The following is a 56,211-nucleotide window of genomic DNA, read 5'->3' as shown; positions in this document are numbered from 1 at the left end:
GACTGGAGCTTCGTGTCCCCCGCCATCGAACTGCAGCCGGGCGCGCGCACGGGCCAGTTCCGCCTCGGCACTGAAGCGCCAGTTTTCGACAGCCAGGGCGTGAACCGCATCAGCGTGGCCGACCTGGCCGCGGCCATCGTCAACGAGCTGGAAGCGCCGCAGCACCGCCGCGCGCGCTTCACGTTGGGGTATTGAACAGGCCCGGCGCTCGGCCCGCGGACGTCAGTGGGTCACGGGCGAGATGCGGAACATCAGCACGCCATGCGGCGCCACCGTGCCGCCATGGCGCCCGGCGACGGCCGGGGTCTTCTTGCCCGACCACAGATCCAGCACGTCGGCCTTGAGCCGCGCCGGCAGGTCGATCTGCTCCCAGGTCACGGCCATGTCGGCCGGCTTGTCGCCGCGATTGAACAGCACGGCGGCACGGTCGCCGCCGGCCAGCGGGCGCACCCAGACCTCCAGATCGCCCTGGCGCCAAATGCGCCGCCCCTGGCGGCCCAGAGGGTCCTGGTCAACCTTGATGACCTCGGCATTGGTCAGGATGCGCCGGGTAGGCTCGTCCATGCGGGCCATGTCGTTGCCGGCGATCAGCGGCGCGGCCAGCATGGCCCACAGCGAGAAGTGGCTGACGTACTCGGTGTGCGTCATGCCGCCGTTGCCGACTTCCAGCATGTCGGGATCGTTCCAGCCGTTGGGACCAGCCTCGCTCCACAGGTCGGCGTTCATGTCGAGGATGTCCAGCATGCCGTGCGACCACTCCTTCTTGCCCTTCCAGGCATCCCAGATGTCACCCGTGGTGCGCCACAGGTGGCCCACCGGCGCGGCCCAGCGGCCGGGGCGGCTGTTGCCCCATTCGCAGATGGACAGCACGATGTCGCGACCGGACTCGCGCAGCGCCTTGGCCATGATCGTGTAAGCCGCTTCGGGGTTGCGCGGGCCGGTGTGGCACCAGTCGTACTTGAGGTAGTCCACGCCCCACTTGGCGTACTGGCGTGCGTCCTGGAACTCATGGCCGGCGCTGCCGGGCCGGCCGCCGCAGGTCAGCGCGCCGGCGTCGGAGTAAAGGCCGAACTTCAGCCCCTTGCTGTGCACGTAGTCGGCCAGCGCCTTCATGCCGCTGGGAAAGCGCTCGGGGTCGGGCTGGATGTTGCCGTCGGCGTCGCGGCTTTTCTGCCAGCAGTCGTCGATGACGATGTACTGGTAGCCGGCAGCCTTCATGCCAGAGCCCACCATGGCGTCGGCCTGTTCGCGGATCAGCTTCTCGCTGACGTCGCACTTGAACTTGTTCCACGAATTCCAGCCCATGGGCGGCGTGGGGGCGAGGTTGGGCTTGGGGGCGTCGAGCTTGAGGGTCTCGTGGCCGATCTGCGCCTGCACGGCCGAGGCGGCTGCGCAGGTCAGTAGGGCCAGCAGCGTTGGGCGCAGCCAGGACAACATCATGGAGAACTCCGTTCGGGTTAGACGGTGCCGCGGCGGGCTTCAAGCGCAGCACGGATTTCTTGCATGCGCTGCTCGGTCAGAAAGTAGCGCGACACGACGACCAGCGCGATCAGCAGGCCCACGATGGGGATACCGGACAGGCAGACGCGGATCAGGAAGATGGCCTCCTCGCCCTGCACGGGCAGCTTGGCGTCGAAGCCGGTGAAGGCCAGCACCCAGCCCGAGGTGCTGTTGCCCAGGGCCAGGCCGACCTTGCTGATCCAGGAGCCGCAGGCCGCGAACGAGCCCTCGCGGCGCTGGCCGGTGGCGAGCTCGTCGTGGTCGATGACGTCGGCCATGGCCGAGCCGTAGATGGTCCAAAAGCCCGCGCCGATGAAGGCGACGCCGCCGCTGGCGAACAGCTGCAGCCACGGCAGCTGCGGGTTGTAGAAGAACCAGTCGCCGATGAAGGCGGCGATGCCCAGCCAGAGCACCGTCATCAGTGCATTGCGCTTGCCGTAAGCCTTGGCAACCCAGCCCGCGAAGGCGATGCCGACGAGGCCGCTGACGAGGCCGGCCACACCCATCAGCGAGTTCCACTGGGTGGCCTCCACGACGTTGCCGCCGCAAACGTAGTAGACGGTCGCGTAGTAGCCCAGCAGCCCCACCATGGCCGTGGCCATGTTGTAGGTCAGCATGGTGCCCAGCATCAGGCGGAAGGGCTTGTTCTTCAGCGTGCGGTACAGCGTGTCCTTGAACGGGACGCGCTGGCGGCTCTGGGCGACAAAGCTCTCGTAGTAGCGCTCGCGCGTCAGCGAGAAGATGACGATGGCCAGCACCACCAGGATGCCGCCCAGGATGGCGGTGTAGACCTGAGCGCCCAGCAGGATGTCGGGCTTACCGTTGTCATCGTGGAAGAACCACAGCGTCGTGAACTGCGCGGCGACGAACATGCCCAGCTCGGGAATCTTCTGGATCGCGTTCTTGATGGACATCACGCGCGTGCGCTCGTGGTAGCCCGGCGTGAGTTCGGCGCCCAGGCTGTTCCAGGGCATCGCGAAGCAGCTCATCACCGGCGCATAGAGGCAGGTCGAGACGAGCAGGAAGATGAAGTACTCGGTGTCGCTCCAGCCCCGCCCGACGGCGAACAGCAGCGGCAGGCCGATGCCCGTCAGGATGCCGCCGACGAGGATGAAGGGGCGCCGCCGCCCCCAGCGGCTGCGGGTGTTGTCGGAGATCCAGCCGAACAACGCATCGGACACCGCATCCGCGAAGATCTTGATGCCCATGGCCATCGAGATCAGCTGTGGCGCCACGCCCAAGCCGATGTTGAACACATGGAACACCAGCGACTGGTAGAGCCAGTGGCCCCACATGTCGTGGAAGGAGCCCAGCCCGAAACCGACCTTCTGCGCCATCGGCACGCGGTCGTCCACGGCGTCGGCAGGCGCAGGCGGCTGCGCGGCCGGCCGGGCGGCGCGCAGGGCGTGCGGCGTCAGGGGCGCGGCGGCGCCATCGCTGTTGGCAAGCATGTCGAAGTCTCCTTGGCCGTCGGCGTCATGGCGCCAGGACAGCTCGTTTTAGTAAACAAGGAGATTTTCGTTCGATCGCCACACCAATAGAACGCGGGAAAGACCTGAGAGGGTGAGAGGCCTGCCGCGCCGGCGCCTCAAGAGATCAGCGGGTCAGGAGGAGGCCGCTGCCGCCTGGCGCCGCGACTTGCGCGCCGCCGCTGCTGCCGCCGGCGCCGCCATGAGCGAGCTTTCCCGCACCACCAGTTCCACTGGCAGCGACGCCTCGCTGGGCGCCACATCGCCCTCGATCAGCGCTCGCGCCGCCACATGGCCGAGCGCTTCCTTGTCCATCTTGACCGTGGTCAGCGGCGGCTTGCAGTGGGCGGCAGCCTCGATGTCGTCATAGCCGACGAAGCGGATGTCCTGTGGCACACGCAGGCCGCGCTCCAGGCAGTACTCGATGGCCGTCATGGCCGTGGAGTCGTTGTAGGCGAACACCGCGTCCGGCGGGTTGGGCAACTCCAGCAGGCGGCGCATCGCGTCGCGTCCGGCGTCGCGGTATTCCAGCGACGGGTCCAGCACCACCTCGTAGTCAGGGTCGAAAAGCCGCCCTGCCTCGAACAGCGCACGCCGGAAGCCCTTGGCGCGCAGCGACACCGAGTAATGCACCATGGGGCCGAAGATGGCCGCGATGCGCTGGGCCTGTCCGTCCAGCAGATGCTGCGTAGCCAGCCAGCCGCCGCGCAGGTTGTCGTCGTTGACGCAGCGCACGCCGGGGTAGAAGTGGTCCACCAGCACCAGCGGCAACTCGCAACGCCGCACCGCCTCCATCGCCTCCAGCTCGATGTAGCCGGCCACCAGCAGCGCGTCCGCCTCGTGCCGTCGCACCAAGCCGGCGATGTCCTCGCCGCCCAACACCGACATGATGCTCAGTGGCACGCCGGCCTCGCGACAGGCCGTCTCGGCGCCATGCAGCACGTAGGAATAGAAGGGGTTGGTGGCCAGCGAGCCGATGCTGCGGCTGTACAGGAACAGCATGCGCCGCGGCTTGCCGGTGCGCAGCTTGGCGGTGTCGTAGCCGAGTTGCCCAGCCACCTCCAGCACCTGGGAACGCGTCTGCTCCGACAGGCCCGGCTGACCCTTGAGCGCGCGCGACACGGTACCGATGGACACCCCGGCGGCCTGCGCAAGCTCGCGAATCGTCACCCCTCGTTTGTCGGCCATGCCGCGAACTCCAGCTGTTGTTTAGTGCCTCGATACCGGCGTGATTGTGGCACCGCGCCTCCAGGGAGCCGCCTGTAACCCGGGTGTTCCTCGCCAACGCGCCCCAGCAACTCGGCCGCGCGGGATCACCCCGTTGCCGATTGTTCACTAAACAATTATTGTTGCGGCAGCAATTTCATTCCCGCACCTTCAGCGCATGCCTTCCCGCTCCCTTGCCGTCCTGGGTGAAGCCCTGGTGGACGAATTCCATGACGGCCCGGTGGCCGGTGGTGCGCCCTTCAATGTGGCGCGCTCACTGGCGGCACTGGGCGCCGACACACTGTTCATCAGCCGCATCGGCGCCACCGATGACAACGGCCGGCGGGTGCTGGACAGTGCCGCTAACTACGGCCTGGGCCTCGGCGGCCTGCAGCGCGATGCCGTGCGCGACACCGGCCGCGTCAGTGTGCACGAGCACCCCAGTGGTGGTCACCGCTTCGAGATCCACGCCGACGCCGCCTGGGACCACTTGGATCTGCCCGCCGCCCGCGCCGCGCTGGTTGGCGCGCCGGCTGAAGTGCTGTACTTCGGCAGCCTCGCGCAGCGCCACCCGGCCTCGCGCGCCACGCTGCGCGCGTTGGTCAAGCCCTTCACCGGCCTGCGCTTGCTGGACCTCAACCTGCGCCCTGGCACCGACGACGCGCTGTTCGCCGCCGAGTCGCTGATGCTGGCCGACTGGCTCAAGGTCAACGACGACGAACTCGCCCGGCTGGCCGCGTGGTTCGACCTGCCCAACAGCCCGACAGCAGACCAGGAAGCCCGCCAGGTCGCAGCGCTGATGGACCGCTTCGCGCTGCAGCGCCTGGTGCTGACGCTGGGCGCCGACGGCTGGCGCTTCTACGGCCCCGGCGGCACGGTGCTGGCGCACGGCCCGGGTGAGCCCCAGCCTGCGCTGGTGGACACCGTCGGCGCGGGCGATGCCTTCACGGCCCTGCTGCTGGCCGGCCTGGCGCTGCGGCGCGATCTGGCCGCGACGCTGTCGCTGGCCAACCGCTATGCCGCCTTCATCTGTGGCGTGCGCGGGCCCCTGCCGGCCCAGCCGCAAGCCCTGACCCCGTGGCGCGACGCCCTGCAGGCGCTGCCGCCCTCCCCTTGACCCTGCCCACCCCCTCGACATGGCCCAGACCCACCCCGCCTCGCTCGCCGACCTCATCGCCCCGCCGGCCGACTCGCCCATGCGCAGCCGCGACTTCGTGTTCGGCTGCGGCACGTCCTCGTACCAGATCGAAGGCGCCACCCACACGGACGGCCGGCTCGAGTCCATCTGGGACCGCTTCTGCGCGACGCCTGGCAAGGTACTGCGCGGCGAGAACGGCGACATCGCCTGCGACCATTACCACCGCCTCGACGAAGACCTGGACATCCTGCAGCGCCTGGGCGTCGACGCCTATCGCTTCTCCATCGCCTGGCCGCGCGTGATGGACGCCGCCGGCCAGCCCAACGCGAAAGGCATAGCCTTCTACAAGCGCCTGCTGGACGGTCTGGGCGAGCGCGGCATCAAGGCCTTCGTCACGCTGTACCACTGGGACCTGCCGCAACACCTCGAAGACAAGGGTGGCTGGCTCAATCGCGAGACCGCCTACCGCTTCGCCGACTACGCCGACCTGATGAGCCGTAAGCTCGCCGGCCATGGCGACGTGGCGGCGTGGACCACGCACAACGAACCCTGGTGCTCGGCCTACCTCGGCTACGGCGACGGCCACCATGCGCCGGGCCTGAAGAGCAACCGCTGGGCCGCACAGGCCATGCACCACCTGCTGTTAGGCCACGGCCTGGCGCTGCCGGCACTGCGCGCCAACGCGCCGCAGGCGCTGCACGGCATTGTCGCCAACTGCGCGCCGGGCTATGCCGACAGCGACACGGCCGAGGACCGCGACGCTGCCTCGCTGTTCGAGACCTACCAGAACCGCTGGGTGCTGGATCCACTGCTCAAGGGCGAGTACCCCGCCGACCTTTGGCGGCTGTGGAAGGGCTGCGAGCCACTGGTACTGGACGGCGACATGGACGTCATTGGCCGCCCCATCGACTACCTCGGCATCAACTTCTACAGCCGCGCCGTACTGCGCTCCAAAGGCGCGGACACCATAGCCTGGGTGCGCCACGAGGGCGTGGAGCGCACGACGATGGACTGGGAGGTCTACCCGCAAGGCATGCAGGACCTGTTCGAGGCCTTCAAGCGTGACTACCCCAACCTGCCGCCGCTGTACGTGACTGAGAACGGCATGTCCAGCCACGACGGCGTGGACGCCTCTGGCCAGGTAGACGACCTGCAGCGCCAGTCCTACCTGAAGCGCCACTTCGCGGCCTGCTCGCGGGCGATGGCCAACGGCGTGGACGTGCGCGGCTATTTCGTCTGGTCGCTGATGGACAACTTCGAATGGGCCTTCGGCTACGAACGCCGCTTCGGCCTCGTGCATGTGGACTTCGAGACGCAGCAGCGCACGCTCAAGCGCAGCGCGCTGGCATATGCCGACTTCCTGCGCGAGCGCGCGGGGCGCTAAGCGCGCGCCTCAGAAGGCCACGGTCGCCGACGTGCGCACCTCGGTGCGCACGTCCGGCACGCTGAGCCATTCAAAGACGGTGTTCAGGTCCGTGATGATGGCCTCGGCCGGCACGTCCTTGCCGCCCGGCACGGGGATAGCCTCGGTCGAATGCGCGTCGCCCACCAGCGTCAGGTGATAGCCGCGGTCCACCGCTGCGTAGGCAGTGGCGCGGATGCACCAGTTGCTGGCCACGCCTGCCAGCACGAGGCGCGACACGCCGAGCGCCTTGAGCCGCGCGTCCAGATCGGTGCGGGCGAAGGCCGAGTTGTACTGCTTGTGCACCACCGTCTCGGCCGGCGCCGGCACGAAGCCCGGCGCCAGCTGCCAGCGGTCCGACCCGTAAGGCAGCTCCGCATCGGCATGCTGCACCCACAAGACCGGCGCACCAGCCGCGCGGGCCCTGGCGACCAGCTCTCGAAGATGGGCGGCCACCCGCTCGGCCTGCCAAACGCTGGACAGCAACCCCACCTGCGCGTCCACGACCAGCAATGCCGATCCCGATGCCGCACGCGGCTGCGCGGCGTGGGCACGGGCCTGGGGATGGCTCAGCACGGCCAGCAGACCCAGCAACGAGTGACGGCGAGACGACATGGGCACGGTGCTCCAGAAAGACATGGACCGGTGGCACAACGCGAATGCGCCTCACGCGCCGCCGGCCGCTGCATCGCGGGCCCGCCGAACTACACGGCCCTGTGCAAGCGTACCCGAGCGGTGGGCCGGGTCTGTTAGCGTGGCGGCATGGACCTGCCCACCTTCCGCTACCACCCCGACCCCCTGGCCACCGGCGCTATCGAGCCCCGCCCCATCACCTGCGCCTGCTGTGGCGAGCCGCGCGGCTTCGTCTACGTGCAGCCTGTCTACGCGACGACCGACCTGGACGAGAAGCTGTGCCCCTGGTGCATCGCCGACGGCTCGGCCGCAGCGAAGCTGGGCGCCAGCTTCTCCGACCCCGCACCCCTGCAACAGGCCGGCGTGGCGGCCGACGTCATCGACGAGGTGAGCCAGCGCACGCCGGGCTATTCCTGCTGGCAGCAGGAGGAGTGGCTCGCGCACTGCAACGACGCCTGCGAGTTCCATGGCGACGCGTCGGAAGACGACGTGGAGGACGCCAGCGACGCTGTGAAGGCCGACTGGATGCAGCGTTACGGCAAGACCGCCAAGCAATGGGACGCCGCCACGCGCGACTATGAGCCGGCCGGCGACAACGCGTTTTACAAGTTCGTGTGCCGGCACTGCGGGGTGGTGCGGCTGGGGTGGGATTGCGCGTGAGCTGAGTGGCAGTCATCCGCCAGAAGCGGCGGACCGCAAGCGACTGCTTTGGTCTGCATCAGCTGACTCGTTACGCGGACAGCGACGAACGGTGTTCGCCAGCAGTAGGAAGCCCATGTCTCCGGCGGATCAAGCACTTGCGGATGCCAGAAGGGCACGCATTACGCCGCACGCACCTACATTACGCAGACTGTCGACAACCGGTTAGAAATTCAAAGAACCACCGATGCCTATCCCGGATTACCAAACCCTCATGCTGCCATTGCTGAAGTCTGCGCAAGATGGCGGAGAGCACACGATGCGTCAGACAGTCGAGCGTTTGGCCGTAGATTTCAACCTCTCTCAAGAAGAGCAAACAGAGCTCCTTCCGAGTGGCCAGCAAGCGGTATTCACCAACAGAGTTGCATGGGCGCGCTTCTATTTAAAGAAGGCCGGCCTAATCGATTCTCCACGCAGAGGCTCACTCAAAATAACAGAGCGCGGCCTTTCTGTGCTTGCAAATTCTCCCACAACCATCGACAACAAATTCCTAGACCAATACCAAGAATTCAAAGAATTTCGCGAATCATCAAAGTCACCTCAAATGGTGCAGTCTCCGACATCTACGGAAGAGGAACTACAAACTCCCGAGGAAAACCTTGAGCAAGCGCACCAACGAATTCGCAGCGAACTGGCGGAAGAGCTTCTGCAGAAAATCCTTGTGTGTTCACCAGCCTTCTTTGAACACCTTGTCGTTGAGTTGCTCGTCAAAATGGGCTACGGTGGCTCGCGTAAAGATGCGGGCGAACGCGTTGGTCAAAGCGGAGATGGTGGAATCGACGGGATCATCAAAGAGGATCGTCTTGGCCTTGACACAATCTACATTCAAGCAAAGCGCTGGCAAGGTACGGTCGGTCGGCCTGAAATACAAAAATTCGTAGGCGCACTTTCTGGTCAGCGTGCCAAGAAAGGCGTGTTCATCGCAACATCTCGGTTCACCGCTGATGCAATCGAATACGTTTCGCTCATCGAAACCAAGGTGGTGCTGATCGATGGCGGGAAGCTTGCGGCGCTCATGATCGACTTCGACGTCGGCGTGTCAACGCAAGCAACCTACGTGATCAAGAAAATTGACTCGGACTACTTTGAGGAGGCATAAATTTCCAACTGTCGGTTCAACGCGGACGCCAACATGGGCAATCGCTTCGCGATTTTATGTCCCATGTTGGTGCACTGCGCACTTCGCGCTCCGGCGCCGGTTAACCTGGGCGCTAGGGTGCAAATGAAACCGTGGAACCTCAACGAGACGCGCGATCAGATCGCACGCGTATACGGGCGAGATCAATTGACTCTGGCGAGAGACAGCCTACGGTCAATCGACGATCGGCAAATTTACGCTTGGGTTCATTACCAGGACGCTGTGCAATTGATCGATCGGTACGTCAGGGAGCATCTTCTTAACTCTTCACTACTCGAAGCCATCCACGCCAAAGACGACGATTACTCGATCGAATTTGACATTTTTATTCGGAAAGTTGGAGCCCACTTCATCGCCTGCATTCAGAGCATTCACACGCTTCCGGATATTTTGGCGCACGCCGTTTACTACTCACTTGGAATTAACCTCACGACAGATGCCATGGAAGAGCGGAGCATCACAGCTGGGTCGGTCACTAGGCTCCTGGCCACCGTCGCCGATGCCGTTACCATCGGACTCCAGCTGACTCAGTTGACGAGCAGCGGATTGTTTCGGCATCTCTCGGCGCTCGCCAATCATTCGAAGCACAGGAGCATAGTGTTCCCTTTCATGAATGAAGACTGGACTGGCACGCGACCTGACCGCTACATGGTCATGTTCTCGGCATTTACGTATAACCGTGAAGAATTCGATCAAGTCGATGCCAAAGACTTCTTATCAAAAGAGAGCGATCGATGTTCACGGCTGATAGTTGAAATAGGCCACGAGCTGAACAAAGTCCTGCTGAGCCGAGCGCCCTAATCGGGTAGCCAGGGGTATCTAGCTGTCAAGCCCCCAGCCCCACACCACCCACCGTGCGGGTCCGCAGTGGGCGGTTCAACAAGTCGGCACGCTTGACGAATCCGTTATGTCGTGTAGCCCTGTGCCTTGCACCACAGCTCTGTGATGCTGACCAGGCCTTGCGCCTTCAACCACGCGTTGGACATCGCCTGCTGCGTCACCGGAGTGCGTGCCATGTGCCAGTAACCGTGGCTGCGGACCCCGGGCTGGATGGCCGACTTCAGGCTCACGCCCAAGGCCAGCAGGTGGCGTATCTTCGTGCGTGCCCAGCGCCACTGTTTCCAGTAGCACATGCGGGTGCGCCGTCGCAGCCATTCATCCAGCTCGGGCACCGGGCGGTAGTACTGGCTGATGCCGAGGAAGCACCCCAGCCAGCCCCGTACGTATCGAAAGACCTCGGCACGAAAGGCCAACATCAGCCGGTAAGCCTCGCAGCGACAAGGCAGACCTTCAAGCGCCCCGAGTCGCCACCATGCGCGCGAGGTACGCCGCATGGTCCGGCATGCCTTCAACGGTCTTCGCGATGGCCGCATGCAGCCGCTGGAAATGCGCCCGCAGCGGCGCCGCGTCCACCTGCCGCAGCAGCGGGTCCAGCCCCTCGGGCTGCAGGCCCAGTCCCAAAAACAGCGAGTACCAGGAGTCTTCGCCGAAGCTGTCGCGGTCCAGGATGACGACGCGGCCGTTGCGGCGGAAGGTGTCGATCTGGTGGGCCAGCGTGTCCGGGATGGACATGCCACGGCAGTAGCGCCAGAACGCGCTGTCATCCCGGTGGGTGAGCTTGTAGTGCAGGATGATGAAGTCGCGGATGGACTCGTACTGCCGCGTCATGCGGCGGTTGTACTCGTCCACCAGGTGGGGCTCGCAGCGGCGGTCGGGGAACAGCTCCACCAGCGCGCTGATGCCGTGGATGACCAGCGACAGGCTGGTGGACTCCAGCGGCTCCAGGAAGCCCGAGGACAGGCCCACGGCGACGACGTTGCGGTCCCAGACCTTGCGGCGCAGGCCGGTCTTGAAGCGCAGTTGGCGCGGCTCGCCCTGGGGCGCGCCGTCGAGGTGGCTCATCAGCACGCGGCTCGCGTCCTCGTCGCTGATGTGGGCGCTGCTGTAGACATGGCCGTTGCCGGTGCGGTGTTGCAGCGGGATGCGCCACTGCCAGCCGGCTGAATGGGCGGTGGAGGTGGTGTACGGCGTGAGCGGCTGCACTTTCTCGCACGGCACGGCCTGGGCGCTGTCGCAAGGCAGCCAATGCGTCCAGTCGTGATAGCCGGCGCGGCACACGCCTTCGATCAGCAGCGCGCGGAAGCCCGAGCAGTCGATGAACAGGTCGCCCGCGATGCGCCGGCCGTCGGCCAGCGTGACGGCGGTGACGAAGCCGTCGCCGGGGCGCACGGACACGTCGACGATGGTGCCCTCCTCGCGCTGCACGCCGCGCGCCACCGCGTAGTCGCGCAGGTAGGCGGCGTACAGGCCGGCGTCGAAGTGGAAGGCGTAGGAGAACGCGTTGGCGGCGGACGGCGGGCCGGCCTCGGGGGGCGCGAAGCGGTTGTGGCGAGCCATCATGGTGGCGACGGACCACTCCTCGTGGCTGGCCATGCCGCCCTCGCGCGCCAGCCGCAGCCAGTGCGCCACGGACGAGCGGTTGACGATGGCTGGGCCGAAGCCGCCGAAGCCGTGGAAGAAGCGGTTGCCGACGTAGCCCCAGTCCTTGAACTCGATGCCGAGCTTGAAGCTGGCCTGCGTGCGGCGCATGAAGTCGGCGTTGTCCAGGCCCAGCGCGTCGTTGTAGGCGCGGATGCTGGGCAGCGTGGCCTCGCCGACGCCGACGGTGCCGATGTCGGCGGACTCGATCAGCACGATCTCGCAGCCCACCGGGTTGGCCGGGCCGCCGGGCGTCGAGCCGAACACCTGGGCGAGCGGCGCGGCACACATCCAGCCGGCGGAGCCGCCACCGACGATGACGATGCGGCGGATGGCAGAGGTGTCGGGGTTCACAGCGGCGTCTCCAGCGGGGCGGCCTGCGCATGGCGCGCAATGAAGGCGCCGTGGTCGGGCATGGCATCCACCGTTTGGGCGATGGCCTGGCGCAGGCGCTGGAAGTGCTGGCGCAGCGCGCGCTCGTCGATCTGCGCCAGCAGTGGGTCGTGGCGCTCGGGCCAGAGCCCCAGGCCGAGAAACAGCGACACCCAGGAGGGCTCGGCAAAGCTGTCGGGGTCGAGGATGGCGACACGGCCGCTGCGGCGGAACAGCTCGATCTGGTGGTGCAGCGTGTCGGGGATGGGCATGGCCGCGCAGTAGCGCCAGAACGCGCTGTCGTCGCGGCGAGTGAGTTTGTAGTGCAGCACGATGAAGTCACGGATGGACGTGTACTGCTGGGCCATGCGGCGGTTGTATTCGTCGGCGAGGTGGTGGTCGCAGCGGCGGTCGGGCCATAGCTCGATGAGGCGGCCCACGCCGTCCATGATGAGCTGGATGCTGGTGGACTCCAACGGCTCCAAGAAACCCGAGGCCAGGCCGATGGCGACGACATTGCGGTCCCAGGCCTTGCGGCGCATGCCGGTCTTGAATCGCAGCTGGCGCGGCTCGCCCAGCGCAGCGCCGTCGAGGTGGCTCATCAGCACGCGGCCAGCGTCCTCGTCGCTGGTGTAGCCACTGCAGTAGACGTGACCGTTGCCGGTGCGGTGCTGCAGCGGGATGCGCCACTGCCAGCCGGCGCTGCGGGCGGTGGACGTCGTGTAGGGCGTCAGCGGCTCGACGCGGGCGCAGGGCACGGCCTGGGCGCTGTCGCAGGGCAGCCAGTGCGTCCAGTCGTCGTAGCCGGCCTGGCAGACGCCTTCGATGAGCAGCGCGCGGAAGCCCGAGCAGTCGATGAACAGGTCACCCTCGATGCGCCGGCCGTCGGCCAGCGTGACGGCAGTGACGAAACCGTCGCCCGGGCGCACGGACACGTCGACGATGGTGCCCTCCTCGCGCTGCACGCCGCGCGCCACCGCGTAGTCGCGCAGGTAGGCGGCGTACAGGCCGGCGTCGAAGTGAAAGGCGTAGGTGTAGGCGTTGGCGGCCGAGGCGACGTCGCCCTCGGGCGGCATGAAGCGGTTGCGCATGGCCATCACCGTGGCGGTGGACCAGTGCTCATGGCTATCCATGCTGCCCAGGCCGTGCAGGCGCAGCCAGTGCAGGATGGACGAGCGGTTCTGTATGGCCGGGCCGAACTCGCCGAAGCCATGGAAGAAGCGGTTGCCGACGTGGCCCCAGTCCTTGAATTCGATGCCAAGCTTGAAGGTCGCCTGGGTCTTGCGGATGAACTCGGCGTTGTCCAGGCCCAGCGTGCGGTTGTAGAAGCGGATGGTGGGCAGCGTGGCCTCGCCCACGCCCACGGTGCCGATGTCGGGCGACTCGATGAGCACGATCTCGCAGCCGGCCGCGTGATCGACCGAACCCATCAGCTGCGCCAGCGGCGCGGCCGTCATCCAGCCGGCCGTGCCGCCGCCCACGATGACGACGCGGCGCAGCGCGGTCGGCGTGTCCCCCGGTTTGTTTGTCTCCATGAACGTTCTCTTGTCTGCGGTTCTTCCGCGCGTGAACACTACACAAGAAAAAGGCCCGACACCGCAGTGCCGGGCCTGGCGCAGACCGGGGCAAACCCGAGCTACGCAGCGCCTTGGGGGCGCGTACCGATGCCTCAGTACGTCAGGCGCGCCGACAGCGTGTAGCGCGGGCCCGATGCAAACCAGGTGCGGCCCATCATGCCGATGTGCTGCTGCATCAGCTGCTTGTAGACCGAGTCGGTCAGGTTCTGGCCCTCGAACGCGAACGTCAGATTGTTCGTGAACCGGTACTGCACGCCCATGTCCAGCTGACCGTAGTCAGCCGTCCAGATCGGCAAGCCCAGCGGCATGTTGTTGCGGCCGTACTGCGGACTGCTCGGGTTGGCATTCAGACCATTGGTCTGGTTGGGACCGGTGTTGTCCGGGAAGGCCACGCCGTTCAGGTACTTGCCGCGCCAGGCATAGGCCACGCGCGCCGAGATCGGGCCATGGTCATACAGCAACGCCAGGTTGTAGGCCTTGCGAGACAGGTTGGGCAGCGGCAGCGCACCGTAGGACTGGCCGTTGGTGTCGCAGCCGTTGACGAACAGGTTCAGGTTGGTCCCGTCCGCCGTGCTGCTGCACCATGCGGCGCCCACCGAGTTGTAGCGGCTCTGGCGGCTGTCCACATAGGTGAAGTTGGCCTGCACGCCCAGCCCCTGCAACAGGCCGGGCAGCCCCTCGAAGTAGTGCTGCACGGCCATTTCCAGGCCGCGCGCCCAGCCCTTGGCGCCGTTGACCTTGGTGGAGTAGACGAAGTCCCACACCTTGCCCGTGGTGTCGGCCGCCTGCACCAGATCCACCTGGTTGACGATGACGTCCTTGAGCTGCTTGTTGAAGGCCGCCACCGTGATCGAGCTGGTCTTGTTGATGTACCACTCGGCCGACAGGTCGAACTGGTCGGACTTGACCGGCTTGAGCATCGGGTTGCCAAGCGCAGAGCCGCGGTTGCGGTAGTCGTCGATAAAGATGTCGCGCTTCTCCGGCGTGTTGCCCACGGCCGGCGTGACGACGGTGCGCAGGTTGGCAGAACCGGCCAGCAACTGCAGGTTGGGCTGCAGGTCGCTGAAGTCCGCCCGCGCCAGCGCCTTGGCGAAGGCGAAGCGCAGCTGCATGTTGTCCTTGAGCTTCCAGCGCAGGTTCAGGCTGGGCAGCACGTCGGTGTACTTGTTGTCGACCTCGATCGGGCGCAGGTAGTTGGTGAACGTCGGCACCGGCAGGCCTTGCAGCGTCCCGGTCCCGATGGTCGTGGCCGTGTAGCTCAGCGACTGGGAGCCCGTCGTGTTGTAGTCGGTGTTGACCACGCGCAGACCCACGTTGCCGTCCACCGGCACGTTCCACTCGTCGAAGCCGAAGCGCAGCTGCGCGTAGGCCGTCTTGGTGGTCTCGTGCTGCTTGTTGCTGTTGGGCGAACTCTCGTCGAACGGGATGGGCTGCCAGGATGCGGCGCAGTTGCGGTTGGTGCCCAGTTGCGCCTTGTACTCCTCGCACAGCGTCGTGTAGTAGCTGTGCAGGGTCTTGTACGAGTCAGGGTAGTTGGCCGCGACGGCCATCTTGGGCAGCACCAGCGACGCCACCTGGTTCTTGCCGTTCATGAAGTTGTTGAACGACTTGACCTGAGTTTCACCACCGAAGCGCGACAGGTAGGCCAACGAGCGGATGGGGTGCCAGTCCCAAGTCTTGTCGCGCGCGCCCGCATCGAACTCGGCGGACTGCCAGGTCTGCGTGACGGCCTTCCAGTTGTAGCTGGGGTTGCTGACCTGGTTGTTGACGTCGCGATCCGTCAGGCGCAGGCCCACGCGCAGGTCGTGCAGCACCGGGTGGTCGAAGTTGTACTTGATGTCGCCCTTCCAGGCCTTCTGCGTGGCGCGGCTCTTGTCCAGGTGCTCCATCGTGAAGCCCCAGTAGTACTTGGACGGATCGGCCAGATAGGCACGGTCGGTCGCATCCAGAACCAGCCGCGGCATGCCGCCGCTCAGGTCCACGGTCTCCTTGGGCATGTTGATGCCGGTGGCAACGGTGGAATCGATGGCCGCCGTGGTGGAGTGGATGAACTGGAAGTCGTTGGAGATGCGCAGCGCAGGTGTGGGCGTCCACACGACATTGAACGTCGTCTCCTTCGTCAGCGAATTGCGCTTGGAGAAGCGCGTATTCGCGTTGAAGGGGATGCCGTTGTGACCCGGGTCAGTGATGGTGCCGCTCAGCAGCGCGCCGTTACTGCCCCACTTGGCGTCGGCCCCCACGATGGACGTGTACGGGTCGGCCTGGCTGTCGATGGAGCTCTCGTCCCAGTAGAAGTTGTACTTGGAGCGGAAGTGCGTGATCGCGGCCTGCAGGTCGTCCTTCTTCCACTGGCCGGCCACATAGGTGCCCTGGCGCTTGCGGTCAAAGGCCAGCGAGCGCCAACCGATCGCCTTGGGGAACCAGTGGTTTCCCGCCAGCGGCTTGTAGTAGGCGTTGTTGTCAGCGTCAGACCGGCTGGTGTCGCGCTCGACGGCCAGGAAGTACGGGTCCACCGACATGCCGTCGGTGCGCGTGGCGCTCTTGGAGTTGGCCACATGCGCCAGCAGGCCGAACTTGCCGTAGTCGGTGTTCCAGGTGTTGGACAGCAGGCCGGAGATGGTCGGCTTGGTGTTGTCCGCCAACTGGTTCTTGGTGACCGACACGCCCAGGCCAGCCTTGAAGCCGTTGTAGTCGAAGGGCAGCGCGGTGCGCAGATTCACCAGGCCGCCGATGGCGCCTTCGATCTGCTCGGCCGAGGGGTTCTTGTAGACGTCCACGCCGGCCATCAGCTCGGGCGGCACATCCTCGAAGCTCAGGCCGCGGCCGCCGTTGGCAGCGAAGCTCTCGCGACCGTTGAGCTGCGACGAGACATAGGTCAGGCCGCGGATCAGCACGCCCGAACCCTCGACCGAGAAGCGGCCCGGGTCGCCACGCGCCATCACGCGGTCCATCGTGACGCCGACGATGCGCTGTAGCACCTCGGAGACGGAGCGGTCCGGCAGCTTGCCGATATCGTCCGCAACGATTGAATCGACGATCTCGTCGGAGTCCTGCTTGAGCTTCTGCGCCGACTGCAGCGCCGCACGCTGGCCGGAGACGACGACGGTCTCCAACTGCTGCGACTTGCCCGGCGCAGACGCCGCCGCTGCGGGCGCCTGCTGAGCCATTGCCGGCATCGCCAGGACCATCAAGGCCTGGGCTGCCGCCAATGACAAGGTTGTCTGTCTGAAATGTCTCATCCTGGTTGGCTCCTCTTTGGTGGGAAACATCGGCCCTCATGAGCCTGATGCCGTGGTTGGCGGCCCAAGGCCTCAACCTGTTTTGATAACGTTAACAATTCCATTGCCCGACCACATCGGGACAATCAACCACAGGGGATTTACCCATTCCTCCTGAAATTGACCTCCTCTAATTGCCATGAGGTCATTCGGCGCACGGCGTGGTCAACGGCGACGGCCTGCAGATCAAATGATTGCGCTATCTCGCATGCAATGGCGCGCGCCGCGCCCGGCACGAGATCGATGAAGTTGTCCGCCAGCACCAGCCCGTTGCCAGACAGCCACAAGCCTTTCACGGGCCTGTCTGCGGTGAGCAGCAACTGGCCGCCATCGAGGGCGATGTCCAGGCGCGCGCCACCCAGGCTGTAGAACTTGAACGGCTCGGTCCACGCGCAATCACGCGCCTGCTCGCTGCCATCGGCCGCCAGCGCGCGCAGCTCGGCAACAACCGGCTCGTCAAACAGGGGCAGCGCCTGCACGACCTCCCCGCTGCAGCCCGCAGCCACCCTTTGCGGCAGCGCCGCGCTGGCCAGCGGGCGACCATCCATCGCGAACACGCGCAGTTGCAGGTCGACCGACGCATCGGCCCGGCTGCCGTTCATCACGGCCAGCCGCGCCTGCCCCGCCTCCAGCCGCACGGCGACGGCCAGCGGCGCCAACGCCCGCCGCACCGCGTGCCAGGCTGGCTTGGGCGTGCCGGCAGAGTCAATCAGCGCCCAGCTCGTCACCGGCCAGCAGTCGTTGAGCTGCCACACCAGCGCCCCGCCCACGGCGCGCGCGCCCGGGCGCTGCCAACGGCGGCGAAAATCCTGGTACGCCACGCGCATGGCCTCGGCCTGCACGAACTGCGTCGCGTACACATGCTCGGCCAGCGTGGGGCCCACGCGCAGGTTGTCGGCCTGGTAGACGGCCAGCCGGCGATGGCCGTCCGGCCCCGCAGCCGAGCCTGCCTTGTTGTGCCACTGCACTGTGCGGCTCTCGGGGAAGCGCTCCTCCTCGGGCAGCACAGACTCGAACAACGCCAGCGACGGCATCGACTGCATGCCGAACTCGCTGACGAAGCGGGCCTGCACATCGCCGTAGCGCTGGTAGGGCAGCATCTGCTGGTGCCAGACCTCCCAGCTATGGCGGTCGCCCACCGTCGCGTCGGAGGACGAGACGCCGTCGCCCGGCGTGAACGGGCTGCCCGGCCAGTAGGGGCGGTCCGGGTCCAGCGCGGCGCAGACCTCGGGCAGCAAGCGCTCGTAGATCGCCCGCGCCTCGAAGCGCTCGGCCGGAATACCCGGGCCGGCCAGTCCCTGCGACTCGGCCAGCATGTAGTCCTCGTTGTTGCCGCACCAGAGCGCCAGGCAGGCATGGTGGCGCAGCCGCTTCACCTGGGCCTGGGCCTCCGCGCGCACGCTGGCCTGGAAGGCCTCGTTGGCCGGATACAGCCCGCAGGCGAACATGAAGTCCTGCCACACCAGGATGCCCAGCTCGTCGCAGGCCTCGTAGAAGGCCTCATGCTCGTAGACGCCGCCGCCCCAGATGCGCAGCATGGCCATGTTCGCGGCGGCGGCCTGCGCCACGCGCTCGCGGTAGCGGGCCGGCGTGATGCGCTCCAGCAGGCTGTCGTCGGGAATCCAGTTCGCGCCACCGGCAAAGAAGTCCCGGCCGTTGACCTCGAAGTGGAAGCTGCGCCCCGCCTCGCCGGCCACCTCGTCCTGCACCAGGCGCAAGCAGCGCAGCCCGATGCGGCGGCGTTCCTGGGCCAGCACCTGGCCGCCGTCGTCCTGCAGCGTCGCCACCAGCGTGTACAGCGGCTGACTGCCCAGGCCGCGCGGCCACCACAGCTGCGCGTCGGGCACCGCCAGCGTGGCCAGCGCAGGGCCGGCTGCCGGCACCGAGCACAGCGCCACGCTGCGGCCCTCGGGGTCCAGCAGCTCGAATACGCAGCGCGTGCCGGCCCCCGCCAGCACGGCACTGACGTTCAGCGTGGCTGCCCGCTGCACCACCGCCACGTTGGCCCGGCATTGCAGCTCGGCAATGCGGCCGGAAGCGCTGTCACGCCGCACCGCGCGCCACGGGCCGCAGGTGACAAGCTCAGGGCCCCAGTCCCAGCCGAAGTGGTACTGCGCCTTGCGCGCATGCAACCGTGCACTGTCGCCGTTCCACAGCGCGCGCTTGCCATGCACCGCCTCCACCTTGCGCGCCTCGGCAAGCGCAGGATCGAAGCACAACAGCAACTCGTTTCGCCCGGGCCGCAGGCGCTCGCGCACGTCGACACGCTGCGGCACGAACATGTTGTCGGTCTGCAGCAGCTGCTCGCCGTTCAGCCAGACGGTGCAGTAGGTGTCCAGACCCTCGAACACCAGCTCCTCGCGCGCAGCCAGCTCTCCACCGTCGAAGGCCAGCTTCCACACCCAGCGGCGCTCGGCCACCCAGCGCACGTCCAGCTCGTTGCGGCCGTAAAAAGGATCAGGGATTCGACCGGCGGCCAGCAGCGCGCCATGCGCCGTGCCGGGCACGGCGGCGGGCAGCCAGACGTCGGCAGGCAGCGCGGCCAGCGCCGCGCCGTCCACGCCGGCAGGCGCCTCGGCCAGCCACCAGCCGTCATGCAGGTCAATCAGTCGTTGGGAAGTCACGTCAGGAGCAGTCGTCAAGGCGCCGGGGCACACAACAGGAGACGCGCGCCCGGGGGCTTCGACTCGTCTCCTGCCTTGCCACAAGCAAAGCTAAACATTGTTTTGTTGCGCATTCTGTTTCTCTACATTTGTGATCGCACTCGGGGATACCACCGATGTTTTATGGACAACACACCGCTCGACAGCGCGCAACTTACGACCATAATGAAATAAGTTTAGTAAACAATGATGAAACAACGTGAGCTTGCCGCCCACGCACCCGCCGCTGCCATGAAGGCCCTGCTCGCCCAGACGGCGCTCGCATTCCTGCTCGCCATCACAGCCCCGCGGGCAGAAGCCGCACGCCTCGTCATCTGGATGGTGGGCGACGACAAGACGCCACAGGTCATGCGCCCCGCCGTCCAGGCCTACCGCGCTCGCCACCCCGGCGTGACGGTCGAGGTGCGCGACGTGCCCTGGGCCGACGCGATGACCAAGTACTCCGCCGCACTGGCCAGCCAGCGCGGGCCGGACCTCATCACCGGAAGCACCTCCTACGCCATCGCGCTAGGCGCCAAGGGCGCGCTGGTCGACCTGGCCGAGGCCGCACCCGACCTGGCCAGCCAACTCACCCGGCACGCCAACCCCGGCGCCCTGCGCGCGCTGCACCGCGCCGACGGCCGCCTGTTCGGCGCGCCCTTCGACATGCACGTGCAGCTGCAGTACTACCGCAGCGACCTGGTACACGCAGCGCCGGCCGACTGGGCCGGCTTCCTTGCCACGGCCCAGGCGCTGCACGCCCGGGGCCATGGGGTCGCGCAGCAATGGGGCAACACCAGTTGGCTGGGCTTCTATCCCTACCTGCGCCAGGCTGGCGGCACGGTCTACGACGCCGGCTGCACGCGCGCCGTCATCGACAGCCCCGCGGCCGTGAGCGCCCTGACCTATTACGCCCGCCTGTACCGCGAGCTGAACGCGCCCACCGACGGCTGGCCTGACGCCGACGGCGGGCTGGCCAGTGGCCGCTACGGGCTGATGCAGTCCGGCACCTGGCTGCTGTCGCGCATGGACATGGTCCATAAGGGCCTGGCCGGCAAATGGGCGGCCGCTGCACTGCCCGCCGGGCCAACGGGCCGGCGCACGGCGGTGCTGGGCGGCACGGTGCTGGCCATCACGCGCTTCTCGCCGCAGCGCGCGCTGGCGCTGGACTTCATGCGCACGGTCTACCAACCCGACGTCACGCGCCGCATGGCTGAGGCGGCGCTGGCACATGGCGGCATGTGGCTGCCCTCGGGCCGGCAGGACCAGATTGCCCATCTGCCGCTGCCGTACCGCGACGCGCTGCTGACCCAGCTCGCCGACGCCGAGGGCCCGCCGCCCTGCCCGACCTGGATGCGCCAGGACTACCTCCTCACACGCGCCGTGCAGCGTGTCGTGCTGGCCGGCGGCGACCCGCAGGCCGAGCTGCGCCAGGCCGCCGCCGTCATGAATCGAGCGCTGGAGGCGCAGCGATGAACAGGGTCTGGCAACGCCACGGCCGCGACATGCTGCTTGTAGCGCCCTTCTTCGCGCTGTTCGGCCTGTTTGGCCTCTGGCCCGTGCTGCGCTCCGCATGGCTGAGCCTGACGGACTACCACGCGACCGAACCGCCCGTCTTCGTCGGCCTGCGCAACTACGCCGAACTCTTCGCTGACGAGCGCTTCTGGATGGCACTGGGCAACACCGTCACCTACATGGCCTCGGTGTCAGCCATCGCCGTCAGCCTAGGCCTGGTGCTGGCGCTGAACTTCGGCAGCCACTCGCGGCTGCACCAAGGGGTGCGCGTGGCCTTCTTCCTGCCGGCCGTGGCGGGCGGCGTCGGCGCCATCTCGGCCTGGAAATGGCTGGCCAACTCCGAGGCCTATGGCCTGTTCAACAGCCTGCGCGCGGCGCTGGGGCTGGAGCCCGCCCGCTTCCTCGGCGACCCGGCGTGGACGATGCCGCTGCTGGTGATGGTGGGCGTTTGGTCGGTGCTGGGCTACAACCTCGTCATCTTCGTGGCCGGCCTGCGCGCCATCCCCGAGGAGCTCTACCAGGCCGCAAGGCTGGACGGTGCCTCGCGCATGCAGCAACTGCTGCACATCACCCTGCCCAACCTGCGGCCCACGCTGGTCTACGTGAGCCTGACCGGCATGATCGCCAGCTTCCAGGTCTTCTACGAGCCCTACCTGCTGTACGGCGCGGTGGACACGGTGGGCGGCCCGCTGGACTCGGCGCTGATGCTGGTCACCTACCTGTTCGACCGCGGCTTTCGTCACCTCGATCTCGGCCTGGCCTCGGCCGCGGCTTGGGTGCTGACGACGTTGCTGTTCAGCCTGACTTGGCTGAACCTGCGCCTCATCGGCCGCGAGGGCCGGCGATGAGGTGGGCCGCGCTGCTCAAGGCTCCACTGTGGCTGCTGGTGCCGGCCATGCTGCTGCCCTACTACTGGATGGCCATCGGCGCGTTCAAGTCGGTGATCGAGTTGCTGCGCCAGCCGCCCACGCTGTGGCCCGACGCCCCCACCACACGCAACTTCCACAACCCCGAGTGGGCAGGCACCACGGCCGATCCGGAGCGCCTGGCCGGCATCTTGCAGGTCAGCGTGGAGGGGCATGGCTTCCTGCGCTTTTTTGCCAACAGCCTGCTCGTCACCGTCTTCGTCACCGTGGTGAGCCTGCTGGCCGCGTCGCTGGTGGCCTTCGTGCTGACCAAGCGGCCCTTCCCCGGCAGCCGCTGGCTGTTCCGCGCGCTGCTGCTGGCCATGATGCTGCCGTGGGAAGTCACGATCGTGCCCAACTTCGTCACGGTGGCGCAGCTGGGCTGGATCAACAGCTACGCGGCGCTGCTGGTGCCGGGGCTGGCCAAGGCCTTCGTCGTCTTCTACTTCCGCCAGGCCCTGCTGGCCGTGCCCGATGAGTTGGTGAGCGCCGCCACACTGGACGGTGCCGGCACGCTGCGCATCTGGTGGAGCGTCGTGCTGCCCATGCTGCGGCCGGCGCTGGTCGCCATCGCCATTCCCGTCGCGGTGGGCGAGTGGAACAACTTCCTGTGGCCACTGCTCGTCGTGAACGACGCGGCCACACTGACGCTGCCGCTGCAACTGAGCAAGATGGCCGGCGACCTGAGCTTCAACCCGCAGTCGGCCGCCGTGCTGATGGCCGGGTCGCTGCTGGCGTCGCTGCCGGCCATCGTGCTGTTCCTGCTGTTCCAGCGGCAATTCGTGGCCGGGCTGCAGGCCGGCGCCACCAAGGGTTGAAAAGATGAACTGGTTGAAAGGATGGGGTTTGGCCTTGTCATTGATGCTGCCGGCCGTGGCACCGGCGAACACGGCGTTGCAGGCCGTCATGAAGCGCGTGGACGCGGGCGAGCCCGTCACGCTGGCCGTCATCGGCGGGTCCATCACCACCGGCTACGCGGCCCAACCGCCGCGTGAGAACGGCTGGGCGGCGCTGCTAGCGCGCTCGCTGGGGCCGCGGGTGCGGCTGGTGAATGCCGGCGTCAGCGGCACCGACTCGGCCGCCGCCGTGCACCGGCTGCAGGCGCAGGTGCTGGACGCGCAACCCGACCTCGTCATCGTCGAGTTCGGCGTCAATGACCAGTGGCTGGACCCAGCCGTGCGCGGCAGCAGCTACGAGGCCCTGTTGCGCCGACTGCTGACCGCGAAGCAGCCCCCCGCCGTCGTCGTGCTGGGCCTCACGCAACAAGGTAACCAGCCGCGCGAGGCCACGGACCTGCAGCTGAAGCTCGCCGCCCATTACGGCCTGCCGGCGCTGGACTTCGGCCGTTGGATGCAGGCCCGCGTCGACGCCGGCACCGACCGCTGGGCCGCGCTGTACGACGAGCCCGTGCACCCCAACGCCACCGGCCACCAGCGCATCGCCCAGGCCCTGACCGAGACACTGCGCAGCCCCGCCGCCGAGGCAACCCGGCCGCTGCCGGCCGCGCTGCACGGCCGCGCCCACGAGTTCACGCGCCTGCACATGGGCAACACGCTCAAGCCCTACGAGAGCCGCGGCTTCACGCGCGGCGGCGCGGTGCATCCCGAGTGGCCCGACCAGCAGCCCGGCTGGGTCACGACACAGGACGACGCCGAGGCCCGCTTTCTCGTCTGGGGCAGCGAGGTCGCCGTCTTCCACGCCGAGAGCGAACTCGATCGCAACCTGGAAGCCCGCGTGGATGACGGGCCCTGGGTCACGCTGCAAGGTCATGTGCCCGAACGCCAGGGCTACCTGGGCTGGCATTACCGCGTCGTCGGGCAAGGCCTGGAACCTACGGCCCACCTGCTGCATGTGCGCGTGAAGCGCGACACCTGGGCCGGGAGCGGCCGCCCAGCCAGCTTGGCGGCCGTCATGACCGCCGGCCTGCTGCCGCCCGCGCTGCGCACCAGCGCCTTCGAGCAAACCACGCCCACCGGCTGGCCCGGCCTCATCCCGGCCAGCGACGCGCGGCTGCGCTGGGCCGGCCGCATCGCCCCGGCGGCCACGCCGGATGCCAGGCTGCTGGTCTGGAGCGGCAGCGAGCTGCGCACGCGCTTCACCGGCCGCGAACTGAGCCTGGTGTTCTCATCCACGCACTGGGGCACGACGCATCTCACCGTCGAGATCGACGGTCGCACGCTGCCGCTGGCCGTGCCGGGCCAGACCCGCACGACCTGGCGGCTGCGCGAGCCGCTCGGCGACGGCGAGCACACGCTGCGCCTGGTGAAGCGCACCGAAGCGCCGATGTCCGAGCTCGTCTTCCACGGCCTGCACCTGGCGCCCGGCGGCACGCTGCTGGCCCCGCCGCCGGCACGGCCATTGAAGTTCGAGTTCTACGGCGACTCCATCACCGCCGGCGCCTGCAACGGCGACGTGGGCGACGACCAGTACGACGACCTCTACCCCCACGACGGCACGCGGGCCTACGGCGCGCTGACCGCCGCGCGGCTGGGGGCCGACTACGTCGGCATCGCCGTCAGCGGCATCGGCATCACGGCCACCTTCAACGAGCTGCTGATGCCCCAGGTGTGGGACCGCTTCGCACCGCGGCTGGACGCGCCCATCGCCCCGCCCGACCCGCGTGCGCCCGACGTCGTGCTCGTCAACCTCGGCCAGAACGACCATGGCTTCCCCGGCACCAAGGGGCAGCGAATCGCCTCCGACTTCGCGCCGCGCTACCTGGCCTTCGTGCGCAGCCTGCGTGCACGCTATCCGCACGCCCGCCTGGTGCTGCTGGCCGGCGGCATGACGGCCTGGAAGGACGAACCCGCCATCACCCGCGCGCTGGCCCAGGCCATGGCGACTCTGCGCGGCGAGGGCGATGCCCGCGTTTGGACCTACACCTTCCAGGCCTTCGCCTACGCCCACCCACGCATCGACGTCCACACGCAGATGGCAGACGAGCTGACCCGTTTCCTGCAGACCGAGGTATTGAAATGACGGCTGTTCCCGACCTGCGCCGCCCCGACGCGCTGTGGGCCCACATGCGCCACACGCTGGCCTTCTACGCACCGCGCGTGATGGACCCGAGCGGCGGCTGCTTTCAATTTTTCAAGGACGACGGCACGGTCTATGACCGCCGCACCCGCCACCTCGTCAGCAGCACGCGCTTTGTCTTCAACCATGCGCTGGCCTGGCGCTGGTTCGGCGGCCCCACGAGCGACGTGGCGCATGCGCTGGCCTTCGTCAACGCGGCGCACGCGCAACCACAAGGGGGATACGCCTGGGTGCTGGACTGGCACGAAGGCCGCGCCACCGTCACCGACGGCACCAACCACTGCTACGGCCTGGCCTTCGTGCTGCTGGCCAACGCCCATGCGGCCGAGGCCGGCGTGCCTGGCGCGCGCGAAGGCATCGCCGCGGCCTTCGAGCTGATGGAGCGCCGCTTCTGGGAGCCCGCCCACAGCCTCTACGCCGACGAGGCCACGCCCGATTGGCAGATCGGCCCCTACCGCGGCCAGAACGCCAACATGCATGCCTGCGAGGCCATGCTGGCCGCGCACGCCGCCACCGGCGAGGCACGCTACCTGGATCGTGCACTGACGCTGGCCACGTCCATCGCACAGCGCCAGGCGTCGCTCGCCGGCGGCCTGGTCTGGGAGCACTACCGCACCGACTGGACGCCCGACTGGGACTACAACCGCGACGACAAGACCAACATCTTCCGCCCCTGGGGCTTCCAGACCGGCCACCTCACCGAGTGGGCCAAGCTCTTGCTGATGCTAGAGCGCCGCCTGAGCGAAGCCGCGCCAGAGTGGCTGGTGCCCACGGCCCGCCACTTCTTCGACGCGGCCATGCAGCGCGGCTGGGACGCCAAGCACGGCGGCCTCGTCTACGGCTTCGCGCCGGACGAGTCATGGAGCCCCCCGCCTGCGGGTACGCAGTCGCCCCCCCCAGGGGGCCATGCCGGTCTTGGGAGCGGCCCGGCGACCGACATGAAGGTCTGCGACGGCGACAAGTACTTCTGGGTGCAGGCCGAGAGCCTGGCGGCCGCCGCCTGGCTGGCCGTGCGCACGGGCGACGCTAGCTACTGGCAGTGGTACGACCGCCTCTGGGCCTATGCCTGGCAGCACTTCGTCGACCATGAGCACGGCGCTTGGTACCGCATCCTCGGCCCCGACAACGCCAAGCTCACCGACGAGAAAAGCCCCGCCGGCAAGACCGACTACCACACGATGGGCGCCTGCCAGGACGTGCTGGCCGCCCTTGGCATTCAACCTCCGCCCAAGGCCACCGCATGAAACGCCTGCTCGCCACCACGCTGCTTGCCGCCGCAGCAGCCACCCACGCGGCCCCGCTCGAATGGCGCGGCATCAGCCTGTCCAGCGCCGAATGGGGCGAGAAGCTGCCCTTCCCCGGCACCTACGGTAAGGACTACGTCTACCCCAGCGTCGCCAGCACGGCCTACTACCAGGCCCAGGGCATGAACCTCATGCGCATCGCGTTCCGCTGGGAGCGGCTGCAGCCCGTGCTGACGGGCGAGCTGGACGCGACCGAGCTGGCCCGGCTGCGCGCCTTTGTGGACGGCACGACGGCACGCGGCCTGCACGTGCTGCTGGACCCGCACAACTACGCGGCCTACAAGGACATCCACGTCGGCAGCCCCGAGGTGCCCCACGCGGCCTTCGCCGACTTCTGGCGCCGGCTGGCGCTGCAGTTCAAGGACAACGCCCGCGTGCAGTTCGGCCTCGTCAACGAGCCGCGCAACATGCCAACCGAGACTTGGGGCCAGGCCGCACAAGCCGCCATCGACGCCATCCGCCAAACCGGCGCGAAGAACCTCATCACGCTACCGGGCAACGGCTACACGGGCGCCTGGAGCTGGTTTGAAAGCAAGTGGTACGGCACGCCCAACGCCGACGTCATGGGCCGCGTGAAGGACCCGCTCGACAACATGGTGTTCGAGGTGCATCAATACCTCGACAAGGACGGCTCGGGCACACACACCGAATGCGTCAGCCCCACCATCGGCGTCGAGCGTCTGCAGCGCTTCACGCAATGGCTGAAGGCCAATAAGCGCCGCGCGCTGCTGGGCGAACTGGGCGGTGGCGCCAACGCCGTCTGCGAGCAGGCCGTGACGGGTGCGCTGAATCATCTGCAGGCCAACGCGGACGTCTGGACCGGCTGGCTGTGGTGGGCCGGTGGCCCGACCTGGGGCGACTACTTTCTGTCGCTGGAGCCCGAAGGCGGCAAGGACAAGCCGCAGATGCGCTGGCTCAAGCCCTACCTCAAGGACTGAAGCAGAAAGCGCGCGTCGGCGCCAAAGCTGGCCAGCTTGGCCCGCAACGCCGGCGCCAGCGCGGCCGGCTCGGCAAAGCCCTGGCGCTGCCAGTACGGCACCGAGCCCTGTACGGCCACCAGGCTCATCTGCGGCAGGTGCAGCGCCAGCGCCCGCTCCTTCAACTGCGCCAGCAGGCCTGAGGCCAGCCCCAGCGAGCGCGCCTCAGGCGCCACGGCCATGTCATGCACGTACAGCAGCGTCGGGTGCGCCGGCCGCTCGCAGCGCGGCGCGTCCAGCGCCGGCAGCGTGGCCTCGCAGACCGGCAAGCTGACCGCATAGGCCAGCGGCTCGCCGTCCTCACGACGGGCCATCCAGCAGCAGTCCAGCCCCTCGGTCACGGCCAGCTTGGCGGCGAAAGCATCACGATGCTCCAAAAAGTCGACGCCGTAGCAGCGCTGTTGCAGCGCCAGTACGGCGTCGAGATCGACGGGAGTCATCGCGTGCAACTGCACGCGACTCATCGTGAATCAGCGGCCGAAGCCACCCTTGCGCGGGCCGGCCGGGCCGCGGCGCTCGCCGCCGAAGGACGGGCGGTCACCGCCGCCACCGAAGCTGGGCTTGCCGCCGAACGCGGGCTTGCCACCAGCGTTGAAGGGGCGATCGCCACGCGGCTGGAAGCCACGGTCGTCACGGGGCTGGAACTCGCCGCGCGGCTGGAAGCCATCACGGTTCTGGAAGCCCCGGTCTTCACGCGGCTGGAAGCCACGGTTGTCGCCACGCGGCTGAAAGCCCTGGCCTTCGCCGCGCGGGGCGAAACCACGGTCCTCACGCGGCTGGAAGCCCCGCTCGTCACGGCCCTGGAAACCACCACGGTCATCGCCGCGCGGCGCGAAGCTGCGGTCGCCACCATGACCGAAGGGCTTGCCGCCGCCGTGGTGCGGGCGGCCACCATCATCGCGGCGGAAGCTCTTGTTGCCGAAACCCGGGCGGCCGCCGAAGCGGTCACCGCCACGGTCGAAACCCTGGCCCGCCGGGCGCGGCGGGAAGATGCGCGGCTCTTGCGACTTGGGTTCCAGGCCCGCGATCTGCGCGACAGGGATGGACTGCGTCGTGAACTGCTGGATGCGGCGGATCATGGACACGTCCTCGCGCAGACCCAGCGTGATCGCCAGGCCCGAACGGCCGGCACGGCCCGTGCGGCCGATGCGGTGCACGTAGTCCTCGGCCTTCATCGGCAGGCCGTAGTTGATGACGTGGCTGATCGTCGGCACGTCGATGCCGCGGGCGGCCACGTCGGTGGCCACCAGCACCTTCAGGTCACCGCGGCGCAGGCCCATCAGCACGCGGTTGCGCTTGCCCTGGGGCATGGCGCCGTGCAACGGGGCGACCGCGTGGCCGATCTCGGCCAGGCGCTCGGCCAGCCAGTCAGCATCGCGCTGCGTGCTGGTGAAGACGACGGCCTGGTCCAGCTCAGGCGCAGCCAGGATGGACTCCAGCAGCTGGTCCTTGTGATGGGGGTTGTCGGCCCAGTGCAGGCGCTGCTCGATGTTCTCGTGCGTGTCGGTGTGGCTGGCCACCTCGATGCGCTGCGGGTCCTTCAGCAGCTGCTGCGCCAGGCGGCCGACGTGGCCGGCGAAGGTGGCGCTGAACATCACGGTCTGCTTGGTTTCCGGCGTGTGGCTGGTCACGACGTTGATGTCGTCGATGAAGCCCATGTCCAACATGCGGTCGGCCTCGTCCAGCACCAGCATCTCGACGTTGCTCAGCACGCACTTGCCGCTGGCCAGGTGGTCCAGCAGGCGGCCGGGGGTGGCGATCAGGATGTCCAGCGGGCCGGTCAGCTGGCGGATCTGCAGCGGGTAGGGCATGCCGCCCAGCACCGTCGCGACCTTCAGGCCGGGGATGTGACGGCCGTAGGTCTGGGCGGCCTTGCTGACCTGCATGGCCAGTTCGCGGGTCGGGGCCAGCACCAGCACCTTGGGGCCGTAGATGACGCCCTTTTCACGGCGCTTGGTGTTGTCGCCGCGGGCGGCGAGGATCTTTTCCAGCGCCGGCAGGATGAAGGCGGCGGTCTTGCCCGAGCCGGTGCGCGACGAGACCATCAGGTCCTTGTTCGCGATGGCGGCGGGGATGGCTTGCGCCTGCACGTCGGTGGCGTTCTCGTAGCCGGAATCCTTGACGGCTTGCAGCACGGCGGGGCTCAGGCCCAGGGTCTCGAAACTCATCTTCGTTCTTTCAATCAAATCTCGCCGCGCAGGCAAACGCGCAGCGCCGAGGGGCATCGACAAGCCCTTCGGAATCACAAAAGTCGCTGGGAGATCAGATAGCTCGCGTCGTGCGGCTCGGGCAACTACTTCAGCCCGGGTGCGGCGCGTGGGAACAGTCAGTCAAAGCGACGGCTTCATCGCCGCCGACCGATCCGTGTTCGGAGTCCGATGCCCGCGTGAGTGCGTTTGATCGAACGAGGTCAGAGGAGACGTGGAACACCTGGGTTGGCCCCAGGCGAAGCAAAGATTCTAGCCGCGACTAGGGTTTTCACGCAAGCCGCGCCGGCAACCAGCCGCGCAGGCTGTTGAAAAAGGCCAGGTCCGTGGCGCGCGCGAGGTCGTCGCGCGTCAGGCGCGCCTCCAGGATGCGGCCCTGCGCCAGCAGCTCGGCGCGCAGCACGCCGGGTAGCAGGCCTGCGACCAACGGCGGCGTCAGCCACTGGCCGTCCCGCTGCAGGGCGAGGTTGCCGAAGCTGCACTCGGTCAGCTCGCCGGCCTCATTCCACAAGATGAGGTCGAAGGCGTCGGCCGGCCTGTCCAGCGCGTACAGCTCGCGGCGTGTCGTCTTGTGGGCCAAATATTCGGCACGCGGTCCGCGAGTGGGCATGGCGCGGTCGGCCAGCGCCAGGCGCACCGGCACGGGCGTCGGCGCGAAGGGGAACAGCATGTGCTGCAGGCGCCCGTCGGCGCTGCAGGTCAGGCGCAGCCGCCAGCTGCCCTCGGGCTGCGCATCGGCCACCGCCTTCAGGTAGGCGCGCGCCTCGGCCAGCGAGAAGCGCAGGCCAAAGTGCCGCGCCGTGCGTTGCATGCGGGCCAGGTGGGCGTCGCCGCGCAGCGCCACGCCGCCTTCCACCCGCAGCGTCTCCAGCGCCTCCACCGGCGCCTCGGCACGCGCCAGGAAGCGCGACTTGGCGCGCCACTCGGCGATCTCGGCGGCCGGCTCGCTGTCCAGCGTGATGGCGCTGCCCAGACCACAGGTCAGCGCATCGCCGTGGAACTCGACCGTGCGGATGGGTACGTTGAAGGTCGCCACGCCACCGGGCTGGATCAGCCCCAGCGCGCCGCAATACCAGCCGCGCGTGGTGGGCTCCAGCTCGCGGATGACCTGCATCGCCCGCAACTTGGGCGCGCCGGTCACGGAGCCGCAAGGGAAGAGCGCCGCGAACGCGTCCGCCAGCGTCAGCCCGGCACGGCTGACAGCCGTCACCGTGGACGTCATCTGCCAGACCGTGGGCAGCGCATGCAGCTCGAACAGCCGCGGCACGCGCACCGTGCCCAGCTGCGCGACGCGGCTGAGGTCGTTGCGCAGCAAGTCCACGATCATCAGGTTCTCGGCTCGCTCCTTCTCGCTGGTGCGCAGGTGCGCCTGCGCGGCCTCGTCGTCGACGCGGTCGCGCCCGCGCGGTGCCGTGCCCTTCATCGGCTGGGCCGCCAGCAGCCAGCTGGGAGCCTGGGGGACGCCGTGAGCGGCCCGCGCCGGGGTGCCATGCGGTACCGGGCAAGGCGCGGGTGAAGCCGTGTGGCGGGTGCCACACAAGGAGCCCGCAACGCCGCCCGGTGTCGCATGGCGCCACGGCCCGTCGGGTTGGGCCGGCCAGGGGGCGTCGGCGTTGTTGCTCGTCGTTGCGGGCTCGAGCCTGCGGCCTCCTCGACGCCTAGCCGACGCCCCCTGGCCGGCCCAACGCGGGTCGCTCACGGCGTCCCCCAGGCTCCTGGCGCCGGGCACAGGGCGCCAGTCGAAGAACAGCTCGGGCGACACGCTGGCCGCGCCGGCCTCGCGCAAGAACAGGCTGAAGCCGCCGGGCTGGCTCGCATGCAACGCGAGGAAGAGTTGTTCGGGGTCCAGCTCGCCACGCACGGCCCGCAGCCGCGTCGTCAGGTTGACCTGGTAGCAGTCGCCGTCTCGGATGTAGTCGCGGATGCGCTCGATGGGCTCCGTCGCGTCGGGCTCGTTGTCGCTCCAGCCCAGCAGACCGGTCCAGGCACCGTTGCTTTCAGGCCAGGGCTCGGGCGCGGTGTCATAGACGGCGAACTCGGCCAGCGGCGCCGTGGCGGCATGGGTCGCCAGCTTGGCGTCGAATGCAGCGGCCGCCTCAAAGCGCAAGCCGCCCAGCACCCAGGCGCCGGCCCGCGCGGCGGCCTCGGCCTCGGCGATAACGGCATGGACGTCCTCCAACCGCGCTGCCCGCAGCCAGCGCGCCGGCGGGCCTGTCCAGCCGCCGCGCAGCCGCTCGCCATCCTCGCGGGCCAGCGGGTGACGGGGGAAGTCGAAGGCGGCGTGGAGCAAGCGTCCGGCGGGCCGGTCAGGCCAGGTTCAGGAAGGTCGTGCGGTAGTGCGCCAGTTCCTCGATGGACTCGTGGATGTCCGCCAGCGCTGTGTGCGCCTGCGCCTTCTTGAAACCCTCCAGCGCCGACGGCTTCCAGCGCTTGGCCAGTTCCTTCAGCGTGGACACGTCCAGGTTGCGGTAGTGGAAGAAGCTCTCCAGCTCCGGCATGTAGTTGGCCAGGAAGCGGCGATCCTGGCAGATGCTGTTGCCGCACATCGGGCTCTTGCCCTTGCCGACGTACTGCTTCAGGAAGGCGATGGTCTGCGCGGCGGCTTCGGCCTCGGTGACGGTGGAGGCCTTCACACGGTCGATGAGGCCGCTCCTGCCGTGCGTGCCCTTATTCCAGGCGTCCATCTTGTCCAGCGTCTCGTCGCTCTGGTGCACGGCGAAGACGGGGCCTTCCACGCGCTTGTCGAGGTTGGCATCGGTGACGACGACGGCAATCTCGATGATGCGGTCCGTGTCCGGATACAGGCCGGTCATCTCGAGGTCGATCCAGATCAGGTTGTTGTCGCTGGGGGTGAGGGTGTCGGACATGGCGTGGCTTTCAAAAGTCGCGGAATTCTCGCAGCCTAAAATTTGCCCATGTCTCCCCTGATGTTGTCCGTCGCGTTCGCGCTCGCGCTCGCAGCCTCCACGCTCGTCAAGCTCTGGCTGTCGTCGCGTCAGATCCGCCATGTGGCGGCGCACCGAGGCCAGGTGCCGGCGGCGTTTGCCGGCAGCGTCACGCTGTCGGCGCACCAGAAGGCTGCCGACTACACCATCGCCCGTGCCCGTTTCGGCCTGCTGTCACTGGCCTTCAACGCGGCACTGCTGCTGGGCTGGACGCTGCTGGGCGGCCTGCACGCGCTCAACGGCTGGGTGCTGGATGCAAGCCAGGCACTGCCCGCCGACTGGCAGGCCATGGGCTACCAGCTAGGGCTGGTGGCTGCCTTCCTGCTGATCGGCGGGCTGCTGGATCTGCCGTGGGAGCTGTGGTCCACCTTCCGCATCGAGCAGGCCTTCGGCTTCAACCGCATGACGCTGCGGCTGTACGCCGCCGACATGGCCAAGGGCCTGGTCGTGGGCCTGCTGCTGGGGCTGCCCATCCTGGCAGTCATCCTGTGGCTGATGGACGCGGCGGGTCCGCGCTGGTGGCTGTGGGCGGCGGGGCTGTGGATGGGCTTTCAGCTCCTCGTGATGGTGCTCTACCCCACCCTCATCGCGCCGCTGTTCAACAAGTTCGAGCCGCTGGCCGACCCGGCGCTGAAGGCGCGCGTGGAGCACCTGATGGCGCGCTGTGGCTTCGCGGCCAAGGGCCTGTTCGTCATGGACGGCAGCAAGCGCTCAGCCCATGGCAATGCCTACTTCAGCGGCTTCGGCCCGGCCAAGCGCGTGGTGTTCTTCGACACGCTGCTGGCCAAGCTCAACGGCGGCGAGGTCGAAGCCGTGCTGGCGCACGAGCTGGGCCACTTCAAGCACAAGCACATCACCAAGCGCATCGTGCTGGCCTTCGCGATGAGCCTGGCCGGCTTTGCGCTGCTGGGCTGGCTGGCCCAACAACCAGCCTTCTACCTCGGGCTGGGCGTGCAGCCATCCCTGGGCGCACCGAACGACGCGCTGGCGCTGCTGCTGTTCATGCTGGCCGGGCCGGTGTTCGGCTTCTTCGTGACGCCGCTGGCCAGCCACTTCTCGCGTCGCGACGAATTCCAGGCCGATGCCTACGCCCGTGCCCAGGCCAGCGGGGCCGACCTATCCTCCGCGCTGCTGAAACTGCACGAGGACAACGCCGGCACGCTGACGCCCGACCCGGTCTATGCCCGCTTCTACTACTCGCACCCACCTGCTGCAGAACGTCTCGCAGCCCTCGCCTCATGAACGATTTGCTGCTTGCCCAATGTGACCCCAAGGCCCCGCTGCTGGATGCCGACACGCGCACCCGCGTGCTGGCCGCCCTGCCCGGCTGGCTGCCGGATGCGGAGAACAAGCTCATCGGCCGGCGCTTCGGATTCGACAACTTCTACCAGGTGATGGCCTTTGTCGACGCCGTCGCCGAGATCGCCCATGCGCAGGACCACCACCCCGAGATGCTGGTGGGCTACAACGCCTGCACCGTCAGCTACACCACCCACTCGCGCGGCGGCCTGACGCTGAACGACGCGATCTGCGCGGCGCAGGTGAGTGCGCTGCCGGAAGCCACCGGCCAATGAGCCGGTTTAGCAACCTCGACCTGGGACTCGTCGTGCGCGGCCATGGCCGCCACTACATCGTCGAAGGCAGCGACGGCCAGCGCCTCGTCTGCCACCCGCGCGGCAAGAAGAGCGACGCTGTCGTCGGCGACCAGGTGCGCTTTGCCGAGTCGGGTGACGAAGGCGTCATCGAGGCCGTCGAGCCGCGACGCAACCTGCTGTTCCGCCAGGACGAGTGGAAGACCAAGAGCTTTGCCGCCAACCTGGACCAGCTGCTGGTGCTGGTCGCCGTCGAGCCGGTGTTCAGCGAATCGCAACTCACGCGCTCGCTGATCGCCGCCGAGTCGGCTGGCATCCGCATGGCCATCGCACTGAACAAGACCGACCTGCCCGGCACCGATGCCGCCCGCGAGCGCCTGGCGCCCTATCGCGCGATGGGCCTGACGATGTTTGAGGTCGCGCTCAAGGCCGACCGCGAAGGCTCGCGCGCCACGCTGGCCCCCTGGCTGGCCGAACAGCGCACCTTCGTCCTCGGCCCCAGCGGCACGGGCAAGAGCACGCTGATCAACCTCATCGTGCAGGACGCCCAGGCCCAAGTCGGCGAGATCTCGCAGGCCCTGAACTCCGGCCGCCACACGACGACGACGACGCAGTGGTACTGGACCGATGACACGCGCCAGACGGCGCTCATCGACTCGCCCGGTTTCCAGGAGTTCGGCCTGCGCCAGATCCCGGCGGCCGACCTGTGGCGCTACATGCCCGACCTGCGCGAACACGCCGACTGCCGCTTCGCCAACTGCACACATATTCACGAACCCGGCTGCGGCGTGCGCACGGCAGTCGATCAGGGCTTGATCAGCGCCAGCCGCTACCGTATCTACGGCGAGATCCTCGAAGAACTCCAACGCAAAGCCTGGTGAAGCCCGCTCTCCTGCCCCTGCTCGCTGCCGTCCTGCTGGCCGGCTGCGCCGCCACGACCACCGCACCGCCGCCCGCCGCCGAGGGCTGGCAGCCGCTGCACCTGCCCGGCAAGGCCGCCACTCGCTACAGCTGGACCGAGAAGGACGGCCGCCCAGCGCTGGAGGCCTCGTCCGAACGCTCGGCCAGCATCTGGCGAAAGCGGCTGGAGCCGGCGCAGGAACGCGTCGGCGAGGTTCGCTTCTCGTGGTGGGCGCAAGGCCTGATCACCGACGCCAGCGTGGCTGATGTGGATCGCGAGGACGCCGTGGCCCGCGTCATCTTTGGCTTTGGCGGCGACGTCGACAAGCTGCCGCTGCGCACGCGCATGAAATTCGAGCTCGCCCAGGCGCTGACCGGCGAAGCCCCGCCCTACGCGACGCTGATGTATGTGTGGGACAGCAAGCTGCCGGTGGGCACCGTCGTGGTGAACCCGCGCAGCGACCGCATCCGCAAGATCGTCGTGGACTCCGGTCCAGCCCAGTTGCGCCGCTGGCGTGAACACCGCCGCGACCTGGCGGCCGACTTCCGGCTGGCCTTCGGCGAAGAGCCCGGCCCGCTGACCAGCATGGCCGTCATGACAGACAGCGATAACAGCCGCGCGTCGGCCCGCACCTGGTACGGCGCGGTGGAACTCGCCGAGCCGACGCTCAGTGGCGGGGAGGCTGCAAGGGCAAAGGCGCCGGCTCCCTGACCTCGCGGGCCTCGATGTCGACGACATCGCCGGCCGCCTGCGGCGCCGGGCGGCGCTGGGTCCAGGGGTTCTTGTTCATGCGGAATTGCAGGTTGGGCTTGCGGCCCGTCAGCAGGCTCAGCAGCAGGATGACCACGAAGGCCGCGACTGCGAACAGGAACAGGCCGAGGCCGATGACGGCACCGACCAGCAGGACGGCCCAGCGGAAGATCAGACGGACGAGGGACATGGCGCGATTGTGACGGCAGGGGTCAAGCCCCCGCCGCCAGCATGCTCAAGCCAGGCGGGCCAGGAAAGAGGTCATAGCGGCGGCTGCCGCCTTGGGTTCAGCCTGCAACAGCCCGTGCGGCCCCGTCAGCCGAGAGACAACCACCTGGATGCAGGACGAGCGCACGTGCTCCACAGCGGCAGCAGGAACCACCCAGTCTTGCGCTGCCTGCAGGTAGAGCACCGGCACAGTCAACGTCGCCAGGTCTGCTGACACATCCACGGACATGACCATGCGCAAACGCGCATGCAGCACGGCTTTGGGCAGGCGCGCCAGTGCGGCGGACAAGAGGCGATGCGCTTGCGCTGCGGCATGAAGGCCGAGCAAGACACGGCCGCTGAGCGCGGAGGGCAGGACGGCTGGCCCTGGCAACCATCGAACCAGGCCGCGCAACCATGCCGCTCGCGGGCGAGGGTTGCGCACAAAAGTGCAGCACAACACGAGGGCTTGCACGCGCGCCCCCAGCATGGACGCCAAGCGCACGGCGATAGGCCCTGAGAAGGACTCACCCAACAAGACCAGTGGCTCGCCGTCAGGGAGCGCCAGCGCCGCATGCCGCGTCAGCGCGTCATAGCCCGCGTTGGCATCCATCGGGTAGGACACCACCACGGTGCGCCACCCGGCAGGCAGCTCACGCAAGAAGGGCTGGAACAGCATGCCCGTGCCGTCCAGCCCAGGCAACAGCACCAGCGCCGTCATCCCCTGCCGACAAACGGCATCTGCGTGGCCATCACCGTCATGGTCTGCACATTGGCGGACAGTGGCAGGCCGGCCATGTAGACAACCGCGCGGGCGACATCCTCGACGTCCATGCGGGGCTCAACCGCGATCTGGCCGTTGGCCTGCGGCATGCCCTTGGCCATCTTCTCGGTCATCTCGGTGGCGGCGTTGCCGATGTCGATCTGACCGCAGGCGATGTCGAAGGCCCGGCCGTCCAGGCTCAGCGACCGGGTGAGGCCCGAGATCGCATGCTTGGTGGCGGTGTACGGCGCCGAGTTGGGCCGAGGGGCATGCGCCGAGATGGAGCCGTTGTTGATGATGCGGCCGCCGCGCGGGCTCTGGGCCTTCATCAGCCGGAATGCCGCGCGGGCGCAGAGGAAGCTGCCGGTGAGGTTGACGTCCACCACCGCCCGCCATTGCGCCACCGGCAGTTCGTCGATGGGCACGCCGATGGCGCTGATGCCAGCGTTGTTGAACAGCAGGTCCAGCCGTCCCAGGCGCTGCTGCAGCGTGGCGAAGGCGGCGTCCACCTGCGCCTCGTCGGCGACATCGGCTGGCAGGTGCAGCGCGTCAGGCAAGGTCTCGCGCAGCGGCGCCTCGCGGCGGCCCAGCAGCGCCAGCGTCCAGCCCTCGGCGGCCAGCGCACGCGCCACGGCGCGGCCGATGCCGGAGCCGGCGCCGGTGACCAGCGCGACGCGCGGGGCCGGCACGCTCATTGGCGGCGGCCGGTGAAGCTGCCGCTGCCGCCGCTGGCGCTGGGCGCCCCGGTGCGCGGGTCCCCCACAGTCCAGTTACCGCTCATGGTGCCGGTGCGCGGGTCGAGCTGCCCCACGAACATGGCCATGCCACGGGATGCAATGGCGCCGAGGTTGATGGCGCCGCTGTCGTCAACCTGGCCGCGCACGGTGAAGCTGCCGAGGGTCGCGCTGTGGCCCTGGCCGGTGACGACACCACGGTCGGACACGTTGACGTAGAACTCGCCCTGCTCGCTGCCCGTGAAGTTCAGCCGGTACTGGCCCCAGCGCCCGCCACTGGGCGCAACCACCGGCGCCGGCGCCATAACCTGCGCCGGGGCCGGCTGGGCCACACCGCCGCTGACGGCCGGGCCCACCAGCGTGCGCTGCACCCAGCCGCTGAAGTTGGCCGCGTCGACCTTGACGAAGCCGTTCTTGACCTCGCCGGTCGCAACCAGTTCGTCGCTGCGGTTCAGCGTGGCCACCACCGCGCTGTCGCGGCTGGGCTCGGCATATGCCTTCACGTTGGAGATCTTGGCGGCCAACATCTGGCCGGCCTGCTGCGGCGCCTCGGCCTTGGTGGACGCGGCGGCATTGGCCTCGCCGGCCGCGCTGCTGGTGCGAACCAGGGTAGGCTGGTCGCGGATGGTCTGGACGATCTTGTTGTAGTTGTCCAGGAAACTGGCCGCCACCACCTTGCCCTCGGGCGTGCTGGTGTAGCCGCCCAGTCCGCCGACAACGCCGCCGCCATAGCCCCAGCCGCCGATGGAGAAGTCGGTCTTGCTGGCCTTGCCCTCGGCGGCCGCGACCTGGATGCTGGAGCGCACGTCGGAGATCAGGATGCTGGTGGAGGCTTCCTTGAACTTCAGGCCGCCCGCAATGGCACCCAGCAGGCCCAGGCGCCCGCCCAGGAAGCCGCCGATACCGCCGGTGTCGGAGGCGCCGATCTGGATGGACGGCGTCATGACGAAATCGGCCGCCTGCATCTGGCCCTGGCCGATGTTGGAGTCCGCCCGCAGTTCGCCGCCGGCGGCCAGCGCGCGCTCCTGCTGGATGCTCTGCATGCCCTGGCCGCGCTCGACGACGTCGAAGCAGCCGGACTGCTGCGCCATCATGCGCAACAGCGAGGCCGGGGAACCGAGACCGTAACGAGAGATGTGATGCCAGCCCTGCTGCGGCTCGGCGATGGCGAGCACCCCCAGCTTCTTGCTGCACTTCTCGACGTTGGAGCCCGTTTCCTGGGCCTGGCCGGCGGCCGCCAGGCTGGCCAGCAGCAATGCAAACACGGTCTTGTTCATCGACATTCCCTGAGAATCTTGGACGACCCCGATTGTGCCGAGCAAGCTGCCCAGCGCCACTGGGCTGACCCTGCCGCCGCGTCGCCTGGATCAGGGGCGCAGCACAAGGCGGTAGCGGGCCTCGCCGGGGAGGAAAGGCAGGGCCTCACCGGCCAGCCAGGTCGCGTGATCGCCCCGGTAGAAGGGCGACAGCGGGTGGCCGCTCTGGCCACCGGGGATGACCAGCAGGCCCTGCTCCTCGTGGCCGGGCGACACCACCATGCGCTCGCTCTGCCCGTGGCCGCGGTTGTGCAGGCGCGGCATGTGGGCGTCGCCGGCCATGCCCTGGCTGGCCTGGTCCAGCCAGCCCGACAACGCCGGCACAGCCTGGCTGAGCGGGTGGCGGGCGTTGGTGGGGTTGTCGGCCCCCCAGGTCGCGGCGGCCAGGCTGCCGTACTTCTTCAGCAGCGCAGCGCGGCTGATGAGCACGGCCTGCTGCAACAGCTCGGGCCAGCCCTTGAAGGCACCGGGCACGGTGTCGGGCCGCGCGGCCTGGATCAACGCCCAGCCGGGCGTCTCGGGCACCAGCTTCAGGTCACGCAACTTCAGGCCCTGGCCTTCCAGCCGACCGGCCAGTGGCGCGAACACCTGCTGCAGCGTCTGCTCGCGGAAGGCGCGCACCAGCAGGTAGCCCACCGCGTCAGGCCGCGCGGCGTCAGCGCTGCGCTCGACCTCCGCACGGTAGTCGGCCAGCCCGTGCGCGGCGACGAACTCGGGCGTCAGCACGCGCGTCAGCAGCAGTTGACGCCAGCGCTGCAGGAACAGCGCGCGGTGATCGAGCTGGATGTCGTGCAGGCCGGCCTCGTCGAACTGCGCCTGCGCCCGCAGGCGGTCGCGAATCTGCTGGCCGCGGGCGCCCAGGTCGTAGCCGCCGTTACCGAGCAGCTTCAGCGTGTCGCCGCCGATCATGCGCGCGTTGGCCGTCCACAGCCGGCCGTCGGCGGGGTCGGCCAGCCGGGGCTGGCTGGCGGTGTCCAGGTAGCCCTGCCAGCGCGGCTGGCCATCGCTCCAGTCCTGCGGGCGGTCCATGTCTTCGCGGCCGGTGCGGCGCGGGATGGCGCCAATGACCGTCCAGGCGATGCGGCCGCTGGCATCGGCAACCAGCAGGTTCTGGTGCGGCACGCCGACGCCGGCCGCCCGTTGCAGCGCATCGTCCACGCCGGTGGCTGTCTCCAGGCCCAACAGGCGCAGGTTCATACCCTGCGGGTCATGGGCGACCCAGCGCAGTGCGTAGGCCACGCCAGCCGGCGCCACCGGGCCGCCGTCGGCCGCGCGAGCGCCAGCGATAAGCGGGCCCCATTCGCTTTCCAGCACCTCATGGTTGACAGCGTCGGCGCCGGCCACGTCGATGCGCTCGGCGACGCGGCGCAGCGGCTTCTCGACACCGCCGCTGAGGTAGTGCGTACCGGCCGCGTTGAGCCGCAGCGTGACGACGTCGGCCCAGTCGGACGTGGTGTTGGTGAAGCCCCAGGCGATACGGCCGTTGCTGCCGACGATGAGCAGCGGCGTGCCCGGCAGCGTGGCGCCGGCCACGTCGTGCGACTGCGTACCGTTCTTCCAGCGCATGCGGGCCTTGAACCAGGTGCCGGGCGAGCGCAGGCCCAGGTGCATGTCGTCGGCCAACAGCGCGCGGCCATCACGGCTGCGCGCGGCATCGACGGCAAAGTTGTTGCTGCCGATGTCGCGCGAGTCCCGCGGGCTGCAGTCGCGGCAGGCGGTGGTCACGACGCGCAGCGCGTCGGGCAGCGGGCCGGCCGGCAGTGGCACGGCGCTGACGCGGGAATCGTCCAGCGCGGCCTGCCAGTCGGCGCTGTGCTGGGTCAGGAAGGCATACCAGTCGGCCGGCACGCTGGCATGCAGCGCGCCCATCGCGAGGTCGTCGCGGCCCTGGGCGGACTGCAGGTCCAGGTACATGCCGTAGGCCACCAGCAGGCTGTCTGCCGGCAGCCAGGGCTGGGGCAGTTGTCGCAGCAGCAGGTACTCCGGCGGCCGCGCACCCAGCGCTGCCAGGCCGGCGTTGACGCCCGCCGCATAGGCCTCCAGCAGTTGCTGCTCGGCCAGCGGCAGCGCGGCAAGCGCCACCTCGGCACGGGCGCGGAAGCGGTGCACGCGGCGCCCCTTGTCCACCGGCACGGCCTTGGCGCCCACCAGCGCGGCCAGCTCGCCGGCCGCGTTGCGGCGCATCAGGTCCATCTGGAAGAAGCGCTCCTGCGCATGCACGAAGCCCAGCGCGCGCGCCACGTCGGGCCGGCTCTCGGCGGTCAGCGTCACGTAGCCACGTGCATCGCGCTGCAGCTCGGCGGGCGCCTGCAGCGCACCTAGGCGCTGCTCGCCCTCCAGCTGCGCCAGGCTAGCCCGCAGCACCAGCCACAGACCCAGCGCCAGCAGCGCCGCCAGCACGCCCAGACCCAGCAGGCCGCGCCACAGCCAGCGCATCAGAAGGTCCCCGGGTAGCTGCCGCCGTCCAACAGGATGTTCTGGCCGGTCAGGTAGCCGGCGTGGACACTGCACAGCATGGCGCAGACGGCGCCGAACTCGGCGGCCGTGCCGAATCGCTGGGCCGGGATGGCCGCGCGGCGGCTGTCGGCCAGCGCCTCGGCGCTGACGCCGGCACGCGCCGCCCCGGCCCGGAAGCCGCCCCGCAGGCGATCGGTATCGAACGCGCCGGGCAACAGGTTGTTGAGGGTGACGTTGGCGCCCGCCAGGCGCGGCTGGCGGGCCACGCCGGCCACGAAGCCGGTTAGCCCCGCGCGCGCGCCGTTGGACAGGCCCAGCACGTCGATGGGCGCTTTGACCGCGCCCGAGGTGATGTTGACGATGCGCCCGAAGCCGCGCGCCGCCATGCCGTCCACCGTGGCCTTGATCAGCTCAATGGGCGTGAGCATGTTGGCCTCCAGCGCGGCCAGCCACTGCTCGCGGCCCCAGTCTCGGAAGTCACCGGGCGGCGGGCCGCTGGCGTTGTTGACGAGGATGTCGACCTGCGGGCAGGCCGCGAGCGCGGCCTCGCGGCCGGTGGCGGTGGCGATGTCGCCCACAACGGTGCGCACCTCGGCAGCCGGGTTCAACGCCCGCAGCGCGGCGGCCGTCGCCAGCAGATCGGCCTCGCCGCGCGCCGTGATGACGACGTTGACGCCCTCACCCACCAGCGCCTCGGCACAGCCGCGCCCCAGTCCCTTGCTCGCCGCACACACCAGCGCCCAGCGGCCCTTCAATCCCAGATCCATAGCGACTCCCAGCATTCGCTGCGGCCGTGCGCAGCACGCCGCATCATCGCGCGACTACGCCGGCCCGCTCGCCGTGTCCCGTGCGGGAGGCAGCCATCAGGCCGTCGGGACCTGGCGCTTCAGCGCCAGAATTTGCCGTCGGGCCCGACGATGGAAACGTCGGCGAACTCCAGCCCGCTGCGGTCCTTGTCGGTATAGCTGACCTGCAGGCCGCCGAGGTCGATGCGGGCACCGTCCAGCGCGCGCAGAAAGCTGTCGCGGCCAACGTCCTTGCCAGCGCGCCTGAGCCCCTCCACGACCAGCTTGGCCGCCGCAAAGCCCTCCAGCTGGGCCGGCGTCAGCTCGCTGCGACCGGACGCCTTGGCCAGGCCCAGCGCCTCGCGCACCAGCGGGCTGGCGGTCGAGCGCTCGTAGGGAAACAGCTGCGTGACGACGACGCCGCGCGCGTTCTCGCCGAGGTTCTTCACGAACTCGCTGGACGCGTTGTTGGACAGCGTGGCCACATGCGCCGTGGAGCCGGCCGCGCGCAGCGCGTTGACGCCCTCCACCACCGCGTAGCTCGGCCCGATCAGCACCACCGCCTCGATGCCGGCCCGCGCGATGCCCTGCATGACGGGTGCGAGGTTGGGCTTGTTGCGGTCAAAGCGCAGGTGCGAGAGCGCGCGCAGCTTGACGTCGTCCAGCCCCTTGATCGCGCCCTTGCCGGCGTCGGTGCCGAAAGCGTCGTTGACCTGCACGATGGTGAAGCGCTTCACGCCGATGCCGGCCAGGTGCTTGACGGCGCGCTCGGCCTCGCGCTGGTAGCTGGCGCGCAGGTGGAACACAAAAGGCTGCACTGGCTCGTGCAGGCTGCTCGCCCCGGTGGCAGGCGCCACCAGCGCCAGCCGGTTCTCCTTGAGCACCGGCAGCATGGCCTCGGTCGGGCCGGTGCCGCGGCTGAGCATCAGCGCGACAACGCCCTGGCTCGCCAGCGACTTGGCCTGCGCGGCCGCCATGGCCGGGTCGTACTTGTCGTCCTGCGTGACGAGCTCGATGTTCTGGCCCTTGATGCCCCCCTGGGCGTTGACGGCGTCGAAGTACAGACGTGCGCCGTCGGCGCTCTCCTGCACCAGCCCCGCCACCGGCCCGCTGAAACCGGCCACCATGCCGATGCGCAACGCACCCTGTGCGAAAGCGGCACCCGCCACCATGCTGACGGCCACACCGACCGCCACGCCAACCCAACGCTTCATTGTTGTTCTCCACAGCGGCACCGTTCTGGCGCGCTGGCGGCGGATTTTGAGGCCGGAGCAAGCTCTCGCCGCCTACCGCCCTCCCCAGGAAAAACCCGAGGCCGGCAGACACGAACTGCACATTTGCACCGGTTTTTGCCGGCCTACACTCGGTCGCCCGACGCGCCCTCGCCCGGGCGCCACGCCATGCCGGATCGCCCAGCCCCGCTCACCCTCGCCTCGCCCCAACCCGCCCAGCGCGCGTTCGGCTGGCAGCGCAGTTCGCTGACGCTGGCCGTCGTGATGGCGCTGCTGCTGGGCCTGCTGCTGCCCACCACGGTGGTGTTGCTGTACGACGTGCAGTCCACCCGCAAGACGGCCATGGAAGACCTGAGCCGCGACCTGGGCCGCACCAGCCAGATCATGGCGCTGTCACTGGCCGAACCGGTGTGGCAGGTCTCTCCGGACCTGGCCGAACCCATGATCAAGGCACAAGTGGACGACCCGCGCTTCGTGGCCGTCAAGGTGGTGGAGCCGACCTCGCCCACGCCCTTCCTGGCCTTCAGCCGCCAGCACGACGGCGACGACGCCTCGCTGATGCTGAGCCAGACGCGCACCATTTACCGCGAGGATCGCGAGATCGCCCAGCTCACCGTCACGATGACGGCCGCGCCGCTGCTGCAGGCCAAGCGGGCCGATGTGTGGCGCACGGTGTGGCGCAGCGGGCTGACGCTGACCTTGTCGCTGGTGCTCATCCTGTGGGTGCTGCAGCGCTTCGTGCTGCGGCCCATGACGGCGCTGACCGGTGGCGCCGAAGCACTGGCTGCGGGGCGGCTGGAGCAGCCGCTGCAGGTCAGCGGCACGGACGAGATCGCCCGTGTGGGGGCAGCGATGGAGCGCATGCGGCAGGCGCTGCTGTCGGCCTTCGAGGCGCTGCGCCAGCACAACCTCAACCTGGAGGCGACGGTGGCCCAGCGCACGGCCGAGCTGACCAGCAGCAACGCCGAGCTGTCGCAGGCGCTGGCCACGCTGCAGACGGCGCAGCGCGAGCTGGTGGAATCGGAGAAGCTGGCCTCGCTGGGCCGGCTGGTGGCCGGCGTGGCACACGAGCTGAACACGCCGCTGGGCAACGCGCTGACGGTGGTGTCGGCGCTGGACGATCGCTACAAGCAGCTGGAGGCCATGCTGGCCGGCGCGGTGCAGATGCGACGCAGCACGCTGGAGGAGCTGGCGCGCGACACGCGGCGCGGCCAGGACATCCTGCAGCGCAATGTGCAGAAGGCGGCCGACCTGGTGCGCGACTTCAAGCAGGTGGCCATCGACCAGACCGCCGACCTGCGGCGCGACTTCGACCTCGGCAAGGTGGTGGAGGACGTGCTGGTGATGGTGGAGCCCAGCTTCAAGCACACGCCCTTCGTCATCGAGACCCAGCTGTCCCACGACCTGCAGATGAACAGCTACCCCGGCGCGCTGGGCCAGGTGCTGACCAACCTGCTGATGAACGCACTGCTGCACGCGTTTGACGGCGCCGACCAGGGGCGCGTGATGGTGAGCTGCACGGCCCTGAACGACACCGAGGCGGAACTAATCGTCAGCGACGACGGCCGGGGCATGGACGACGCCGTGCGGCGGCGCATCTTCGACCCGTTCTTCACGACCAAGCTGGGCACCGGCGGCTCGGGCCTGGGCATGCACATCGTGCACAGCATCGTGACCAACGTGCTGGGCGGGCAGATCGAGGTCAGGTCGACGCCCGGCCAGGGCACGCAGATGCTGATGCGGCTGCCGCGCGTGGCGCCGCTGCGCGGCAGCGGCGTCGGCGGCAGCGACTCAAAGACTCACTGAGAAGCGGCCGAGGCCGGGACGGAGGCGGCCTCGACGGCAGCCGAGGCTGCAGGTGCGGAGGCGGCCGTGTCATGGCCACCGGCCGCGACATCGTGCTTCTCGCCGGTCAGGTCGATGTCGCCACCGCTCTTGGTCAGGATGAACAGCGCCAGCGCGGCAAAGGCGATGAAGCCAACGATCAACTTCCACATGCTCGGGATCTCCGGAGGTTAGAAAACGGTCGGATTCTTGCCCCCCAGCCTGACGCTCAACTGAAGGCGAACGCCTGCGGCGCGCCGGCCGTGTCGCTGTAGCTCAGTTCGTGGGACTGCGTGGCGAAGTCGATGCGCAACGCCGCCCAGGCATTGCCCTGCTGCCAGCGCAGGTACAGCTCCTGGTCGCCGCCGGGCTCGACACGGAACTCGCCGCCGAAGGCCGGGTGGCGGTTGCGCAGCTTGATGAGCTCGATGAGGCGCCTCACAACGGGGCGCGCGCAGTCGCGGGCGATCTCGGCCTCGCCGTAATAGTGGCGGTTGATATCGCGGCCGACCTGGCTGCGGGCCAGCAGGTCCATGTCGTTGTGGCCGGCCAGCAGGCCCACGTAGTAGACCTGGGGCACGCCCGGCAGGAAGAACTGGATGGCGCGCGCCAGCAGGTAGGCCGTCTCGTCACGGCCCATCGCATCGAAGAAGGTGCAGTTGACCTGGTACAGGTCCAGGTTGCTGGCGGCCGCGCCCGTGGCCTTGCGGCTCTGGCCCTGGCTGGCGGCGTGGATGCGTTCCACCAGTTCGTCCAGCTCCTCGGGCGGTACGAGGCCGGGGTGGGCGGCGCGGTCGCTGGCATTCGCGCCGATGTCGATGATGCCGATGCCGTCATGGGTGTCCAGCACCGTCAGCGCATTGGTCGGGCGGATGGCGATCCAGCGCTTGAGCGCGGCCGCCGTGCGGAAGTTGAACGCGTGCAGCACCAGCGGCGGTAGCGCGAAGTCGTAGACCCAGTCAACGCGCGCAGCGATCTCGATCTGGCGCTGGAAGTAGGCGTGGATCTCCACCAGCACCTCGATGCCCAGTGCGCGCGCCTCAGCGGCGAACTCGCCGATGAACTCGAAGGTCTCCGGCATCATGAAGCAGCTGTCGCCGGCCTTCTTGATGGCATAGCCCACCGCGTCCAGCCGCACCATGCGGATGCCGTTGTCGGCAAAGGTGCGCAGGATGCTGGCGAGGTAGGCACGGCCCTGCGGGTGGTGCACGGCGATGTCGATCTGCGCCGCCGTGAACGTGGTCCACAGAATGCGGCGTTCGCCGGACTGAAGCGTGGCGTAGGTCAGCGGCAGGCCCGGGCGCGGGCGGTAGACGCTGAGCAACTCGCGCTCGCTGGCGCCCTGCGGGAAGACGGCGTCCAGCGTCAGGAACAACCCGGCGTAGGCGGAGGCCTCGCCCTTCTCGGAGTAGTCCAGGAACTGCGGCGACTCGCTGGACATGTGGTTGACGATGACGTCGCCCATCACGTCCAGGTCCTCGGTCAACGCCTTGATGTCGGCCCAGCCGCCCAAGCGCGGGTCGACCTGCGTGTGATCGATGGGGTCGAAGCCGGCATCCGCGCCGTCGATGGCGTGGAAGAACGGCAGCAGGTGCACGCCGCCGAATACGCCCGCCAGCGGTGCGCTGGGTTCGCTCAGCAGACGCTTCAGGCGGGCCAGGTCGCGGCCGTCGCGGCAGCCGCCCAGGCGGTCGACGTAGGTGATGAGCTGGACTTGGTTCTTCATGATGTTTTCTCGGTACGCACGCGCAGCACGCAGACGGCGGCCAGCGCCAACAACACGCCGGCAAGGCGAATGACGTTCTCGGGGCGACCGCCCAGCAGGCTGTCGTAGATCAGCGGCAGCGTGACCGCCTGGATCAGCATGGGGATCACGATGAACATGTTGAAGATGCCCATGTAGACCCCGGCCCGCTCCGGCGGGATGCTGCCGGCCAGCAGCACGTAGGGGTTGCCCATGATGGAGCCCCAGGCCAGGCCGATGCCCACCATGGGCAGGAACAGCAGCCAGCCCTCGCTGCGGATGCCTGGCAGCAGCCACATGCCGGCGGCTGCGGCAAACAGCGCGAACGCGTGCACCCATTTCGCACCGAGCCGCTTCGTGAATGGAACCATCGCGAAGGCGGCGACGAAGGCGACCGCGTTGTAGAAGCCGCCGACCTGGCCGTTCAGCAGCACCGCGTCGCGAAAGCCCGCGCTGTGCGGGTCGTCCGTGCCGAAGACGGTCGCGGCCAGCGTGGGCACGATGTAGATCCAGTAGCACATCATTCCGTACCACTGGAACAGCGCCATCCACCCCAGCTGTCGCATCGTCGGCGGCATCTCACGCAAGGCGCTCCAGATCTCGGCCAGCGCCGGGCCGACACCGCGCGGCAGCGCGCGCAGCCGGGCCAGTTCCTCGGCCGGCAGCGGCAGCTCGGGCACCTTGCGCACCGACCACCACACCGTCGTGAACGACAGCAGCGCGCCGACGATGAAGGCCAGCGTCGTGACGACCGGGATGCCATTGGCCCCCAGCGCGTCCTTGTTCATGCCGAAGAACACCAGCAGACTGGGCGTCAGGTAGGCCAGCGTCTGGGCCAGGCCCGTGAACGAAGCCTGCGTCAGGAAGCCGCTGGCATGCTGCTCCGGCCGCAACCGGTCGCTGACGTAGGCGCGGTAGGGCTCCATGGTCACGTTGTTGGCCGCGTCCAGGATCCACAGCAGGCCGGCGGCGAACCACAGCGCCGGGCTGAACGGCATGGCCAGCAGGCCCAGCGAACACAGCAGCGCGCCGATGAGGAAGTACGGCGTGCGCCGCCCCCAGCGGTGGGTGGTGCGGTCACTCAGCGCGCCGATCAGGGGTTGCACCAGCAGGCCGGTGACGGGCCCGGCCAGCCACAGCAGCGGCAGGTCCTTGCCCTCGGCGCCCAGCATCTGGTAGACCGGGCTCATGTTGGCCTGCTGCAAGCCGAAGCTGAACTGGATGCCGAGGAAGCCGACATTCATGTTCACGATCTGCGTGAACGACAGGTGGGGCTTGTGCATGGTCAGGCCTGTGTAGCGAGGGCGTGCAGTTCAGCGCGCCAGGATGCCAGTGCGGCGGGGTCGGCCGGCAGCGGGCCGCGCACGCCGCAGACCATGGCGGCGTAGCGGTTGGCCAGCGCGAGCGTGGCGGCGAGGTCGCGGCCCAGCGACAGGCCCGCCAGCAGCATGGCCGTGAAGCTGTCGCCGGCACCCACGCTGTCGACGAAAGCGGGCTGGGCCGCGCCCGCGCCGCTCGCCAGCAATCGACCCTGATCGCCGTAGAGCGCATAGCCGGCCTCGCCGCGCGTCAGCACCAGCCGGTGCAGCGCGAAGCGCGCCATCAGCCCGGCCAGCGTGGGCTCGAACCAGGCCTGCAGTTGGCGCAGTTCGTCCTCGTTGATCTTGACCCAGTCGGCCAGCATCAGCGATTCGGCCGCCAGCGCCGGGGTGTCGGTGCCGGGGCGCAGGTTCAGGTCCAGCAGGCGGGGGCCGGCGAAAGTCTTGAGCACGGCTCGCATCGCCGCACGCGACACCGGGTGACGCTGCGCGAGGCTGCCGAAGTAGGCGATGCCGCGCACGACGGTGACAGGCGGGGCGAGGTGGTCCCAGGCCGCATCGGCATGGATCTCGAACCGATGGCTGCCTTCCGTCTCATGCACGCTGACGCGGCCGGTGGGGCGCTGCAGGTCGCGCTGCACGTCGTCGACCGCGAGGCCGAAGCGCGCCGCACTGTCCAGCACCAGGCGGCCGGCGGCGTCGTCGGCGCCGATGCGGCTGACGAAGCGCACCGGCGTGCCCAGCGCCGCCAGCGAGCGCGCCACGTTGAAGGGCGCGCCGCCAGCCACGGAGCCGTCGTGGAACTCGTCCACCAAGGCCTCGCCGAGCACGAGAAGAGGCGTGGCCTGGGCCATGGCGCTCAGAAGCTGTAGCGCAGGCTGGCCTTGACGGTGCGGCCCGTGTAGGCCCGCGCCGCGCCGCGGCCGTCGTTGCTTTCGGTGTAGGCGATCTCGTTGAACAGGTTGTTCGCCGCCAGCGTCACCGTGGCCTTGGGCGTGAGGCTGTAGGTGACGAAGGCGTTCACCACCGTGTAGGCCGGCAGCGTGATGCTCAGCGGGCCGGCGGGGCCGTCGTCACGGCTCTTGCCGGTGCCGACGATGCCCATGCCGGCAGTCAGCTCGTCGCTGAAGTTCAGCGTCGGCGTGAGCTGGTAGACCACCTTGGCCTGGCGCTTGGGCGCGCGACCGTCGGGCTGCTTGGCATCGGTGTAGGTCAGCCCACCGATCAGGCCCACCAGGCCGAAGCGCGCCGAGCCCTCCAGCTCCAGGCCCTTGCTGCGGTAGCTGTTGGCCTTGGCGACGATGGGCGTGGTCGTCACGTCCACGTTGACCTCGTCGGTCCTGGCGTGGAAGAACGTGGCAAACAGGCTCATGCCGTTGCCGCGCAGCTTCACGCCCGCCTCGGTCTGCTTGACCTTGTTGGAGGGGATGGTCGGGCTCTTGCCGTTGACGAGGTTGGGATTGTTGAAGAAGGTGATGCGGTCGGCGTTGTACGCAGCGCCATCGGAGTAACGGGCGAAGACGGACAGGTCCTTGCTGAGCGCGTAGTTGGCGCCCAGCGAGTAGGACGTGCGGCCTAGGCGATAGTCGATGGCGTTGGGCTTGGTGAGGTCGTAGCTGACGCCGGCGTTGGACTGGAAGTAGGCGCCGCTGGCCTTCTGGTGGTCGCGGCGCACGCCGATGTCGGCCGACAGTGGGCCGGCCTCGTAGTTCAGCACCACATAGGGCGCGTTGGTCGTGTACTTGCTGTCCTGCGTGTTGCTGCAGCAGCCGCCGAAGCCGGGTGCGCCGTTGACGACGCCGGGCACGTTCAGCACCCGCGCACCCTCGCCGCTGGCCGACAGCGAGTACTGGTTGAAGTTCCACGTCAGGTCCAACTCCTGCACCGAGGTGTACAGGCCCGCCACGGCGCTGACGCGGGCGCCGCCGCCCAGCTCGAAGTCACGCGAGAACTTCAGGTCGTTGGCCATCAGGCCGGCGTTGTCCACACGGGTGTTGAAGACCACCGCCGTGAACTTGTTGCCGGTGTAGGCGGCACCGGCGTCCGGCCCGGTGGCCAGCGTCGTGCCGGCAGGCGCGGCGGACACGTCGTCGCCCGGGAAGATGCCGATGAAGCGGCCCGAGTTGCGACTCCACGAGAACTTGTTCTGCAGCCGGAAGCCGGCGCCGGCATCCAGGTCCAGCTCCACCCCGAAGGCATCACTGCGGGCGGACAGGCCGTCGCGGATGTTGCTGGCGGCGCGGCCGTTGGCCCTGGTCAGCGTGTTGTCCAGCGGCCAGGCGACGTCGTAGAAGGCCGCGCGGCGCGGGTCCAGGCCCGGGAGTTCCTGGATGCTGCCGTTCACGTACTTGACCGGCGTGGGCATGTAGGTGGGGCTGTGGTCGTCCAGGTGCTTGACGCTGAAGCGCACGTAGCTCTTGCCTTCCAGCTCGAAGGTCACGTTGCCGCGCACCTGGCCGCCGTTCTCGGTGCCGTCAGCGCCGCTGCGGCCGCCATCGCCCACGCGGTAGAAGCCGCCCACGTAGAAGCGCGTCTTGGGCGCCAGGCGGCCGCCGTAGCCGAAGTCGATGCGGGTCTGGTCGTAGTCCACCCCCTTGGTGAGCTGCACCATGCCGCCCGGCTCCTGACCGGTCTTGCTGATGAAGTTGATGATGCCGCCGGGCGCGCCCGTGGCCAGCAACGCCGCCGAGCCGCCGCGCACCACTTCCAGCCGCTCGAAGCCGGCATCGGCGCGCATCCAGGTGTCGGGCGTCGCGAACGCGATGTCGCCGAACTGCAGCACGGGCAGGCCGTCCTCCTGGAACTGGATGTAGCGCGCACCACCGGCCGACACGGGAATACCACGCACGGCGACGTTGGCATTGGATTCGCCACCACTGGCCTCGGCACGGATGCCCGGCACGCCGCGCAGCAGATCAGTGGAGCTGGCGGCGGTGACGGCGGCCACGCCCTCGCTCTCGATGGTCGAGACCGCGACGCTGGACTTCATCTTGGACTTGGCCGACGACGAGCCCGTCACGACGACCGCGTTGAGCTTGAGGCCATCTGCCGCTTCCGTGGCGGCCTGGGCTGCCTTTTGAGCCTGGGCCCCCACGCTGGCCAGCGCGAGTGCCACAGCGGCGGCAAGCGGTTGCAGGGAGGGGTTGCGGCGGGAATGCAGGGCGCTGAGGCGGGTGCTGGGCATGTTGTCTCCTGGTTGTCGGCATTCGATCGCCCTCTGCGGGGCGCGGCTGACCGCACACAGCGCGGCATGGTCAGTCCGTGCCGAGATTTTGCGCGCGCCTCAATCGCTTTGCAAACGATTGCATCATGGTGAAAACCACTATTTATTGAACATATCAAATATGTGACCCACGAAAATGACAAACGTTTGCTTTATGCCGCAAAACCCCGTTATGCCACGCCCGCCGCCGGGGCACCCGGGTGTTTCAGGCGATGACGTCGGGCGCACTCGCGCGCCGCATCAGGTGGACGGGCATGGTGCGCAGCGTGGGCCGCTCGCCGGCGAGCTGCGCCAGCAGGGCCTCCACCAGCGCCACGCCGGCCTCGGCCACTGGCTGGTGCACGGTGGTCAGCGGCGGATCGCAGTAGGCGGCCAGCGGCATGTCGTCATAGCCCACGACGGCCACGTCGGTGGGCACACTGCGCCCGGCGGCCCGCAGGGCCTGGCTGGCCAGCAGGGCCAGCACGTCGCTGCAGCAGAACACCGCGTCGAAGTCGCGCCGCGACTGGCAGAACTGGCGCACAACGTCGGTGGCCACGCCGGGCTCGAACGGCGCCGCCAGCTCCAGGGCCGCGTCCACCTCCAGCCCTACCTCGCGCAAGGCCTGGGCATAGCCCTGGCGACGCAGCCACACCTCCGGCAGCTTGGCATCGCCGAAGAACGCGATGCGCCGGCGGCCCAGCTGCAGCAGGTGCCGCGTGGCCAGCGTGCCGCCCAGCACGTTGTCGCCGCCCACGCTGGCGTACAGCTGCTGGGGCATCTCGCCGCCCCACACCACCAGCGGCAGCTTGCGGGCGGCCATGTCGTTGAGCTGGTCATGCTGGCGCCACTGGCCGATGAGGATGACACCGATGGCCTTGCCGGAATCCACCCAGTGCGCCGCCTGATCCAGCCGCTCGGCATCGACGCGGGACAGCAGCATGTCGTAGCCGCGATCGGTCAGCGCATCGGCGATGGCGCCGACGATGGACAGGAAGAACGGGTCTGAGATGTGCTGGCGTGAGCGCGCGTCGTACGGCACCACCACGGCCACCGTCTTGTTCTCCTGCAAGCGGAGATTGCGCGCACCGAAATTGATGGAGTAGTTCAGCGAACGAGCCAGCTCGGCCACCCGCTGGCGGGTCTCGGCGTTGACGAGCTCGCTGCCGTTCAGCGCACGCGACACCGTCGAGACGGACACGCCCGCCAGGCGCGCGATGTCCACCATCTGCAGGCGGCGCTGCTCGCTGCCTGCGGACTCCGGCGATTCTTTGGACTTGGTCATCTGCAGGATCGTCGCAGGGCCGCCACCAATCGACAACCGGAGCAACCCAACGAAAAAGGCCGGCAGGTGCCGGCCTTTGATCGGGGTGTGCAACGCTGCACGGCGGCAGCGTCACACAGCGCTGGGCATCAGTCCTTGGCGTAGATGTCCACGTCCTTGGTTTCACGCACGAACAGCAGGCCGATCACCAGGCTCATCAGCGCGATGACGATCGGGTACCACAGGCCGTGATAGATGTTGCCGTTCTGCGCCACCATCGCGAACGTGATGGACGGCAGCAGGCCACCGAACCAGCCGTTGCCGATGTGGTACGGCAGGCTCATCGAGGTGTAGCGGATGCGGGTCGGGAACATCTCCACCAGCATGGCGGCGATCGGGCCGTACACCATGGTCACGTAGACCACCAGCACGAACAGGATGGCGATGATCATGGGCACGTTGGCCTTGGCCAGGTCAGCCTTGGCCGGGTAGCCGGCGGCCTTCATCGCTTCGCCCAACTCCTTCGTGAAGGCAGCGATGGCCTTGGTGCTGGCTTCGTCGAACTTGTGCTCGGTCAGGCGGGTCGCGGTCGGGACGGCGATTTCCTTGTCACCCACCTTGACCGTGGTCGGCGCGCCGGCGGCGGCCTCGACGGTCTCGGAGCTGGCCGAGGACTGGGCCAGGGCACGCTTGGCGATGTCGCAGGCGCTGGTGAAGTCCACCGGACGTGCCAGCGGGCTGCCCTGGAAGGAGCAGCTGGCCGTGTTGGTGGTCAGGATGATCTTCTGGGTCTCCTGAGCCTTGGCCAGATCCGGATTGGCAGCCTTGGTCAGCGCGTTGAACAGCGGGAAGTAAGTGACGGCAGCCAGCAGCAGGCCAGCCATGATGATGGGCTTGCGGCCGATCTTGTCCGACAGCGTGCCGAAGATGACGAAGAACGGCGTGCCCAGGATCAGCGAGATCGCGATCCAGATGTTGGCGCTGGACGCGTCCACCTTCAGCACCGACGTCAGGAAGAACAGCGCGTAGAACTGGCCCGTGTACCAGACCACGCCCTGGCCGGCGACCAGGCCGAACAGCGCCAGCAGCACGATCTTCAGGTTCTTCCACTCACCGAAAGACTCGGACAGCGGCGCCTTGGAAGTCTTGCCCTCGGCCTTCATCTTCTGGAAAGCAGGAGACTCGTTCATCGCCAGGCGGATCCAGACGCTGATGGCCAGCAGCAGGATGGAGACGATGAAGGGAATGCGCCAGCCCCAATCAGCGAAGTCCTTCTCGCCCAGCGTGGTGCGCACGCCCAGGATCACCATCAGCGACAGGAACAGGCCCAACGTCGCCGTGGTCTGGATCCACGAGGTGTAGGCGCCGCGCTTGCCGTGCGGTGCGTGCTCGGCCACGTAGGTGGCCGCGCCGCCGTACTCACCGCCCAGCGCCAGGCCTTGCAGCAGACGCAGGATGATCAGGATCACCGGCGCCGCAGCACCGATGGTGGCGTAGGTGGGCAGCACGCCGACGATGAAGGTCGACAGACCCATGATCAGGATGGTGACCAGGAAGGTGTACTTGCGGCCGATCATGTCGCCGAGTCGGCCGAACACCAGCGCGCCGAACGGACGCACGATGAAGCCGGCGGCGAACGCCATCAGCGAGGCGATGAACGCCGCGCTCGGGTCCAGGCCCGCGAAGAACTGCTTCGCGATGATGGCCGCGAGCGAACCGTAGAGATAGAAGTCGTACCACTCGAACACCGTACCCAGGGAGGACGCGAAGATGACCTTCTTCTCCTCTTTGGTCATCGGCGCCGCGGCTGCTGCAGTTGCCATGAAAGTCTCCGTCTGTTGTCGGGGTGCTCCACAACGGAGCTTCCCTTGCGGCCGGACTATTCAGGCTGCCTCTGACCGTGTTCTGACGCCAGTCTGAATCGAGGCTGACAAACCCCGCAGCAACCCGGATGAAACATTTCTCAATGCGGGAACAGCGGGGGCTCGCGGGTAAATCCCGAGCCGCTCAATGACGCCGCGTGAGGCCCGGGCGGGGCTGCGCGGCCAACTCCCAGGCCCCGCTGCGAAACCACGGATCGTCGTCCAGCGCAGCACGCAGCATGGGCAGCGCGTCCTGGCCCCAGAACAGCCGCCCGTCCAGCTCGATGGTGGGCACGCCGAACACCCCCAGCGTCAGCGCGGCCTCGGTCTCGCTGCGCAGCCGCTGCTTGACCGCCTCGCTGCCCGGGTCCTGGCCCGGGGCCAGGAGTTGCGTCAACGCCGCCAGGCGTGCCGGCTCGTTCGCATCGGCGCCGCCGCCGCGCCAGACATGATGAAACAGCTGCTCCACAGCCCAGCGCCCCGGCGTGTCGCCCGGCTGGCCCGCAGGCGCAGCGCAGGCCCAGGCCAGCCGCAGCAGCGGCAGCGGGTTGAAGGGGTGTTGGGCCGGCGCGTCCAACACCACGCCCTGGCGGTGCGCCAGCCAGGCCACCTGGCGGAAGGTCCAGCGCCGCTTGGCCTCGATCTCGGCCGGCCCCTTCTGCCCCATCGCATGCAGCAGCGCCGCCAGCAGGATGGGCCGGTACACCACCTCCACGCTGTGGCCCGCCAGCGTCTCGGGCAGGGCCTCGAAGCCCAGCGCCGCGTAGGGCGAGAGGGGATCGAAATAGAACGTGAGCCGCTTCATGGGTGTTGCTCCTCGGTGATGGCTTCGGGGCCCAGCCACAGGCCGTCGCGCTGCAAGGCCGCTCGGCGCGCCGGCAGCAGCGCCAGCACCTCGCGCTGCCGCTGCGCAGGTGCGCTGCCCCAGCCGGCGATCTCGTCCAGACGGCGCGCGCAGCCGCAGCACCAGCCGCTGGCCTCGTCCATGCGGCACAAGCGCACGCAGGGCGAAGCGGGCTGCGGCGTCACGCCTGGACGACGTCGATCACCGGGGCCCCGGTGATACGCGCCAACTCGGCAGGCGTCAGCTTGAAAACGCCGTTCGGGTGGCCGGCGGCCGCCCAAAGGATGTCGAAGCGGAACAGCTCGCGGTCAATGAACAGCTGCGGCGGCGCACCGGAATCAGCCGGCGCGAAACCCGCCGGCGAGACCCCGCCTATGGAGAAGCCCGTGCGCGCCTTGACGAACTCGGCATCGGCCCGCCCAAGCGCGCCGGTGCGCAGCTTGAGCTTGGCCTCGTCCACACGCTTGTCGCCCGAGGTGACGACGAGCACGGCGCTGTCGTCGGACTTGCGCCGGAACACGACGGACTTGGCGATCTGCCCCAGCGTCACGCCCAGCGCATCTGCCGCCTCCTGCGCCGTGCGCGCGGCGACGTCCAGCCACAGCGGCCGGTGCGGGTGCTGCAGCGCTGCCAGCGCGGCACCGACACGCTGGAAACCTTCGGGACGGGCGCCGTGATCACTCATGCCGCGATTGTGGCGTCCGTCGGCCCGGCCGCCGCCGACTCGTTCCGCCTTCGCTCACTGCACGCCGACCGCTGCAACCAGCGGCTGGAACAGGGGGCTGGCCACGCGCACGGGCATCACGTCCAGCCGGGCGTTCAGCACCGTGTAGTCGTCCCCGCCCGCACCGGCGTCGCGCCAACCGACCAGGCCCGGCCCGCGGTGCAGCCAGAACTCGAAGCCGATGTCGGCCTGCGGCTCGTCAGGTCGTGAGTCGGCACGGAACGCCAGCCCGCCGACGCGCGCCGCCGGGCCGTCCAGCAGTTGCACCAG

48 protein-coding genes (2 of these 48 only partly in view) are annotated in these 56,211 nt (G+C 68.6%); 17 read left to right on the top strand and 31 right to left on the bottom strand.

Features of this window, described 5'->3' with window-relative positions; all coding sequences use genetic code 11:
• Window positions 1-195: the 3' portion of an NAD(P)-dependent oxidoreductase gene (locus ACG0Z3_RS01270; protein WP_394394637.1), read on the top strand. The gene continues 447 nt to the left of window position 1, outside the view; the window shows 195 of its 642 coding nt (coding positions 448-642); its start codon lies beyond the left edge, outside the window; its stop codon occupies window positions 193-195.
• A 27-nt stretch (window positions 196-222) separates the two neighbouring features.
• On the opposite strand, the gene ACG0Z3_RS01265 is transcribed toward ACG0Z3_RS01270, so the two are convergent.
• The 3 genes from ACG0Z3_RS01265 to ACG0Z3_RS01255 form a co-directional block, all read right to left on the bottom strand.
• Complete coding sequence (locus ACG0Z3_RS01265; RefSeq protein ID WP_394394636.1) at window positions 223-1,440, bottom strand: glycoside hydrolase family 27 protein; 1,218 nt, start codon at window positions 1,438-1,440, stop codon at window positions 223-225.
• Window positions 1,441-1,457: 17 nt separating this feature from the next.
• Window positions 1,458-2,951, bottom strand: coding sequence for an MFS transporter (locus tag ACG0Z3_RS01260; protein ID WP_394394635.1), 1,494 nt, complete (start codon window positions 2,949-2,951; stop codon window positions 1,458-1,460).
• A 153-nt stretch (window positions 2,952-3,104) separates the two neighbouring features.
• Window positions 3,105-4,157, bottom strand: coding sequence for a LacI family DNA-binding transcriptional regulator (locus tag ACG0Z3_RS01255; protein ID WP_394394634.1), 1,053 nt, complete (start codon window positions 4,155-4,157; stop codon window positions 3,105-3,107).
• 196 nt (window positions 4,158-4,353) lie between these two features.
• Here ACG0Z3_RS01255 and ACG0Z3_RS01250 point away from each other — a divergent pair, with 196 nt between their 5' ends.
• Entirely contained in the window at window positions 4,354-5,292 is a 939-nt protein-coding gene (locus ACG0Z3_RS01250) for a PfkB family carbohydrate kinase (RefSeq protein WP_394394633.1), read from the top strand.
• A gap of 19 nt (window positions 5,293-5,311) precedes the next feature.
• Window positions 5,312-6,697: a GH1 family beta-glucosidase gene (locus ACG0Z3_RS01245; protein WP_394394631.1), complete on the top strand. Its 1,386-nt coding sequence runs from the start codon at window positions 5,312-5,314 to the stop codon at window positions 6,695-6,697.
• Window positions 6,698-6,706: 9 nt separating this feature from the next.
• Here ACG0Z3_RS01245 and ACG0Z3_RS01240 read toward each other — a convergent pair whose 3' ends face one another.
• Window positions 6,707-7,330 (bottom strand): isochorismatase family protein, encoded by a 624-nt coding sequence (locus ACG0Z3_RS01240; RefSeq protein WP_394394630.1) that lies wholly within the window; start codon window positions 7,328-7,330, stop codon window positions 6,707-6,709.
• 147 nt (window positions 7,331-7,477) lie between these two features.
• Between ACG0Z3_RS01240 and ACG0Z3_RS01235 the strand changes: the two genes are divergently transcribed.
• From ACG0Z3_RS01235 to ACG0Z3_RS01225, 3 genes are all read left to right on the top strand, one after another.
• Complete coding sequence (locus ACG0Z3_RS01235) at window positions 7,478-8,008, top strand: CbrC family protein (protein WP_394394628.1); 531 nt, start codon at window positions 7,478-7,480, stop codon at window positions 8,006-8,008.
• 253 nt (window positions 8,009-8,261) lie between these two features.
• The gene (locus ACG0Z3_RS01230) at window positions 8,262-9,146 is read left to right on the top strand and encodes a restriction endonuclease (RefSeq protein WP_394394627.1); all 885 of its coding nucleotides are present in this window, start codon (window positions 8,262-8,264) and stop codon (window positions 9,144-9,146) included.
• Between the two features lie 33 nt (window positions 9,147-9,179).
• Window positions 9,180-9,986, top strand: a complete 807-nt coding sequence (locus ACG0Z3_RS01225; protein WP_394394626.1) for a hypothetical protein — start codon at window positions 9,180-9,182, stop codon at window positions 9,984-9,986.
• A gap of 104 nt (window positions 9,987-10,090) precedes the next feature.
• On the opposite strand, the gene ACG0Z3_RS01220 is transcribed toward ACG0Z3_RS01225, so the two are convergent.
• The 5 genes from ACG0Z3_RS01220 to ACG0Z3_RS01200 all read right to left on the bottom strand — a co-directional run bounded on the left by ACG0Z3_RS01220 (window position 10,091) and on the right by ACG0Z3_RS01200 (window position 19,514).
• Complete coding sequence (locus tag ACG0Z3_RS01220) at window positions 10,091-10,441, bottom strand: group II intron maturase-specific domain-containing protein (protein WP_394394625.1); 351 nt, start codon at window positions 10,439-10,441, stop codon at window positions 10,091-10,093.
• Between the two features lie 34 nt (window positions 10,442-10,475).
• Complete coding sequence (locus ACG0Z3_RS01215) at window positions 10,476-12,017, bottom strand: tryptophan halogenase family protein (RefSeq protein ID WP_394394623.1); 1,542 nt, start codon at window positions 12,015-12,017, stop codon at window positions 10,476-10,478.
• Window positions 12,014-13,570 (bottom strand): tryptophan halogenase family protein, encoded by a 1,557-nt coding sequence (locus tag ACG0Z3_RS01210; protein ID WP_394394622.1) that lies wholly within the window; start codon window positions 13,568-13,570, stop codon window positions 12,014-12,016. The genes ACG0Z3_RS01215 and ACG0Z3_RS01210 overlap by 4 nt, the downstream gene beginning before the upstream one ends.
• Before the next feature lie 134 nt (window positions 13,571-13,704).
• Complete coding sequence (locus tag ACG0Z3_RS01205) at window positions 13,705-16,788, bottom strand: TonB-dependent receptor (RefSeq protein ID WP_394394621.1); 3,084 nt, start codon at window positions 16,786-16,788, stop codon at window positions 13,705-13,707.
• Between the two features lie 203 nt (window positions 16,789-16,991).
• Window positions 16,992-19,514, bottom strand: a complete 2,523-nt coding sequence (locus ACG0Z3_RS01200; protein WP_394394619.1) for a glycoside hydrolase family 2 protein — start codon at window positions 19,512-19,514, stop codon at window positions 16,992-16,994.
• A gap of 270 nt (window positions 19,515-19,784) precedes the next feature.
• On the opposite strand from ACG0Z3_RS01200, the gene ACG0Z3_RS01195 reads away from it, so the two are divergent.
• The 6 genes from ACG0Z3_RS01195 to ACG0Z3_RS01170 are packed head-to-tail and all read left to right on the top strand — an operon-like array spanning window position 19,785 to window position 27,230.
• Window positions 19,785-21,008, top strand: a complete 1,224-nt coding sequence (locus tag ACG0Z3_RS01195; RefSeq protein WP_394394618.1) for an extracellular solute-binding protein — start codon at window positions 19,785-19,787, stop codon at window positions 21,006-21,008.
• Window positions 21,005-21,895: a carbohydrate ABC transporter permease gene (locus ACG0Z3_RS01190; RefSeq protein ID WP_394394617.1), complete on the top strand. Its 891-nt coding sequence runs from the start codon at window positions 21,005-21,007 to the stop codon at window positions 21,893-21,895. The genes ACG0Z3_RS01195 and ACG0Z3_RS01190 overlap by 4 nt, the downstream gene beginning before the upstream one ends.
• Entirely contained in the window at window positions 21,892-22,770 is an 879-nt protein-coding gene (locus tag ACG0Z3_RS01185) for a carbohydrate ABC transporter permease (RefSeq protein ID WP_394394616.1), read from the top strand. The genes ACG0Z3_RS01190 and ACG0Z3_RS01185 overlap by 4 nt, the downstream gene beginning before the upstream one ends.
• Before the next feature lie 43 nt (window positions 22,771-22,813).
• Window positions 22,814-24,931 (top strand): GDSL-type esterase/lipase family protein, encoded by a 2,118-nt coding sequence (locus tag ACG0Z3_RS01180; protein WP_394395361.1) that lies wholly within the window; start codon window positions 22,814-22,816, stop codon window positions 24,929-24,931.
• On the top strand, window positions 24,928-26,232 hold the full coding sequence (locus ACG0Z3_RS01175) for an AGE family epimerase/isomerase (protein WP_394394615.1): 1,305 nt from the start codon (window positions 24,928-24,930) through the stop codon (window positions 26,230-26,232). The genes ACG0Z3_RS01180 and ACG0Z3_RS01175 overlap by 4 nt, the downstream gene beginning before the upstream one ends.
• Window positions 26,229-27,230, top strand: a complete 1,002-nt coding sequence (locus ACG0Z3_RS01170) for a glycoside hydrolase family 5 protein (RefSeq protein ID WP_394394614.1) — start codon at window positions 26,229-26,231, stop codon at window positions 27,228-27,230. Before ACG0Z3_RS01175 ends, ACG0Z3_RS01170 begins: the two co-directional genes overlap by 4 nt.
• Here ACG0Z3_RS01170 and ACG0Z3_RS01165 read toward each other — a convergent pair.
• The 4 genes from ACG0Z3_RS01165 to orn form a co-directional block, all read right to left on the bottom strand.
• The gene (locus ACG0Z3_RS01165) at window positions 27,215-27,709 is read right to left on the bottom strand and encodes a GNAT family N-acetyltransferase (RefSeq protein WP_394394613.1); all 495 of its coding nucleotides are present in this window, start codon (window positions 27,707-27,709) and stop codon (window positions 27,215-27,217) included. The two genes, ACG0Z3_RS01170 and ACG0Z3_RS01165, sit on opposite strands and share 16 nt — an antisense overlap.
• A gap of 30 nt (window positions 27,710-27,739) precedes the next feature.
• On the bottom strand, window positions 27,740-29,437 hold the full coding sequence (locus tag ACG0Z3_RS01160; protein ID WP_394394612.1) for a DEAD/DEAH box helicase: 1,698 nt from the start codon (window positions 29,435-29,437) through the stop codon (window positions 27,740-27,742).
• A 310-nt stretch (window positions 29,438-29,747) separates the two neighbouring features.
• Window positions 29,748-31,766 carry a bifunctional chorismate-binding protein/class IV aminotransferase gene (locus ACG0Z3_RS01155; protein ID WP_394394610.1) on the bottom strand — a complete coding sequence of 673 codons (2,019 nt, stop codon included), beginning with the start codon at window positions 31,764-31,766 and terminating at the stop codon, window positions 29,748-29,750.
• A 16-nt stretch (window positions 31,767-31,782) separates the two neighbouring features.
• On the bottom strand, window positions 31,783-32,343 hold the full coding sequence (gene orn / locus ACG0Z3_RS01150; protein ID WP_394394608.1) for an oligoribonuclease: 561 nt from the start codon (window positions 32,341-32,343) through the stop codon (window positions 31,783-31,785).
• Between the two features lie 48 nt (window positions 32,344-32,391).
• Between orn and ACG0Z3_RS01145 the strand changes: the two genes are divergently transcribed.
• The 4 genes from ACG0Z3_RS01145 to ACG0Z3_RS01130 are packed head-to-tail and all read left to right on the top strand — an operon-like array spanning window position 32,392 to window position 35,625.
• A complete protein-coding gene (locus ACG0Z3_RS01145; RefSeq protein WP_394394607.1) occupies window positions 32,392-33,663 on the top strand; it encodes a M48 family metallopeptidase in 1,272 nt (423 codons plus the stop codon).
• A complete protein-coding gene (locus ACG0Z3_RS01140; RefSeq protein WP_394394606.1) occupies window positions 33,660-33,995 on the top strand; it encodes a 4a-hydroxytetrahydrobiopterin dehydratase in 336 nt (111 codons plus the stop codon). The genes ACG0Z3_RS01145 and ACG0Z3_RS01140 overlap by 4 nt, the downstream gene beginning before the upstream one ends.
• Entirely contained in the window at window positions 33,992-34,894 is a 903-nt protein-coding gene (rsgA, locus tag ACG0Z3_RS01135) for a ribosome small subunit-dependent GTPase A (RefSeq protein WP_394394605.1), read from the top strand. Before ACG0Z3_RS01140 ends, rsgA begins: the two co-directional genes overlap by 4 nt.
• Window positions 34,891-35,625: a DUF3047 domain-containing protein gene (locus tag ACG0Z3_RS01130; protein WP_394394604.1), complete on the top strand. Its 735-nt coding sequence runs from the start codon at window positions 34,891-34,893 to the stop codon at window positions 35,623-35,625. Before rsgA ends, ACG0Z3_RS01130 begins: the two co-directional genes overlap by 4 nt.
• Here the strand turns inward: ACG0Z3_RS01130 and ACG0Z3_RS01125 are convergent.
• The 7 genes from ACG0Z3_RS01125 to ACG0Z3_RS01095 all read right to left on the bottom strand — a co-directional run bounded on the left by ACG0Z3_RS01125 (window position 35,582) and on the right by ACG0Z3_RS01095 (window position 43,140).
• The gene (locus ACG0Z3_RS01125) at window positions 35,582-35,854 is read right to left on the bottom strand and encodes an MgtC/SapB family protein (protein ID WP_394394603.1); all 273 of its coding nucleotides are present in this window, start codon (window positions 35,852-35,854) and stop codon (window positions 35,582-35,584) included. The two genes, ACG0Z3_RS01130 and ACG0Z3_RS01125, sit on opposite strands and share 44 nt — an antisense overlap.
• 45 nt (window positions 35,855-35,899) lie before the next feature.
• The gene (locus ACG0Z3_RS01120; protein WP_394394602.1) at window positions 35,900-36,550 is read right to left on the bottom strand and encodes an alpha/beta fold hydrolase; all 651 of its coding nucleotides are present in this window, start codon (window positions 36,548-36,550) and stop codon (window positions 35,900-35,902) included.
• 38 nt (window positions 36,551-36,588) lie between these two features.
• Window positions 36,589-37,329 carry an SDR family oxidoreductase gene (locus ACG0Z3_RS01115; RefSeq protein ID WP_394394601.1) on the bottom strand — a complete coding sequence of 247 codons (741 nt, stop codon included), beginning with the start codon at window positions 37,327-37,329 and terminating at the stop codon, window positions 36,589-36,591.
• A complete protein-coding gene (locus ACG0Z3_RS01110; protein ID WP_394394600.1) occupies window positions 37,326-38,645 on the bottom strand; it encodes a CsgG/HfaB family protein in 1,320 nt (439 codons plus the stop codon). The genes ACG0Z3_RS01115 and ACG0Z3_RS01110 overlap by 4 nt, the downstream gene beginning before the upstream one ends.
• Window positions 38,646-38,735: 90 nt before the next feature.
• On the bottom strand, window positions 38,736-41,120 hold the full coding sequence (locus ACG0Z3_RS01105) for a penicillin acylase family protein (protein ID WP_394394599.1): 2,385 nt from the start codon (window positions 41,118-41,120) through the stop codon (window positions 38,736-38,738).
• Window positions 41,120-41,908, bottom strand: coding sequence for an SDR family oxidoreductase (locus tag ACG0Z3_RS01100; RefSeq protein WP_394394597.1), 789 nt, complete (start codon window positions 41,906-41,908; stop codon window positions 41,120-41,122). Before ACG0Z3_RS01100 ends, ACG0Z3_RS01105 begins: the two co-directional genes overlap by 1 nt.
• Before the next feature lie 119 nt (window positions 41,909-42,027).
• Entirely contained in the window at window positions 42,028-43,140 is a 1,113-nt protein-coding gene (locus ACG0Z3_RS01095; RefSeq protein ID WP_394394596.1) for an ABC transporter substrate-binding protein, read from the bottom strand.
• Between the two features lie 186 nt (window positions 43,141-43,326).
• Here ACG0Z3_RS01095 and ACG0Z3_RS01090 point away from each other — a divergent pair, with 186 nt between their 5' ends.
• The gene (locus ACG0Z3_RS01090; RefSeq protein WP_394394594.1) at window positions 43,327-44,964 is read left to right on the top strand and encodes a sensor histidine kinase; all 1,638 of its coding nucleotides are present in this window, start codon (window positions 43,327-43,329) and stop codon (window positions 44,962-44,964) included.
• Here ACG0Z3_RS01090 and ACG0Z3_RS01085 read toward each other — a convergent pair.
• From ACG0Z3_RS01085 to ACG0Z3_RS01035, 11 genes are all read right to left on the bottom strand, one after another.
• Complete coding sequence (locus ACG0Z3_RS01085) at window positions 44,958-45,155, bottom strand: hypothetical protein (RefSeq protein ID WP_394394593.1); 198 nt, start codon at window positions 45,153-45,155, stop codon at window positions 44,958-44,960. The genes ACG0Z3_RS01090 and ACG0Z3_RS01085 overlap by 7 nt on opposite strands.
• 56 nt (window positions 45,156-45,211) lie before the next feature.
• Window positions 45,212-46,708 carry a sucrose phosphorylase gene (gtfA, locus tag ACG0Z3_RS01080; protein ID WP_394394592.1) on the bottom strand — a complete coding sequence of 499 codons (1,497 nt, stop codon included), beginning with the start codon at window positions 46,706-46,708 and terminating at the stop codon, window positions 45,212-45,214.
• Entirely contained in the window at window positions 46,705-48,009 is a 1,305-nt protein-coding gene (locus ACG0Z3_RS01075; RefSeq protein ID WP_394394590.1) for an MFS transporter, read from the bottom strand. The genes gtfA and ACG0Z3_RS01075 overlap by 4 nt, the downstream gene beginning before the upstream one ends.
• Window positions 48,010-48,011: 2 nt before the next feature.
• Entirely contained in the window at window positions 48,012-48,899 is an 888-nt protein-coding gene (locus ACG0Z3_RS01070; protein WP_394394588.1) for a PfkB family carbohydrate kinase, read from the bottom strand.
• 5 nt (window positions 48,900-48,904) lie between these two features.
• Entirely contained in the window at window positions 48,905-51,229 is a 2,325-nt protein-coding gene (locus tag ACG0Z3_RS01065) for a TonB-dependent receptor (RefSeq protein ID WP_394394586.1), read from the bottom strand.
• Window positions 51,230-51,473: 244 nt separating this feature from the next.
• Window positions 51,474-52,532, bottom strand: coding sequence for a LacI family DNA-binding transcriptional regulator (locus ACG0Z3_RS01060; protein ID WP_394394585.1), 1,059 nt, complete (start codon window positions 52,530-52,532; stop codon window positions 51,474-51,476).
• Window positions 52,533-52,660: 128 nt separating this feature from the next.
• Complete coding sequence (locus ACG0Z3_RS01055) at window positions 52,661-54,334, bottom strand: MFS transporter (protein ID WP_394394583.1); 1,674 nt, start codon at window positions 54,332-54,334, stop codon at window positions 52,661-52,663.
• 184 nt (window positions 54,335-54,518) lie between these two features.
• Window positions 54,519-55,178, bottom strand: a complete 660-nt coding sequence (locus tag ACG0Z3_RS01050; protein WP_394394581.1) for a 2-hydroxychromene-2-carboxylate isomerase — start codon at window positions 55,176-55,178, stop codon at window positions 54,519-54,521.
• On the bottom strand, window positions 55,175-55,402 hold the full coding sequence (locus ACG0Z3_RS01045) for a DUF1289 domain-containing protein (RefSeq protein ID WP_394394579.1): 228 nt from the start codon (window positions 55,400-55,402) through the stop codon (window positions 55,175-55,177). The genes ACG0Z3_RS01050 and ACG0Z3_RS01045 overlap by 4 nt, the downstream gene beginning before the upstream one ends.
• Window positions 55,399-55,902, bottom strand: a complete 504-nt coding sequence (locus tag ACG0Z3_RS01040; protein ID WP_394394577.1) for a YbaK/EbsC family protein — start codon at window positions 55,900-55,902, stop codon at window positions 55,399-55,401. The genes ACG0Z3_RS01045 and ACG0Z3_RS01040 overlap by 4 nt, the downstream gene beginning before the upstream one ends.
• Before the next feature lie 54 nt (window positions 55,903-55,956).
• Window positions 55,957-56,211, bottom strand: partial view of a cyanophycinase gene (locus ACG0Z3_RS01035; RefSeq protein ID WP_394394575.1) — the final stretch only. The gene runs 945 nt beyond the window's last position; the window shows 255 of its 1,200 coding nt (coding positions 946-1,200); the start codon falls outside the window, past its right edge; it ends in the stop codon at window positions 55,957-55,959.

It is taken from the genome of Pelomonas margarita, from assembly GCF_043555875.1.
In the GTDB taxonomy this organism is placed as follows: Bacteria; Pseudomonadota; Gammaproteobacteria; order Burkholderiales; family Burkholderiaceae_C; genus Pelomonas; species Pelomonas margarita.
This window is presented reverse-complemented; position numbering and strand designations above follow the sequence as displayed.

Coding starts and splice junctions, on each gene's coding strand:
- ACG0Z3_RS01265 (WP_394394636.1), bottom strand. CDS start 1,440: ATGATGTTGTCCTGGCTGCGCCCAACGCTGCTGGCCCTACTGACCTGC.
- ACG0Z3_RS01055 (WP_394394583.1), bottom strand. CDS start 54,334: ATGGCAACTGCAGCAGCCGCGGCGCCGATGACCAAAGAGGAGAAGAAG.
- ACG0Z3_RS01180 (WP_394395361.1), top strand. CDS start 22,814: ATGCTGCCGGCCGTGGCACCGGCGAACACGGCGTTGCAGGCCGTCATG.
- ACG0Z3_RS01220 (WP_394394625.1), bottom strand. CDS start 10,441: ATGTTGGCCTTTCGTGCCGAGGTCTTTCGATACGTACGGGGCTGGCTG.
- ACG0Z3_RS01160 (WP_394394612.1), bottom strand. CDS start 29,437: ATGAGTTTCGAGACCCTGGGCCTGAGCCCCGCCGTGCTGCAAGCCGTC.
- ACG0Z3_RS01185 (WP_394394616.1), top strand. CDS start 21,892: ATGAGGTGGGCCGCGCTGCTCAAGGCTCCACTGTGGCTGCTGGTGCCG.
- ACG0Z3_RS01205 (WP_394394621.1), bottom strand. CDS start 16,788: ATGCCGGCAATGGCTCAGCAGGCGCCCGCAGCGGCGGCGTCTGCGCCG.
- ACG0Z3_RS01170 (WP_394394614.1), top strand. CDS start 26,229: ATGAAACGCCTGCTCGCCACCACGCTGCTTGCCGCCGCAGCAGCCACC.
- gtfA (WP_394394592.1), bottom strand. CDS start 46,708: ATGAAGAACCAAGTCCAGCTCATCACCTACGTCGACCGCCTGGGCGGC.
- ACG0Z3_RS01190 (WP_394394617.1), top strand. CDS start 21,005: ATGAACAGGGTCTGGCAACGCCACGGCCGCGACATGCTGCTTGTAGCG.
- ACG0Z3_RS01110 (WP_394394600.1), bottom strand. CDS start 38,645: ATGAACAAGACCGTGTTTGCATTGCTGCTGGCCAGCCTGGCGGCCGCC.
- ACG0Z3_RS01245 (WP_394394631.1), top strand. CDS start 5,312: ATGGCCCAGACCCACCCCGCCTCGCTCGCCGACCTCATCGCCCCGCCG.
- ACG0Z3_RS01050 (WP_394394581.1), bottom strand. CDS start 55,178: ATGAAGCGGCTCACGTTCTATTTCGATCCCCTCTCGCCCTACGCGGCG.
- ACG0Z3_RS01065 (WP_394394586.1), bottom strand. CDS start 51,229: ATGCCCAGCACCCGCCTCAGCGCCCTGCATTCCCGCCGCAACCCCTCC.
- orn (WP_394394608.1), bottom strand. CDS start 32,343: ATGTCCGACACCCTCACCCCCAGCGACAACAACCTGATCTGGATCGAC.
- ACG0Z3_RS01060 (WP_394394585.1), bottom strand. CDS start 52,532: ATGACCAAGTCCAAAGAATCGCCGGAGTCCGCAGGCAGCGAGCAGCGC.
- ACG0Z3_RS01040 (WP_394394577.1), bottom strand. CDS start 55,902: ATGAGTGATCACGGCGCCCGTCCCGAAGGTTTCCAGCGTGTCGGTGCC.
- ACG0Z3_RS01145 (WP_394394607.1), top strand. CDS start 32,392: ATGTCTCCCCTGATGTTGTCCGTCGCGTTCGCGCTCGCGCTCGCAGCC.
- ACG0Z3_RS01175 (WP_394394615.1), top strand. CDS start 24,928: ATGACGGCTGTTCCCGACCTGCGCCGCCCCGACGCGCTGTGGGCCCAC.
- ACG0Z3_RS01260 (WP_394394635.1), bottom strand. CDS start 2,951: ATGCTTGCCAACAGCGATGGCGCCGCCGCGCCCCTGACGCCGCACGCC.
- ACG0Z3_RS01240 (WP_394394630.1), bottom strand. CDS start 7,330: ATGTCGTCTCGCCGTCACTCGTTGCTGGGTCTGCTGGCCGTGCTGAGC.
- ACG0Z3_RS01100 (WP_394394597.1), bottom strand. CDS start 41,908: ATGGATCTGGGATTGAAGGGCCGCTGGGCGCTGGTGTGTGCGGCGAGC.
- ACG0Z3_RS01115 (WP_394394601.1), bottom strand. CDS start 37,329: ATGAGCGTGCCGGCCCCGCGCGTCGCGCTGGTCACCGGCGCCGGCTCC.
- ACG0Z3_RS01125 (WP_394394603.1), bottom strand. CDS start 35,854: ATGTCCCTCGTCCGTCTGATCTTCCGCTGGGCCGTCCTGCTGGTCGGT.
- ACG0Z3_RS01210 (WP_394394622.1), bottom strand. CDS start 13,570: ATGGAGACAAACAAACCGGGGGACACGCCGACCGCGCTGCGCCGCGTC.
- ACG0Z3_RS01235 (WP_394394628.1), top strand. CDS start 7,478: ATGGACCTGCCCACCTTCCGCTACCACCCCGACCCCCTGGCCACCGGC.
- ACG0Z3_RS01140 (WP_394394606.1), top strand. CDS start 33,660: ATGAACGATTTGCTGCTTGCCCAATGTGACCCCAAGGCCCCGCTGCTG.
- ACG0Z3_RS01105 (WP_394394599.1), bottom strand. CDS start 41,120: ATGCGCTGGCTGTGGCGCGGCCTGCTGGGTCTGGGCGTGCTGGCGGCG.
- ACG0Z3_RS01070 (WP_394394588.1), bottom strand. CDS start 48,899: ATGGCCCAGGCCACGCCTCTTCTCGTGCTCGGCGAGGCCTTGGTGGAC.
- ACG0Z3_RS01250 (WP_394394633.1), top strand. CDS start 4,354: ATGCCTTCCCGCTCCCTTGCCGTCCTGGGTGAAGCCCTGGTGGACGAA.
- ACG0Z3_RS01075 (WP_394394590.1), bottom strand. CDS start 48,009: ATGCACAAGCCCCACCTGTCGTTCACGCAGATCGTGAACATGAATGTC.
- ACG0Z3_RS01095 (WP_394394596.1), bottom strand. CDS start 43,140: ATGAAGCGTTGGGTTGGCGTGGCGGTCGGTGTGGCCGTCAGCATGGTG.
- ACG0Z3_RS01225 (WP_394394626.1), top strand. CDS start 9,180: ATGGGCAATCGCTTCGCGATTTTATGTCCCATGTTGGTGCACTGCGCA.
- ACG0Z3_RS01165 (WP_394394613.1), bottom strand. CDS start 27,709: ATGACTCCCGTCGATCTCGACGCCGTACTGGCGCTGCAACAGCGCTGC.
- ACG0Z3_RS01255 (WP_394394634.1), bottom strand. CDS start 4,157: ATGGCCGACAAACGAGGGGTGACGATTCGCGAGCTTGCGCAGGCCGCC.
- ACG0Z3_RS01085 (WP_394394593.1), bottom strand. CDS start 45,155: ATGTGGAAGTTGATCGTTGGCTTCATCGCCTTTGCCGCGCTGGCGCTG.
- ACG0Z3_RS01230 (WP_394394627.1), top strand. CDS start 8,262: ATGCTGCCATTGCTGAAGTCTGCGCAAGATGGCGGAGAGCACACGATG.
- ACG0Z3_RS01195 (WP_394394618.1), top strand. CDS start 19,785: ATGAAGGCCCTGCTCGCCCAGACGGCGCTCGCATTCCTGCTCGCCATC.
- ACG0Z3_RS01120 (WP_394394602.1), bottom strand. CDS start 36,550: ATGCTGTTCCAGCCCTTCTTGCGTGAGCTGCCTGCCGGGTGGCGCACC.
- rsgA (WP_394394605.1), top strand. CDS start 33,992: ATGAGCCGGTTTAGCAACCTCGACCTGGGACTCGTCGTGCGCGGCCAT.
- ACG0Z3_RS01090 (WP_394394594.1), top strand. CDS start 43,327: ATGCCGGATCGCCCAGCCCCGCTCACCCTCGCCTCGCCCCAACCCGCC.